We start from the raw sequence: 57,671 nt of genomic DNA, 5'->3' as shown, positions 1-57,671 counted from the left end.
CTGAAGATCGGGGCGGGCACCGACCCGGCCAGCGAGATGGGCCCCCTCATCACGCGCGAGCACCGCGACAAGGTCGCCTCCTACGTGGCGGGCGCCGCCGCCGAGGGTGCGCGCGTCGTCGTCGACGGCACCGCCCAGACCTTCGAGGGTGACGGCTTCTTCATCGGCGTCTCGCTCCTCGACCGCGTCGCACCCGGGATGAAGGCCTACGACGAGGAGATCTTCGGTCCTGTACTGGGCGTGGCCCGCGTCGCGAGCTACGACGAGGCCGTCGCCCTCATCAACGCGAGCCCGTTCGCGAACGGGACGGCGGTGTTCACGCGCGACGGAGGCACCGCCCGGCAGTTCGAGTTCGACATCGAGGTCGGCATGGTGGGCGTGAACGTTCCGATCCCCGTGCCGGTGGGCGCGTTCTCGTTCGGCGGGTGGCGCAACTCGCTGTTCGGCGACTCGCACATCTACGGCCCGGAGTCGATCCACTTCTACACTCGCAGCAAGGTCGTCACCACCCGGTGGCCCGACCCGAGCGAGAGCCAGATCAGCCTCGGCTTCCCGAGCAACCACTGACGCCGCGAGCACAGGGAGAGAACCGATGACCACCGTTCCCGACACCGGCGCCGCCCCGCTCGCCGACGCCGCCGCCGAGGCGGCGGTCCGCGCCGACGACCGCGGACACGTCTTCCATTCCTGGAGCGCGCAGGCGCTCATCGACCCGATGCCGGTCGCCGGCGGGCAGGGCGCGACGTTCTGGGACTACGCCGGCAACGCGTACCTGGACTTCTCGTCGCAGCTGGTGAACCTGAACCTCGGGCACCAGCATCTCGACCTCGTCTCCGCCATCCAGGACCAGGCGGGACGACTCGCGACGATCCAGCCCTCCATGGCGAACGACACGCGGGGCGAGCTCGCGCGGCGGATCTCCGAGATCTCGCCCGACGGCTTCTCCAAGGTCTTCTTCACCAACGGAGGCGCGGATGCCAACGAGAACGCCGTGCGCATGGCGCGGCTGGTCACCGGCAAGCGCAAGGTGCTCGCGATGTACCGCAGCTACCACGGCAACACCTCCACGGCGATCACGCTGACCGGCGACCCCCGCCGCTGGGCGAACGAGCCGGCCGACGCATCCGTCGTGCACTTCTTCGGCCCCTACGCCTACCGCTCGCCGTTCCACTCGTCCTCGCCCGAGGAGGAGGCTCAGCGCGCCCTGGCCCATCTGGAGCAGACGATCATCCTCGAAGGCGCGTCGACGATCGGTGCGATCATCATCGAGTCGGTCGTGGGCACCAACGGCGTCCTGATCCCGCCGCCCGGATACCTGCCGGGCGTCCGTGAGCTCTGCGATCGTTACGGCATCCTCTACATCGCGGACGAGGTCATGGTCGGCTTCGGACGACTGGGCACCTGGTGGGGCTTCGAGAACTTCGACGTGACCCCCGACCTCATCACCTTCGCGAAGGGCGTCAACTCGGGGTACGTGCCGCTGGGCGGCGTCGTCATCTCCGACGCGATCGCCGCGCACTTCGACACCGTCGCCTTCCCCGGCGGGCTCACCTACTCGGGGCATCCGCTCGCCTGCGCCCCCGGCATCGCGACCTTCGAGGTGTTCCGGCGCGACGGCATCCTCGAGCGTGTGCGCGACCTCGGCGAGCGCGTCGTGCGCCCATGCCTGGAGCAGTTCGCCGAGCGTCATCCGTCGGTGGGCGAGGTGCGCGGCCTGGGGCTGTTCTGGGCGATCGAGCTCGTGCGCGATCGCGAGACCCGTGAGCCCCTCGTGCCGTTCAACGCCTCGGGGGCGGATGCCGCGCCCATGGGAGCCTTCGCCGCGGCGTGCAAGACGGCCGGGCTCTGGCCGTTCACCCACTTCAACCGGGTGCACGTCGCGCCTCCGCTGATCATCTCGGAGGACGACCTCGTCCGCGGACTCGACATCATCGACCGCGCCCTGGACGTCACCGACGCCGAGGTCGCCACGCCCTGACCCCGTGCGGGGCGGGGGTCTGTCCTCGGGGTCGGGCCTTGGGTGGTGGTGTTGGGTGGTGGCGTTGGGGCCTCGGGGTCGAGGCCTCGGGCTCGGGCCGGGGTCGGGGCCGCGGGCGGCCGCTTCAGCAGGTTCGGGGTCGCGATTGGTCGCCATCCCGACCCGCGGGCGGCCGTCCGACAGGTTCGGGGTCGCCAGTTGCCGCCATCCCGACCCGCGGGCGACCGTCCGACAGGTTCGGGGTCGCCAGTTGCCGCCATCCCGACCCGCGGGCGACGAGACGAGACCCCGAACTCGGCTCCAGGCGGCCAGAGGAGACCCCGAACCTGCCCCGGTCCGGATCCGCCCCCCCTTCGTGCGGGCCACCCACGGGCACCCGTCGATCACGAGCCCTCAGCAGGTTCGGGGTCGCCAGTTGTCGCCATCCCGGCCCGTACGCGCCCATCCAGCAGGTTCGGCGTCGCCACTGGTCGCCACCCCGACCCCCAGGCGACCACACCAGACCCCGAACTCGGCTCCAGGCGGCCAGAAGAGACCCCGAACCTAGCCCGGGTCGGGTCCGACCCCTTCGTGCGGGCCACCCACGAGCATCCGTCGATCACGAGCCCTCATCAAGTTCGGGGTCGCCACTGGTCGCCATCCCGACCCAGAGGCGACCACACGAGACCCCAAACCCGCCTGCGGGCGACCACACGAGACCCCGAACCCGCCCGCGGCGACCACACGAGACCCCGAACCCGCCCGCGGCGACCACACGAGACCCCAAACCCGCCCGCACAACCCACCCGCCACAGATCAAACCCGCCCACAGAACCCACCCCCGCGCCGGGCCGCCCTCACCCGCCCCCGAGGCGCGCGACCGGGACGCCCAGCAGTCCCGCGACGGCACGCAGCACGGGCGTCACCGCGTCGATCCCCGGACCCCATCCGACGAGCGCGTGGGCGCCGAGGCCGTCGATCATCGCGAGCACGTGCCAGGCGATCGGCTCGGCCTCCCCCTCGGGGATCGACCCCTGAGCCATCCCACGCGAGATCTCGTCGGCGATGACCCGTCGCCACGCGTCCATCGCCTCGCGCACGCGCGCGGCGAGCGCGGCGTTCCGACTGCCGAGGGCCCACGCCTGCACCCAGACGAGCGTGACCTCGGCGCGCGCCGGGTCCAGCGACGTGCGCACGAGCGCGCCCAGACGCTCCGGAGCCGGCGCATCCGGCAGGAGGGCGCGGACCTCCGCCAGCTCCGTCCCGACGATCTCCGCGAACGTGTCGGCGACGAGGTCGTCCATGCCCGGGATGTAGTGGGCGACCAGACCGGATGCCACGCCGATGCGCGCGGCCACGGCGCGCAGCGTCACGGCGTCGAGCCCTTCGGCGAGCGCGAGGTCGCGCGCGGCCTCACCGATCTCGATGCGGCGCTCCTCCGCGCTGCGCCGCACCCGGCCGGTGGTTGACGACGACGGCATCCGCTCGCTACCCTCCGATGAGTTGATCACGTGATCAACAAACTATCGCATGACCGATCGAGAGTCGAGGAGCCATGGCCTGGCGGATGCCGAGCGAGAGCGCGCCACACGAGCGCACCTGGATGGCCTTCCCCGTCGAGGGCCCGACCCTGGGCGACACCGAGGCCGAGCGCACCGAAGGGTACGATGCCTGGGCGGCCGTCGCCGCGGCGGTCGCGCGATTCGAGCCCGTCACGATGGTCGTCGACCCGAGCGAGACGGCCCGAGCGCGGCGGATGCTCCCGGGCGAGGTCGCCCTGCTCGAGGCGCCCGTCGACGAGTTCTGGATGCGCGACCACGGACCCACGTTCGTCGTCGATGACGAGCGCCCGGGCGTCCTCGGCGCCGTCGACTGGATCTTCAACGGCTGGGGCGCGCACGCGTGGGCCCGCTGGGAGCGCTCGGCCGAGCACGCCCGCATCGTCGCCGCCGAGGTGGGCGCCGAACGGGTCTCCTCGACCCTCGTGAACGAGGGCGGCGGGTTCCACGTCGACGGCGAGGGCACAGTGCTGCTCACCGAGACCGTGCAGCTCGACCCGCGGCGCAACCCGTTCGCCGACCGCGCCCGCGTGGAGGCCGAGCTGCGGCGCACCCTCGGCACGACGAGGGCGATCTGGCTGCCGCGCGGGCTCACCCGCGACTACGACGACTTCGGCACGAACGGACACGTCGACATCGTCGCGACCTTCCCGTCGCCCGGCCGGGTGCTGCTGCACACGCAGACCGATCCGGCCCACCCGGATCACGCCGTCAGCGCCGAGCTCCACGCCCTGCTCGCCGCCCAGACGGATGCCGCCGGCCGCACCCTGGAGGTGATCCCCCTTCCCGCCCCCGAGACGCTGCGCGACGACGAGGGCGTCGTCGACTGGAGCTACGTCAACCACCTGGTCGTCAACGGCGGAGTGATCGCCTGCGGCTTCGGGGAGGAGCGGGCGGATGCGCGGGCGCGCGCGATCCTGGCCGAGGCATACCCGGGGCGGGAGGTCGTCACCGTCGACGCACGGCCGATCTTCGCGCGCGGGGGCGGCATCCACTGCATCACGCAGCAGCAGCCGGCGCTCCGCGCGGCCGGGGCGGCGTCGTGATCGACGTCGTCGAGGCCTCGATCGCCGACCTCCGTGCGGCGCTCGACGAGGGCCGCACGAGCGCGGTCGACCTGGTGCGCGCCTACCTCGCCCGGATCGACGCGTACGACGGCCCCGACACGGCGACGGCGCTGAACGCCGTGGTGGTCCGCAACCCCGGGGCGCTCGCCGAGGCGGAGGCGTCCGACGCCCGCCGCGGGCGCGGCGCGGTGCTCTCGTTCCTCGACGGCATCCCGTACACGGCGAAGGACAGCTACCTCGTCGCGGGGCTCACCGCCGCGGCGGGCTCCCCCGCGTTCGCTGGGCTCGTCGCCCAGCGCGACGCCTTCACCATCGAGCGTCTGCGCGCCGCGGGCGCGATCTGCCTGGGCCTCACGAACATGCCCCCGATGGCGAACGGCGGGATGCAGCGCGGCGTGTACGGCCGGGCCGAGAGCCCGTACTCCGCGGACTGGCTCACCGCGCCGTTCGGGTCGGGCTCGTCGAACGGGTCGGGCACCGCGACGGCCGCCTCGTTCGCGGCCTTCGGGCTGGGCGAGGAGACGTGGTCGAGCGGACGCGGCCCCGCGAGCAACAACGCCCTGTGCGCCTACACGCCCTCGCGTGGCGTCATCTCGACGCGCGGGAACTGGCCCCTCGTCCCCACGATGGACGTCGTCGTGCCGCACACCCGCACGATGGCCGACCTGCTCGCCGTCCTCGACGTCGTCGTCGACGACGACGCGGACGCCCGGGGCGACTTCTGGCGCACGCAGCCCTGGATCGCGCTGCCGTCGCCGTCCTCGCAGCGCCCGGCGGACTACCGCGCCGTGGCGGAGGACGCCTCCGTCTCGGGCCGGCGCATCGGCATCCCCCGCATGTACGTCGACGCGGATCCGGATGCCGGCACGGCGCCCGCACCCGGAGTCGATCCCGGCATCGGCGGCCCCACCGGCCGGCGGATCCGCACGCGCGCCTCGATCGTCGAGCTGTGGCACGAGACCCGCGCCCGCCTCGAGGCGGCCGGAGCGGAGGTCGTCGAGGTCGACTTCCCCGTCGTGAGCAACTACGAGGGCGACCGCGCGGGAGCGCCGACGATCGCGACGCGCGGTCTCGTCTCGCCGGAGTACCTGCGCCGCGAGATCGTCGACCTGTCGGCGTGGGCCTGGGAGGACTTCCTGGCGGCCAACGGCGACCCCGCGCTGTCGACGCTCGCACGCGTGGACGGGTCCCGCATCTTCCCGCACCCGGAGGGTGCCCTCCCCGACCGCTACACCGGGTTCGACGACGACATCGCGACCTATCCCGACTGGGTGCGCGCCCATCCGTCGGCCTCCTGGCGCGACATGCCCGAGCTCGAAGCAGGACTGCGCGGGCTCGAACGCACGCGGCGGCTCGATCTGGAGGAGTGGATGGACAGCCTCGCGCTCGACGCCGTCGTCTTCCCCGCCGTCGCCGACATCGGCGCCGCCGACATGGACGTCGACCCCGTCTCCGCCGACGCCGGGTGGCGGAACGGCGTCTGGGTCGCCAACGGCAACCTCGTGATCCGCCACCTCGGCATCCCGACCGTGACGGTGCCGATGGGCCTCCTGCCCGACATCGGGATGCCCGTGGGGCTCACGATCGCCGGTCGCTCCGGCGACGACACCGCGCTCCTGCGTCTGGGGTGCGCCGTGGAGGCGCTGTGTCCGCCACGCCCCGTCCCCCCGCGGACTCCCCCGCTCCCCGCCGCACCCGAATCCGAGGCATCCCGATGACCGACGCCGCCCGTATGCACGATGTCACCGACGAGACGCGTCGCGTCGTCGACCTCGTCCTGGACTACTCCCGCGAGCGTCTGCTCTCCCGGGACACCCCGCTCGACAAGCCGCTGCCCGCGGCCGAGCTCGCCCGCCTCGCCGGTCGCACGATCTCCGAGCAGGGTCTCGGCGCCGAGCGCGCCCTCGGCGTCTTCACACACGTCCTGGCTCCCGCGTGCATCACCACCGACGACCCGCGCTACCTGTCCTTCATCCCCACCGCTCCCACGAAGGCGGCGGTCGCGTTCGACCTCGTCGTCTCGGCGAGCGCGCTCTACGGAGGGTCCTGGCTCGAAGGCGCAGGGGCCGTGCACGCCGAGAACGAGGTCCTGCGGTGGCTCGCCGACGAGTTCAGGCTGCCCGCGGGCGCCGGTGGCGTGTTCGTGCAGGGCGGGACGCTCGGCAACCTCTCGGCGCTGGTCGCCGCCCGCGAGGCCGCGCGCGTCCGGCGCACCGAGACGGGCGGTCCGGCTCCCGCGCGCTGGGCCGTGGTGTGCAGCTCGCAGGCGCACTCCTCGATCGCCTCGGCCGCGCGCGTCATGGACGTCGACGTCGTGGCGGTCCCGACGGATGCCGACGGGGTCCTCCGCGGCGACGCCGTGGCGCACGTGCTCGCCGAGATCCACGATCGTGTGTTCGCCGTGGTGGCGACGGCGGGCTCGACCAACTTCGGCATCGTCGACGACATCGCGGGCGTCGCCGAGGCCGCGCACGCGCACGGCGTCTGGCTGCACGTCGACGGTGCCTACGGTCTCGCGGGCATGCTCTCCCCGCTCGCGCGCGATCTGTACGCGGGTGTCGAGCACGCCGACTCGGTCATCGTCGACCCGCACAAGTGGCTGTTCGCCCCGTTCGACGCGTGCGCCCTGATCTACCGCGACCCGGAGCAGGGCAGGCGCGCCCACACGCAGCACGCCGAGTATCTCGACACCCTCACCGACCGGTCGGAGTACAGCCCGTCCGACTACGCCGCCCACCTCACGCGGCGCGCCCGGGGCCTGCCCCTGTGGTTCTCGCTCGCCACCCACGGCGCCGCGGCGTACCGCGAGGCGGTCGGCGCGTCGATCGCGCTGGCCCGCCGCATCGCCGCCGAGATCGAGGAACGGCCCGGGTTCGCGCTCGTCCGCCGCCCGCAGCTCGGCGTCGTGGTCTTCGAGCGCGAGGGATGGGCCCGCGCGGACTACGAGGCCTGGTCGCAGCGTCTACTCGACGGGCAGCACGCGTTCGTGACGCCGTCGAGCCACGAGGGGCGCCCGAACGCGCGGTTCGCGATCCTCAACCCGCGGACGACGTTCGACGACCTGACGGGCATCCTCGACACGATGTCCTGACGCGTCGGAGACACAGCGGCCGAGGCGCCGCCAGCCGGGTCCGACGCACTTCAGACAGCGGAATCCGCCTTGATTATTCCCGGCGACGACTGATATCGTCGCCGATCATGGCTCAGACGACGGATAGCGCACCAACTCGCCGCGCTCCTCTCGATGATGTCTCCAAGGCGATCATCGAGCAGCTGCAGGAGGACGGGCGCCGCCCGTACGCCGAGATCGCGAAGGCCGTCGGCCTCAGCGAAGCCGCGACCCGCCAGCGGGTGCAGAAGCTCGTCGACCAGGGCGTGATGCAGATCGTCGCGGTCACCGATCCGCTCCAGCTGGGCTTCGCCCGTCAGGCGATGATCGGCATCCGCGTCTCCGGCGACACCCGCCCCGTCGCCGAGCGGATGAGCACCCTCCCGGGTGTCGACTACGTGGTGTCGACCGCGGGGTCCTTCGACCTGCTGGTGGAGGTCGTCTGCGAGAACGACGACGACCTCATCGACCTGCTCAACGAGCGTATCCGCGCTCTCCCCGAGGTGGTCTCGACCGAGACCTTCGTCTACCTCAAACTCCACCGTCAGCTCTACAACTGGGGGACCCGATGACCATCGACGACGCCGACCTGCAGGCCAAGGCCCGCGACCACCTCTGGATGCACTTCGCACGCCAGTCGGTGATGACCGAGGGCCCCGGGGTCCCCATCATCGTCAAGGGCGAGGGCCACCACATCTGGGACTCGCACGGCAAGCGCTACCTCGACGGGCTCGCCGGCCTCTTCGTCGTGAACGCGGGCCACGGCCGGCGTCGCATCGCCCAGGCCGCCGCACGGCAGGCGGAGGAGCTCGCCTTCTTCCCGCTGTGGTCCTACGCCCACCCGTCCGGCATCGAGGCCGCGGATCGCATCGCGAACCTCGCGCCGGGCGACCTCAACCACGTCTTCTTCTCGACCGGCGGCGGCGAGGCCGTGGAGACGGCGTTCAAGCTCGCCAAGCACTACTGGAAGCTGCAGGGCAAGCCCACCAAGCACAAGGTCATCTCGCGCGCGATCGCCTACCACGGCACGACCCAGGGTGCGCTGGCCATCACGGGCCTGCCCGTCATGAAGCACATGTTTGAGCCGGTGACCCCCGGCGGCTTCCGCGTGCCCAACACGAACTACTACCGGGCCGCCGAGTCGGGGTTCGGCGGCGGCACGCCCGAGGAGTTCGGCCTGTGGGCCGCCGACCGCATCGAGCAGATGATCCAGTTCGAGGGGCCCGAGACCGTCGCGGCGGTGTTCCTCGAGCCGGTGCAGAACGCCGGCGGATGCTTCCCCGCGCCCGCGGGGTACTTCCAGCGCGTGCGCGAGATCTGCGACCGCTACGACGTGCTGCTCGTCTCCGACGAGGTGATCTGCGCGTTCGGCCGGCTGGGCCACTACTTCGGCGCGCAGGCGTACGACTACCAGCCCGACATGATCACCTTCGCGAAGGCCGTCACGAGCGGATACGCGCCGCTCGGCGGCACAATCGTGAGCGACCGCGTCTACGAGCCCTTCGCGCACGGAGACATGTCGTTCCCGCACGGATACACGTTCGGCGGACATCCCGTCTCCGCCGCCGTCGCACTCGAGAACCTCGACGTGTTCGAGGAGGAGAAGCTCCTGGAGAACGTCCGGGAGAACTCCCCGGTCTTCCGCGCGACCCTCGAGAAGCTGCTCGACCTGCCGATCGTGGGAGACGTGCGCGGCGACGGCTACTTCTTCGGCATCGAGCTCGTCAAGGACAAGACGACCAAGGAGACCTTCGACGACGACGAGTCCGAGCGCCTGCTGCGGGGGTTCCTCTCCAAGGCCCTGTTCGACGCCGGTCTCTACTGCCGCGCCGACGACCGCGGCGACCCCGTGATCCAGCTCGCCCCGCCCCTGACGATCGGGCCGGCCGAGTTCGACGAGATCGAGCAGATCCTCCGCTCCGTGCTGACGGAGGCCTGGGCGCGCCTCTGAGCCGCATCATCTCCGCAGAACGCGACGAACTCCGCATCCGATCCCGCGATCGGATGCGGAGTTCGCGTCATCCCGCGGAGTTCGAGCGAGGATGCCCGCCGTTCAGGCGAGGATGCGCGTGTCGATCACCTCGCCGCCACGGAGGGAGAGCCCGGCCGCGAGCGACGGATCCGCCGCGAGGGCGGCGTCGACGCCGAGCTCGGCCAGCGCGAGGGTGTAGCGCAGCGTGGCGTTGGTCAGGGCGAGCGTCGAGGTGAGGGGCACGGCGCCGGGCATGTTGGCGACGGCGTAGTAGATCGCGTCGTGCACGCGGTACGTCGGGTCGCTGTGCGTCGTCGCTCGCGTGCCCTCGAAGCAGCCGCCCTGGTCGACGGCGATGTCCACGAGGACGGAGCCCGGGCGCATCCGCTCGACCATGTCGAGCGTGACGAGCTTCGGCGCGGCGGCTCCGGGGACGAGGACAGAGCCGACGACGAGGTCGGCGTCGGCCACCAGCTCGGCGATGGTGGAGCGGGTGGACACCCGCGTGTCCACCCGGCCGTCGAACCGGTCGTCGAGGCGGCGCAGCTGCGGGATCGAGAGATCGACGATCGTCACGTGCGCGCCGAGACCCACGGCCATCTGCGCCGCGTGGGTGCCCGCGACGCCGCCGCCGATGACGACCACACGGCCGCGCGGCGTGCCGGGCACACCCCCGAGGAGGATGCCGCGCCCTCCGGCGGGTCCGAGCAGCTGCTGCGCGCCGACCTGCACCGACAGCCGGCCGGCGATCTCGCTCATCGGGGCCAGGAGCGGCAGCGACCGGTCGGGCAGCTGCACCGTCTCGTACGCGATGGCGGTGGTGCCCGCCGCGAGGAGGGCCTCGGTGAGCGCGGGTGCGGCCGCCAGGTGAAGGTAGGTGAAGAGGGTCAGGTCGGGGCGCAGGAAGCCGTACTCGGGGGCGATCGGCTCCTTCACCTTCACGAGGAGTTCGGCGCCGCCCCAGACATCCGCGGCGTCCGGCACGACCTCCGCTCCCGCCGCGCGATACGCCTCGTCGGCGAAGCCCGACCCCTCCCCGGCGCCGCGCTCGACGAGCACGCGATGCCCCCGTGCGGCGAGCTCGTCGACGCCGGTCGGGGTCATCCCGACGCGGCGCTCGCTGTCCTTGATCTCTGCGGGAACACCGATGATCATGAGCGGTTCTCCTCCGTGACGGCTCGCCGTCGCGGAGGTTCGGGCGGCGCAGCGCGATCACGATGTCAGGCCCCGCAGACCACGACAAGGGCTTCCGAAGAATTCGCACGAGATCGGCACTCCGTCGAACTAGGATCGGCCCATGCCGATTCCGGGTGCGAATTCTTCGGTGGATGCCGTCGACCTCCGACTCATCGATGAGCTGCGCTCCGACGCGAGGCAACCGCTCAGCCGTCTCGCCTCGGTGCTCGGCCTCGCCGCATCGACCGTCCACGGCCGCATCGCGCGCCTCGTCTCGCGCGGCGTCATCCGGCGCTTCACCGTCGAGGTCGATCCGACGGCCCTCGGCTACCAGACGGAGGCGCTCGTCTCCGTACGGATCCGTCCCGGCGCACGCGCACAGCTCACCCGGTTCGCCGACGAGCTGAAGAGCCATCCCGATGTCGCGCAGTACTTCTACGTGGCCGGTGCGGAGGACTTCGTCATCCACTTCCGCGGGCGTGACAGCGCGGACCTGCGTGCGTTCGTCACCGATCACCTGTCGACGCACTCCATCGTGGCGGCGACCAACACGAGCCTCATCTTCGAGCGCACCGACGGCCTGCGCGGCGTCTGAGCCCGCACCCTTCGTCCGGACCGCGCGCGGTCCCGGTCGATCCGTCCGGATCTCGCCCGCCCCGGTCATCGCGCGAGATCGGATCGCTACACGGACGAAACAGGTCGACCCTAGTATTCGAGCACCCGAAACGCCCTCACCATCAGGAGGAACCACGAACGAGTCGCTCGCCGCGCCTGCGGCATCCTCGAACCGCACGGCCCATCTCGCCCGTACGCTCGGCCTCTGGTCCATCGTGGGACTGGGGCTCGGCTACATGACCCCGACGGTCGTGTTCGACACCTTCGGCAACGTCGCGGTCGAGACGAACAACGTCGTCCCCGCCGCCTACGCCGTCGCGCTCATCGTCATGGGCTTCACCGCCATCAGCTACGGCAAGATGGTCGGCGTCATCCCCAGCGCGGGCTCCGCGTACACGTACGTCCGCGAATCGATGCACCCGAGCCTCGGCTTCCTCGTCGGCTGGACCTCGCTCATCGACTACCTGCTGCTGCCGATGGTCAACGCGCTGATCCTCCGCAGCTACATGGAGGCGCTGTTCCCCGACATCCCCGGCTGGGTGTGGGTCGTGGTCTTCACCACCGGGGTCACGGGCGTCATCTATCTGACGATGCGCGGCACGTCGAACGTCAACATGCTGCTGCTCATCTTCTCGATCGTCGTGATGGCGGTCTTCGTGATCATGGTCGTCGTCCAGCTGGCGCAGGGCGCGGGCGCCGGCACGGTGGCATCCGTCCAGCCCTTCATCCACCCCGAGGTCTCCTTCGGCGCGGTCCTCGCCGGCGCGACGATCGTCTGCTTCTCGTTCATCGGCTTCGATGCCGTGACGATGTACGCGGAGGAGGCGAAGAGCCCGAAGATCATGCCGCGGGCCATCCTGCTGACGGTGCTCGTCGGCGGCGCGATCTTCCTCGTGGCCGCCTACTTCACCCAGCTCCGCTTCCCCGACCACGAGGCCTTCCCGCCGGAGGCGATCGCCGACTCGACGCTCCCCGAGATCGGCTCGCAGGTCGGCGGGCTCGTCCTGCAGTCGGTGCTCACGGCGGCGGGCTTCGCGGCGACCCTGGCGTCCTGGCTGGCCTCGCACGCCTCGGTCGCGCGCATGCTGCTCGTCATGGGGCGCAACGGCGTGCTGCCTCGTCGCTTCTTCGGGTACATCAGCCCCCGCACGCACACGCCCGCGTTCACGGTCGTCCTCGTCGGCGTCGTGAGCCTCGCCGCCATCGCGTTCACGCTCGACCAGATCGTCGACTACATCAACTACGGCGCCCTGATCGCGTTCACCTTCGTGAACATCTCGGTGATCGCGTGGTTCGCGGTGCGCCGCGGGCGTCGCAAGACGCCGCGCGACATCCTGAGCTACATCGTGATGCCGGCGATCGGCATGGCCCTCACCGGCCTGCTCTGGGTGAACCTCGACGACCACGCCCTGACGGTGGGGCTGATCTGGACGGGTCTGGGTCTGCTCTACTTGGTCTTCCTGACCCGCGGGTTCCGGCGACCGATCGCGTCGTTCGACGAGAACCAGCCCGTCACCGGGTTCAACAAGATCGTGGAACCCGGTCCCCGCTCGCAGATCTGAGCCGGGACCGACGCCCGAACGGGGCGGGGATGCCACGTCGCATCCCCGCCCCGTTCGGCGCGTGCGCGCGCCATTCCTGCACCACTGTCAAATTAGCCGCTTCTTTCGACATTTTCATCCGATAGGGATGCTGCATCCTTCATAGTCTCGGAACATCGCCCACCCGGCGGGCCACCGAGCGCGAGACGAGGAGCAGCACCCGTGACGACGATCCCGCGCGCCGCCTACTTCGTGTCCGACTCCACGGGCATCACGGCGGAGACCCTCGGCCGGGCGCTCCTGGTCAATTTCCCCGGAGTCGCCTTCCGGCACCACACGGTGCCGTTCGTCGACTCCGCCGACGGCGCCGCCGCCGTCGCACGCGAGATCGACCGCGCGGCCGACGCCGGCGAGCAGCCCATCGTGTTCCACACGGTGCGCTCCCCCGCCGTCGCCCGAGTCCTGCGCGACGCGCGCGCGACGCACATCGACCTCCTCGGCGGCCATCTGACCGAGCTCGAACAGGCGCTCGGCACGACCGCCTCCGAGCAGCTGGGGTCCTTCCACACCGTGGGCGACACCGAGCAGTACTTCGCCCGCATGCGTGCGGTCGAGTACGCGATCGAGCACGACGACGGCCAGAGCCTTCGCGCCCTCGGTCAGGCCGACGTGATCATCGTCGCCCCGTCGCGCTGCGGCAAGACGCCGACCACCATGTACCTCGCCCTGCAGTACGGCCTGCTCGTGGCCAACTACCCGCTCACCGACGACGACTTCCCCACCGAGGGGCTCCCCCGACCCGTCGCCGCGTACGCCTCGCGCTGCTTCGGTCTCACCACGACGCCGCTGCGGCTCAGCCAGGTGCGCCACGAGCGCCGACCGGACTCCACGTACGCGAGTCTCGCCCAGTGCACCCTCGAGCTGCGCCGCGCCGAGGACCTCTACCGACGCACCCACATCCCGTTCGTCAACTCGTCGACCAAGAGCGTCGAGGAGATGTCCGCGGTCATCATGCAGTCCCTCAAGCTCCGCGCCTGACCGGCGCGGCCCCCACCGCGCACACCCGCGCACCTGACAGGAAGGCCCGACACATGAGCAGCATCCTCTGGTTCGATCAGCTCGGCATGGCAGACCTCCCCGCCGTCGGCGGCAAGAACGCCTCGCTCGGCGAGATGGTCTCGCACCTCTCCTCGCTCGGGGTGAGCGTGCCGGGCGGGTTCGCGACGACCGCCGACGCCTATCGCGCGTTCCTCGCCGAGGGCGGGCTGCGCGAGCGCATCGCCGCCGCGATCGCCGAGGTCGACGTCGAGGACGTCACCGCCCTCACGCGCGCGGGCACCCAGATCCGCGCCTGGGTCGAGGAGCAGCCCTTCCCGGCCGAGCTCGACGCCGACATCCGCGCCGCCTACGTGCGGCTCGCCGGGGAGCACCCGGACGCGTCCTTCGCGGTCCGTTCGTCCGCCACGGCGGAGGACCTGCCGGATGCCTCGTTCGCCGGCCAGCAGGAGACCTTCCTCAACGTCGCCGGGGTCGAGAACGTGCTCGCCGCGATCCGTTCGGTCTTCGCGTCGCTCTACAACGACCGGGCGATCGCCTACCGCGCCCACCACGGCTTCGACCACGACGAGGTCGCCCTGTCCGCGGGCATCCAGAAGATGGTGCGCTCCGACATCGGCGCGGCCGGCGTCATGTTCACGGTCGACACCGAGTCGGGCTTCGACGACGCGGTCTTCATCACGAGCTCGTACGGGCTCGGCGAGGCCGTCGTCCAGGGCGCCGTGAACCCCGACGAGTTCTACGTCTCCAAGGTCGCCCTGCGCGCGGACCGGCCCGCGGTCCTCAAGCGCTCGGTGGGCGAGAAGGCCATCGCGATGCGGTACACGGATGCCCGGGAGGCGGGCGCCTCGACGCGGTTCGAGGACGTGCCCTCCGCCGACCGGCGGCGCTTCTCGATCGACGACGCCGACCTTCTCGAACTGGCGCGGCAGGCGCTCGTGATCGAGGAGCACTACGGCCGCCCGATGGACATCGAGTGGGGCAAGGACGGCCTCGACGGACGCATCTACATCCTGCAGGCGCGGCCGGAGACCGTCGTCTCCCGGGTCGAGGCGGGGGTCATCCGCCGCTTCGTGCTCGGCGCCCGCGGCGAGGTCGCCACGGCGGGGCGCGCGATCGGGCAGCGCATCGGCGCGGGGCCGGCCCGAGTCCTCCGCAGCCTCGACCAGATGGCCGACTTCCAGCCCGGCGAGGTGCTCGTCGCCGACATGACCGATCCCGACTGGGAGCCCATCATGAAGCGGGCGAGCGCGATCGTGACGAACCGCGGAGGGCGCACGTGCCACGCCGCGATCATCGCGCGCGAGCTCGGCATCCCGGCCGTCGTCGGAACCGGTGACGCGACCTCGCTCATCGCCGACGGGGACGAGGTCACGGTGTCCTGCGCCGAGGGCGACACGGGGTTCGTCTACCGCGGCATCCTCCCGTTCGAGGAGGAGATCACGCGCCTCGACTCGATGCCGGACTCCCCGGTGAAGATCATGATGAACGTCGGCACGCCCGACCAGGCCTTCTCCTTCTCGCGCCTGCCGCACCGCGGCGTCGGCCTCGCGCGCCTCGAGTTCGTGATCAACCGTCAGATCGGCATCCACCCGCGCGCGCTCCTCGAGTTCGAGACGCTGGACGGCGACCTGCGGGGCCGGATCGCGGAGGCGACCGCCGCGTACGACTCGCCGCGCGACTACTTCGTGCGCCGCGTCGCCGAGGGGGTCTCGATGATCGCGGCTGCGTTCTGGCCCGAGCCGGTCATCGTGCGCCTGTCGGACTTCAAGTCGAACGAGTACGCCAACCTCGTCGGGGGCGAGCTCTACGAGCCCCACGAGGAGAACCCCATGCTCGGCTACCGCGGCGCCTCGCGATACATCTCCCCGGACTTCCGCGCGTGCTTCGACATGGAGTGCGAGGCGCTGCGCTTCGTCCGCGACGAGATGGGCTTCACCAACGTGCAGGTGATGGTGCCCTTCGTCCGGACCGTCGGCGAGGGACACGCCGTCGTCGAGCTGCTCGCCGAGAACGGCCTGCGGCGGGGCGAGAACGACCTGAAGGTCATCATGATGTGCGAGCTGCCCTCGAACGCGCTCCTGGCGGAGCAGTTCCTGGAGTTCTTCGACGGGTTCTCCATCGGCTCCAACGACATGACCCAGCTCACCCTGGGACTCGATCGCGACTCGGGCCTCGTCGCCTCGACGTTCGACGAGCGCGACCCCGCCGTCCTGGCGCTCCTCTCGATGGCGATCGCGGCGTGCCGCGCCGCCGGCAAGTACGTCGGCATCTGCGGGCAGGGCCCCTCGGATCACCCCGACCTCGCCGAGTGGCTCGTCGCGGAGGGCATCGAGTCCGTGTCGCTGAATCCCGACACGGTCGTCGAGACCTGGCTGCGCCTGTCGCGGGCCGCCACCTCCGGCACGAGCGCCCTGACCTCCGCCTAGCTCGCGCCCCCGCCTCTCTCGCCCCCGCCCGCCCGTCCCCGCCCGGCGCGTGGGGCGCAGGGAACCCCGCACGAACGAACGAACTCCGCACCCGATCCCGCGATCGGGTGCGGAGTTCGTCACATCCTGCGGAGTTCGTCGCCACGGATGCGACGGACGGCCCGCGCGGACGGACCGCTCGCGCGGACGGGCCGCCGCCCGCTCGGGTAGCGTCGTACGGTGACTTCCTCCGACACCTACACCGTGGCCACCGACGGCGCCTGCAAGGGCAACCCCGGACCGACCGGATGGGCGTGGGTCGGCGAGGACGGGCAGTGGGCCGCGGGGGCGATCCCCGTGGGGACGAACAACATCGGCGAGCTCATGGGACTGCTCAAGGCGATCGAGGATCACGCCGACGTGGCGCACCTGACCGTGCAGGCCGACTCGAAGTACGCGATCGACACCTACTCCTCGTGGATGGACGCCCACCGCCGCCGCGGCTGGAAGACCTCGACGGGAGCGCCCACGAAGAACCGCGACCTGCTCGAGCAGCTGATCGAGGCGCGCGACGCGCGACGCGAGGCCGGCCTCCCCGACGTCGTGCTCGAGCACGTCCGCGGCCACCGCGGGCACGTGCTCAACGAATGGGCGGACGAGCGCGCCGTCCGCGGCGCCGAGCATGCCGCGAAGGGGACGGCGAGCGCCTGGTCCTCCCTCGGCGGGCTCCACCCCGCGCTCGACGTGTCTGCCGCGCCGACCAAGAGGCGCTGACCCACTCTCCTCCCCTGCCCGCCCCCTCCGGGCCTCCGGCGCCCCCGTCGGCGGTTCACAACTCCGGAGAACTCCTCCGTCCCGGGGTTCTCGGCCCGCCTCGCTGGCCCGGGGCCGAGATTCTCCGGAGTTGTGAACGCCGCAACAGGGTGACGCCGCGACGGGGTGACGGGCGGCCGGACGCTCAGCCCCCGAGCACGTGCTGCAGGGCGTCCAGGGCGGGCCGCTGCCCGGCCACCAGACGGGGGCGGGCCTCGGCGAGGAGCATCCACTCGGCGCGGTCGACCTCGGGGAACGCCCGCGCGACACCCGATCGGGGCGGCCACTCCATCTCGAACTCCCCGAAGACGAAACCGGGAGGGTCCAACCCCGCGCCGTCGCCGCAGAGGACCGTCACGGTCTTGCGTCCCGAGGCGTAGGCGAACGTCCCGAGCTCCGCGTACGCCACGTCGGGCGGGTCGACGCCCAGCTCCTCGCGGAACTCCCGCACCGCCGCCTCCCGCGCAGACTCGACGGCCGGGTCGTACTCGCCCTTGGGGATCGACCACGCGCCCTCATCCTTGCGCGCCCAGAACGGACCGCCCATATGGGCGACGAGCACCGACACCCCGCCGTCCGGATCGACCCGGTACAGCAGGATGCCGGCGCTCGCCACGGTCATCGGCGGCCGGCTCCGCGGATCACGCCGGGCGCGAGGCGGGCGAGACCGAGTACGTCTCCTGCGGGTCGGTCACCGCGACACCCTGCAGCGCGTCGTTGACGGCGGCGTAGGTCGCGTCGTCGAGCGTGATGTCGGAGGCCTTGACCGTGTCCTCCAGCTGCTCCGGACGGGAGGCGCCGACGAGCGCCGCCGCGATGTTCGGGTTGTGCAGGACCCAGGCGAGAGAGAGCTGGGGCACCGTGATGCCCGCCTCCTCGGCGATGGGCGTGAGCTTCTGGACGGCCTCGAGCACCTCGTCGCGGAGGAACCGCTTGATGAAGTTCGCCCCGCTCTTCTCGTCGGTCGCGCGCGATCCGGCGGGCACCGGCTGACCGGGCAGATACTTGCCGGTCAGAACGCCCTGCGCCATCGGCGACCACACGATCTGCGAGATCCCGAGCTCTTCCGAGGTCGGGATGACCTTGTCCTCGATCACGCGCCACAGCGCGGAGTACTGAGGCTGGTTCGAGACGAGCTGGAAGCCGAGCTCCTTCGCGAGGGCGTGGCCGTCGCGCAGCTGCTCGGCGGTCCACTCGCTGACGCCGATGTAGAGCGCCTTGCCCTGACGGACGATGTCGGCGAAGGCCTGCATCGTCTCTTCGAGCGGGGTCTCGTAGTCGTAGCGGTGGGCCTGGTAGAGGTCGACGTAGTCCACCTCGAGCCGACGGAGCGAGCCGTGGATGCCGTCCATCAGGTGCTTGCGCGAGAGCCCGGTGTCGTTGGGGCCCTTGCGGCCGATCGGCCAGTAGACCTTCGTGAATATCTCGAGGTTCTCCCGCTGCTGACCCTGCAGCGCCTTGGCCAGGACGACCTCCGCGGCCGTGTTCGCGTAGGCGTCGGCCGTGTCGAAGGACGTGATGCCGAGGTCGAGTGCCTTGTGCACCGTCGCGATGGCGGCGTCGTCGCCGACCTGCGAGGCGTGCGTCACCCAGTTGCCGTAGGTGATCTCCGAGATCTTGAAGCCGCTGTTGCCGAGGTACCGATAGTTGACCATCCCCCCACGCTACCCGGCGGGCGAGGCGCGGGGGCCGGGTCAGTCGACCGGGACGGAGGCGGCGACCTCGCGGTCCTCCTCCGTCGCGACGAGCTGTCCGCAGGCGCCGTCGATCTCCTTGCCGCGGGTGTCGCGGAGGGTCGTGGGGATGCCCGCGTCGTTGAGCCGGCGGACGAACTCGTTCTGCACGGGGACCTCCGATGCCGTCCACACCGATCCGGGCGTGGGGTTCAGCGGGATCGGGTTCACGTGCACCCAGCCGCGCCCGCGCGCGTTGAGCTTCTCGGCGAGGAGGTCCGCGCGCCACGCGTGGTCGTTCATGTCCTTGATGAGGGCGTACTCGATCGAGACCCGGCGCCCCGTCTTGTCGAAGTAGGCCCGCGCGGCGTCGAGGGCCTCGTCGACCTTCCACCGCGAGTTGATCGGGATCATCTCGTCGCGCAGGTGGTCGTCGGGAGCGTGCAGCGACAGCGCGAAGGTGACCGGGATGTCCTCCGCCGACAGCTTGGTGATCGCCGGCACGAGACCGACGGTCGACACCGTGATCCCGCGCGCGCTCATGCCGAGCCCGTGCTTCTTGTCGACCATCGTGCGCACCGCCTGCATCACGCGGTTGTAGTTGGCGAGGGGCTCTCCCATCCCCATGAAGACGATGTTGGTGACCCGCTCGTCCTCGTGTCCGACGCGGCGCGGATCGCCGAGGCCGCCGTCGGCGATGAGGCGGTTCGCGCGGACGACCTGCTCGACGATCTCCGCCGCGGACATGTTGCGGGTGAGCCCCGCCTGACCGGTCGCGCAGAACGGGCAGTTCATGCCGCAGCCGGCCTGAGACGACACGCACAGCGTGATGCGCCCCGTGTAGCGCATCAGCACGGACTCGACGAGCGCGCCGTCGTGCAGCTTCCAGAGGAACTTGATCGTGTCGCCGCGGTCGGTCTCGAGCCGGCGCACCTCGGTGAGCAGCGGCGGCAGCAGCGCGTGCACGAGCTCGTCACGACCGGATGCCGGCAGGTCGGTCATCTCGGCGGGGTCGGCGGTGTAGTGGTGGAAGTAATGCTTCTCGAGCTGGCCGGCGCGGAAGGCGGGCAGGCCGAGATCCTTCACGCGCGCGACGCGCTCCTCGGGGGTGAGGTCGGCGAGGTGGACGGGCGGCATCCCCTTCTTGGGGGCGGCGAACTGCAGGAGCGGACGCCCGTCCGCGTCCTTCCGCTGGGTCCATCCCTCGGTACGGGGACGCACCTGACGGGGTCGGGTCGGGCGCACGGGACCGGGTTCGCTCATCCGTCCAGGGTACCGGCGGCGGCTGGGGGAACGCCGGGGTCGATCGGGTCGTCGAGTGTGCCGCGTCGGCGCATCACCGCCCACACGCAGGTCAGGGTGAAGGCGAGCACACCGCTCGAGAGGATGCAGACGAGATAGCGCACGCCGTAGCCGGGGGCGATGGAGGCGACGCCGATGACGCCGGCCGCCCCGAGGGTCACCGCCTCGACGTCCCAGACGGACAGGAGGGCCCCCGCGGCGGCGGATGCGACGACGGCGGCCACGAACGGGAACTGCAGCCGCAGGTTCACGCCGAAGATCGCGGGTTCGGCGATCCCGAAGGACGCCGGGACGCCGGCGCCGGCGGCCACCGCCCGCAGCCGCGAGCGGCGCCGCGCCAGCAGGGCGACGGCGAAACAGGCGCCCGCCTGCGCGAGGTTCGACGCCCCGGCGACGGGGAAGATGAACGAGCCGCCGCCTCCGATCAGTCCGAGCTCCAGCGAGACGAGGCTCTGGTGGAGGCCCGTGACGACCAGCAGCGGGTAGATCGCGCCGATGAGCGCCCCGCCGAACACCCCCGTAGCGTCGTACACGGTGGTGACGAGACCGGCGAACGCATCGCCCAGCAGCCGTGCCGCGGGCCCGATCACGAGGAAGGCGAGCACGCCGGTGAGCAGCAGCGTGAGCATCGGCACGAACAGGAACGCCGCGGCGCCGCGCAGGGAGCGCCGGAGCCCCCGCTCGATGGCGGCCAGGACGGCGGAGACCACGATGACGGGAACGACCGTGCCGCGGTAGTCGACGCCGAGGACGTCGATGCCGGCGAGCGTCCAGCTGCCGCCGCCCTGCAGCTGCAGCGCCGGGAAGGCGCCGCTGTCCACGATGAACGGGGCGGCGACGAGGGCGGCGCCCATGGCACCGCCGAGGTAGGGCGACCCGCCGAACCGTTCGACCGCGGAGAAGCCGATGAGCACGGGCAGGAGCGCGAACACCCCGATCCCGATGATCCCGACCAGCGCGGCCGGGCCCGCGAGCCACGGCGCGAGCGCGACGAGCGACTCGTCCAGGAACACCCCGGGGGCGCTCACGAGGTTGTGGAGGGCGAGGAGGAGTCCGCCTGCGACGAACACCGGCAGGAGCGGCGTGACGATGTCGATCAGCAGATGCAGCGGCCGCAGGATCACCCGCGCCCGCGGCGCATTCCCCTCCGCACGCCGAGCGGAGGCGTCGGAGGACGAGCCGGCGTCGGATGCGGCGGCGCGGGCGCGCTCCAGGGCGGCGTGGACGCCGGCGACCGCGCCCGGGCCGACCACGACCTGGACCTGATCCCCGCCCCGCGCGACGCCCAGGACGGCGGCGACCCCCGAGAGGCGCGCCTCGTCGACGGAGTCCGGGTCCGCGACGGTGATCCGCAGCCGTGTCGCGCAGTGGGTCGAGACCGAGACGTTCCCCGCCCCACCGAGCGCGGCGAGGATCTCTCCCGCCACGCCGTCCTGCGCCTCCATGCGGCTCCCGCCCGTCGCGCCCCAGCGTAGCCAGTCATCGGGTGGTCCACCGACGCCCCTCGGGCGCGCCACAGACCCCCGGGCACGCGCCCGGGGGTCTGTGGATGCGCGACGCTCAGCGCGTCGGTCGCGGGTCCGACGTCGCGGCGATGTCGTGCGCGTAGTTCGACGGGATGTCGGCCCACCGGCCGAGCCCGTTCGAGCCGTAGGAGCGGTCGACGGTCACCGACGAGCCGGAGATGTCCACCTTCACCGTGGGGGCGAGGGTGCCGCCGCGGACGAAGTCGTCGCTCGTGCCGATCGTGTCGATGAACGACTGCACGAGGCCGCCGGGCATGACGTAGTGCGAGTACGCCTGGAACTGACCCGGGTTCTGGTTGTAGTCCGGTGCGTACGGGAAGCCGGCGGCGAAGTTGAGGTTCGACGGGCTGCCGAGCGCGAGCCCGGAGCCCCGGTTGACCGGCTCGAAGTCGCTGCGGATGCCGTCTCCGACGAAGCCGTAGACGCCCTCGGGACCGTCGACCCCCGCCGCGTAGGTGCTGCGGTGGGTGATCGTGAAGAGGTAGTACTTGCCGTCCTTGATGTAGATCTGCGGACGCTCGGTCTGGTCGTTGACGCAGTTCGCCGAGAGGATCGGCGGCAGGAACGTCCAGTCGGTCAGCGCGGCGTTGTCCGCGACGGCGAGGCCGACGTTCGCGAGCTGGTAGTGCGCGCCGCGATCCATGACCTCGTCGGCCGTCTCGGTGTACGGGTCGCCGGGTCGGTAGCCCATGTCGGCCTCGGTGCACACGCGGTCGCCGCGCACGGAGGCGGTGTTGCCCTCGAACACCATGTAGGTCTTGCCCGGGTGGGCGGGGTCCTCGAAGGTGAACGGGTCGCGGAAGTTGAAGAACTCGTTCTGCTCGCCGTTCTGGTAATAGGTGCCGTCGGCCTGCAGCATGTCGTGCTGGTCACGGAAGCCGGTCATCCACACGCCGTTCTCGTCGGCGAAGATGCGTCCCTCGCTCTGGACGATGCGCGGGTCGTAGGGCTTGCGGTTGCTGCCGTCCTCGTTGCGGTAGAACGCCACGGCCGTGTAGAAGATGCGCAGCTTGTTCCCGTCGAAGATGCGGGTCGAACCCGACCACTCGGTCTGGTGACTGAAGGACTGGTCCTCGAAGACGGCGCCGGACGCCCCATCGGGGAAGACGTGGCCGCCGTAGGTCCAGCCGCCGTTCTCGGGGCGCTCGGCGACGTCCGCCTTGCGGTAGAAGTAGCCGAGACGGGCGTAGGTGTGCCGGTCGTCGAAGCCGAGGCTGCGATCGGCCACGAGCGAGAAGACGACCTCCCAGCCCTTGAAGCTGGGCTGGTCGCTCGTGCCGTCGGTGAGGGTCCAGCTGTCCCAGACCCAGACCTGACCGTTGCTCATGTCCGGGAAGTCCTGCGGGACCGTCGGCATCGTGTACTCCTCGGGCAGGGAGTTCTCCCTCGAGGGCGCCGACGGGTCGCTCATCGCCGCGATCTGGCGCGCGTCGGCGCGCGTCCACTTGGCCGTGAAGTCGTCGGCGGGGTCGTACGCCTGCTGACTGTGCGACGTCGGAGCCGGGAAGCCGGGGACCGGTTCGGGCTCGACGGCGGCGGATGCCGGCGACGCGGAGAGAAGGGTCGCAGCGGTGGCGGCGGCGGCGAGCAGGGCCGCCGCCCGCCGGAGGGAACGCCGCGGGGTGCGCGTGGTGGTGGTCACGTCTGTCTGCTTTCTGAAGGGCGTGCGGCGTGGTCGTGGACTCTCGCTGAGGAGGCTAAGGGACGGGAGGGGAATCTGTCAAACGTTTGACATACCGGCGATCCGTCTGCGACACTTCCCATGGCGGCCTCCTTCGAGGCTCCCGTGGTCCGACTCTCCGGGCACCTCTCGCCCGACCCACCTTCCACGCGCCGACGCGGCCCGCACGACACGCCCGTCGCACCCTCCACCCTTCAGGAGTGCCATGTTCACCTCCCACCCGACGCGGCGTCGCCGCGCTGTCCTGGCCGGCATCGCGCTCGGCGCGCTGGCGGTCCCGGCCGTCGCGGCGTCCGCGTCCGCCGCCTCCGACGTCCAGACGCTCGAGGCGACCTCGCTCGACACTGCCGCCGCCGCGCTGGTCGGCGACAACGTCCGCCTCGTCTCCGCACGCCTCGTACACGGTCGCGACGTGCAGGTCGGGTCCTTCTCCGGCCTCAAGCTCAGCCCCGCGATCGGCTCCGGACTCGCACTGACCACCGGATCGCTGCGCGCGGCAGATCCGGCCGCGTCCGCCGACGTCGACTTCTCCCGCTCGGCGCTGACCGGCTCCAACGAGAAGGCGACGACGACGGGCGACCTCGGGGGCGCCGGCTCCGCGGAGCTCACGGCGCTGACCGGATCCACGACGTACGACGCGGCTCAGGTGGCGCTCACCGTGGTCCCGTCCGGCGACACTCTGTCAATCGTTTACCAGTTCGGCAGCGAGGAGTACCCCACCTGGTCGCAGAGGGAGTACACCGACGCGCTGGGCATCTTCGTGAACGGCACCCTGTGCTCGCTCGTCGGGTCCGAGCCCGCCGGGATCGCGACCGTCAACGAGACGGCGCAGGCCGCGTCGTTCGTCGGCAACCTCGACGGCTCGCACCCCACCGAGATGAACGGGTACACGACCGCACTCACCTGCACCGCGCCCGTCCAGCCCGGAGCGGAGACCACGATCGTGGCGGCGGTGGGCGACACCCTCGACGGCCAGCTCGACACCACCCTCCTCCTCGCCGCGCGCGGCATCGCCTCGACTCCCGGGTCGGCGACGCCCCACCCCACGTCCACTCCGACCTCGACCCCGACCGATCCGTCGACGACCCCCTCGGAGACCCCGTCCACGGTCCCCTCGGCGACGACCGGTGCGACCGGCGCCGCCGCCGCCGGCCCGTCGACCCCGGGCGGCCTCGCGCGCACCGGTGGCGACGGCGGTCTGCTCCTCGCCGCCATCGCCGGGGGCTCGCTGCTGGCCGCCGCGGGAGCCGGGCTGGTCGTCCGCAGCCGACGCCGTGCCGCGGACGCGGACGCATCATGACGACCGCCGCGCGACGCACGCTGCAGTCCGGCTTCGCCGCGCTGCTCGTCGCCGGCGCGGTCGCCTGCGGCACCCCCGCGTGGGGTGCCGCAGGCTCCGCCCTGCCGGCCGAGACCTCGACGACGATCACCCCCGAGGCGACGACCACCGACGTCTCATGGACCCTCCCCGACGGCGCCCTCCCCGGCGACACCGTCACGCTCTCGCTGCCCGACCACGCCGGCGGAGTCCTCGCCGACGGACGATGGATCTCCGCCTCCGGCGCCGTCGTCGGCGACGCGACCCTCGAGGCGGACGGCCGGCTCTCGATCCTGCTCACCGACGCCGCCGCCGACCCCGCCAACCGGTCGGGTGAGACCGTGGTGACGACCGTGGGCACCGAGACGCCCGGCGAGACCACGAGCGCACAGTTCTCGCCGACGGGCACCCTGCCGGCGGGCGAGGTGCCGGGCGAGTTCCACGGCACCGTCGACAGGACCGACGCGAGCAAGTACGGAGCCTGGGTGCCGGGCGAGCCGCGCATCCAGTGGACCATCGAGACCCCGCGGGGCCCGTGGGACCAGGTGACCGTCGCAGACCCCGCCCCGGTCGGCTCGCAGGTCGACTGCAGCGCGGGCATCGGCGTCCGGTCCACCACGCGCACCGCGCCCGACACCGGCTACCTCATCGATCTCGCCCCCGTCGCGGCCGAGCGCGTGTCGACGACGTGCGATGCGACCGGCATCTCGGTGACGGTGGCCCCGGTCGCGCTCGACGAGATGCTCGAGGTGCGCTTCCTCGCCGACGTGACCGATGCGACCGCGGACGCCGCGAACACGGCGGAGGTGAGCGCCACCCGCACCGGCGAGCCCGTCGTCGAGCGGACCACCGACCTGCGCCCCGCGCCGATCGAGCCCACCCCGACGCCCACACCCACACCCACCCCGACACCCACACCCAGCGAGCCGACGCCGAGCGAGCCCACCCCGACCCCGAGCGAGTCCACCCCGCGCCTGCCGGCGACCGGTGGAGACCAGGCCGCCGCAGCCGCGGCCGGCACGGCGGGCGTCCTCGCCCTCATCGCGGGCGGGATCGCGCTCGGCCTCGCCCGTCGCCGAGGAGGAGCCTCCGCATGACCGACACGTCCGACCCGACCGCCGCGACGACCCGGCCCGTGCGTCGCCGGGCGCTCGTCGTCCTGCTCGCGGGCATCGCGACGGTCGCGGTCGGCGTGCTCGTCTTCACGCTGTCGCTTCCGCCGCAGTCGGCACCCGAGCCGACCGCGCCGCCCACCGCGGCGCCCGCGCCGGAGGCGCGCACGTTCGAGCGCCCGGCCTCATGGGAGCAGTACCGCCCGTCCTACCACGTCACACCGCCCGCCCACTGGATGAACGATCCGCAGCGGCCGATCTACGTGGACGGCACCTGGCACCTGTACTACCTGTACAACGCCGACTACCCCGACGGCAACGGCACGGAGTGGTACCACGCGACCTCCGACGACCTCGTGCACTGGCACAACGAAGGCGTCGCGATCGAGAAGTACCGCAACGGCCTCGGCGACATCCTCACCGGCAGTGCCGTGGTCGACGAGGAGGGGACGGCCGGATTCGGCCGCGGCGCCGTGGTCGCCCTCGTCACCCAGCAGGACGACGGCGTGCAGCGCCAATCGCTGTTCGGCTCGACCGACGGCGGCTACACGTTCCAGCCCTACGCGGGGAACCCGGTCATGCAGAACCCCGGCGTCGTCGACTGGCGCGATCCCAAGATCATCCGGGACGAGGCATCGGGTCGGTGGGTCATGGCGCTCGCGGAGGGGTCGCGCCTGGGCTTCTACACGTCTGCCGACCTGATCTCGTGGACCTACACGTCGGACTTCGTCTCCGATGCGCTCGGCCTGCTCGAGTGCCCCGACCTCTTCGAGATGGTCGACCCCGCGACCGGGCGACGCACGTGGATCCTCGCCGCGAGCGCCGATGGCCGCGCGGAGGGCCGCACGACCGGACTCGCCTACTGGACGGGCTCCTGGGACGGCGTGCGCTTCACGGCCGACGACCCCGCACCCCAGTGGCTCGACGACGGTGCGGACTTCTACGCCGCCGTCACCTGGGAGGACCCCACGCGCCCCGGCGCCTCACGTCTGACCGAGCGCTCCGCGCTCGGATGGATCAACAACTGGGCCTATGCCCGCGATCTCCCCACCCGCGACTGGCAGGGAGGGACGCTGTCGGTGACCCGCAGCATCTCCCTGACCGAGGTCGACGGGCGGCTCCGACTGCGGTCGCGTCCGGTCGATGCGTTGCGCGCGCTGGAGGGGGATGCCGTCGTGGCATCCGCGCACGACATCGCACCGGGCGCGATCGCACCCCTCGCCGTGCAGCCGAGCTCTCCCGCCTACCGGATGCGGGTGTCGTTCGCACGGCCGGACACCGGCGAGCTGCGTCTGCGTCTCGGCGACGACGGCGCGCACGCCGTCACCGTCGGCTACGACGCGGACCGCGGCGCCGCGTTCATCGTCCGCGACGACACCGTCGCGGCGACGTTCCCCGCCGTCTACCGCGCCGTGCAGACCGACCCGGCGGCGGACGCGGATCGCGCCGGCCGCCGCGCGACTCAGGAGATCGTGACGATGGACGTCCTCGTCGACGCCTCCAGCGTCGAGGTGTTCCTGAACGACGGCTCCTCGCTCACGAGCGCCATGTACCCCGTCGACACCGCGACGGTGACCGCCGAGACCGTCGGTGCGCCCTTCCGGATCGAGGATCTCTCCCTCGCCCCGATGGCGACCGCCATCACCGACTGAGTCAGGTGGTCCAGCCGAGCCGCAGCTCCACCGGGAGCGGCGGCTCGGCTGTGGGCGCGGCATCCGGGTCCGCGATGCGGTCGACGAGCAGCTGCGCGGCCCGCGCGCCCAGACGACCGATCGGCTGGCCGACCGTGGTGAGTCCGGGGACGCCGAGGCGGACGGCGGCGGATCCGTCGTAGCCGACGATCCGCACGTCGCCCGGCACCGACCGCCCCGTCTTGTGCGCCCACTCGAGCGCCATGAGGGCGGTGAGGTCGTCGGTCGCGAAGACGCCGTCGGCACCGCTGTCGGCGAGCCAGGTCTCGACGAGGGCGCGTCTGTCGTCCATCGGGGTCGCGTAGCCGTAGGCACGCACCCGCGGCTCGCGTCCGTGCGCGCCCATGACCTCCCGGTACGCCGCGGCGCGGTCGTTGCCCGCGTGATCGGTCGCGGTGATCAGGATCGGGGAGAGCGCCCCGCGGGCCAGTAGGTGCTCCGTCGCGAGGCGTCCCCCGGCGCGGTTGTCGCTGCGGACGACGGGTATGTGCGCGCCGAGCCGACGGTCGACCGCGACGATCGGTAGCTCGGCGCGGTCGTACCCCGCGACGTCGCGGTTGTGCGTCGAGGTGATCACCCCGTCGACGCGGTTGGCCTGGAGCAGATCGAGGTACTCCGCCTCGCGGCCGGCGTTCTCCTGGCAGTCGCACAGCAGCGCCTTGTAGCCGTGGGCGGCGAGTCCGCGTTCGATCGACGAGACGAGCTCCCCGAAGAAGGGGTCGGCGACGGTCGGGACGATGACGCCGACGAGCCCGGACTTCCGGCCGATGAGCGAGCGGGCGATCGCGTCGGGCCGGTATCCGAGCTCGTCGATGGCCGCGTTCACGCGTCGGCGCAGGTCGTCGCTGAGGTACCCGCGGTTGTTGAGCACGCGCGAGACGGTGGTCACCGACACGCCGGCGCGCGCGGCGACATCCTGCAGCTTGGGCCTGGCCACGTCGTCCCTCTCCGGCATCGGTGCGCGCGGGCGTCCGGCTGACCTCCCGCGCGCACCCTCGACGCTAGCCCATCGGCTCGCCCTCCCCGTCAGTCGCTGAGCACGACGTGGTCGACCATGAGATGCCCCCACGCCCCGGTCGCGTCGTCGAGGACCTGGAACTGCGCCGTCTTCCCGGCGAGGTCGCGCAGGTTCCACGTGACGGGGCGGAGATCGGCCGAGTCGTCGCCGGTCGCGGTGCGCACGGGCACGCCGTCGACGAGGAGCTGCACCGAGGTGGCCGGCTCCACGCCGAGCGGATGCCTCCCGCCCGCGATCAGGAAGTGCAGCGCGTTCCGGTCGATCGTGAACGGCGGCGAGGTGAGGACCCCCGTCGCGGCGTCCGACCCGGCGAACGTGTCGGCGACACGGGCCCCCGCCTGCCCGCGCAGGTCGCTCGTCGTCGGGCCGATCCCGGCGAGCGACCCGGTGGCCGTCCACCCCGCCCCCCACGCGTCGCCCTCGAAGTCGGCGAGGAGGCGGGCCGGTCGCTGCGCGAGGTCGGCGAACTCGGTGATCCGCAGGTCGCGGAACACCGCAGCGCCGCCCGAGGTGTAGAGGGCGAGGCCCCGGTCGCCCGCCGGTGCGAACACCTGGCTCGAATGCGTGTAGCGCCCGTCGCCGACGAAGACCTCGACCGTCGTGCGGTCGACGAGGATGCGCAGCTCCACGGTGTCGGTGCCGTCCACGGGCGTCCGGCTCTCGACCTTCCACGAGTCGGGGCGACCGGTCTGCGCGCGGTTGAGGTACGCGTAGTCGCGCGTGAGCCCGGCATCGGCGTGCCGGCTGCCGTCCGCGGAGCGCCGCAGCTGGAACCCGACGTTGTCCGCTTCCTGCCGCGAGATGCGCGTCGTGATCTCGTACGCGTCGCCGCGGTAGGCGAGCTCGGTGAACCCGTCGACGCGGACGTCGCCGAGCGTGGTCGTCCGCGTCGCATGGTCCTGCAGGGCGTCGACCGGGGCGGAGAGCAGGCTGTACCCCTCGCCCGTCCGGGCGAGGCGGATCTCGCGCGTGATCGAGTCGGTGCCGGTGAATCCGTCCTGCGGCCAGGTCGGGGCGCCGTGGGCGTAGTCCCAGTTGTTCATCCACGCGATCGCGAGGCGGCGGTCCAGCGGCGCGGCCGGGTCCTCCCACGTCACCGCGCCGTACCAGTCGAACCCGTGGTCGAGCCACTGCGGCGCGGCGACGTCGGGCACGAAGGTCGAGCCGTCGAACGATCCCGTCCAGTAGGCGAAGGTGGCGGGCTCGTTCGTCGCGTAGCCGTTCGCGCTCACGCCCATGACCCAGTGGGACGTGCCGTCGTCGGCGCGGATGCGGAAGAGGTCGGGGCATTCGATCGTGCCGATGCCGGCGTTGACGTACTCCCCCGTCCGCGTCCAGTGGTGCAGGTCGGGCGAGGTGTAGAAGGAGACCCGGTCGCGCTCGGCGATGAGGGCGACCCAGCGCCCTCGGTCGGCGTCCCACACGACCTTCGGGTCGCGGACGTCGCGTCGCCCCTCCCCGGGGATCACGGGCTGATCGCCGTCCGGGCGGAACGTCCGCCCACCGTCGACGGAGTACCAGAGGAACTGCGCCTGCTGCCCCGACGCGTCGAGCTTCTGCGCCGCCGTGGGGTGGTCCATCTGCGTCACGAGCATCACGACGGCGCCCGCGCCGAAGCCGGCGGTGTTCGCGTGGTCGACGACCGCCGAGCCCGACCAGAGGTCGTAGTTGGCGTTCGTGCCCTTGGCGGCGGCGACGCCCTGGTCGGCGAACGCGACGGCGTCGCTGCTCGTCGCGAGGCGCCACTCGGTGCCGAAGTTGGCCCGCGGGTTCGCGTCGTAGTCGGAGTTGTACAGGTAGTAGTAGTGCAGGACCCCGTCGATCACGACCGGCCGCTGGGGATCGTTCTTCCAGTGGTCGGGCACGGTGAAGTGGTACTGCGCCCGCAGGGTCGGCGACGCATCGTCGGCCGTCGCCGGCGTCACGGCGAGAGCCGCGGCGCCGGCGAGGGCGAGAGCGAGGCCGGCGGCGAGCGCGCGGCGACGCGTCGGGTGGTCGGGATGCGTCATCGGATCCTTCTCCTTCTCTGCGGGTCAGACGGGTGCGGGCGCACCCTCCAGGCGGGCGTCGTCGACGACGGTGAGGCGGTCGTCCACCCAGGCGACGGGCATAGGGTCGGTGACCCCGCCGACGAACGCGCCCTCGCCGTCGAGGTGACGGAAGGCGAACAGCAGCCACCGGCCGTCGTCGCGGCGCCGCAGCAGCCGCCCGACGTAGAGGCTCTCATCGGTGATCGGGTAGGCCGCGTCGATGTCGAACGGCCCGAGCAGGCTCTCGGCCGGGACGGCCCACGTGCCCCCGCGCTCGGGCGCGCGCGCGGGCATCCCGTGCTCGGCGAGGCACGAGAACAGCAGCACGGGACGTCCGTCGACGACCTCGACCTGCGTCACCTCGAGCTGACCGAAGCCCTTCTCGCTCGGCGCGGTCAGCGGCGGTCGCAGCTCCCACGTGCGCAGGTCCGGGGACCAGGCGTGGCCGACGACACCGCGCCCGAACACCGGCCCTTCGGGGGCGCGCGCGGTGACCAGCATGTGCCACCCGTCGCCATCGGGGTCGGGGAAGACCCACGGATCGCGGAAGGCCTCGTCGTGCCAGGCGCCGCTGTCGATCGTCTCGTACCAGGGCGCGGCGGCCTCGACCACGGACTCCGGAGCCTTCGTCCAGACGACGAGGTCGGGCGAGGTCGCGTAGCCGACGCGCTGGATGTTCTTGCCGCCGTCGGCGAGGGTCGAGCCCGTGTAGAAGAGGTACCAGAGCCCGTCCGCGCCGCGGACGGTCGAGCCGGTCCAGGTGGCGAGGTCGTCGAACGACCCCGCCTCGCCCCGCACGAGCGCATCGGCCACGCGCGTCCAGGTGACGAGGTCGTCCGAGACCGCGTGGCCGACGGATGCCCGGTAGTGGCGGGCCTCGGGGTCGTGGAGAGCCCGCGAGGCGTAGAGGAAGAACAGGTGGTACCGCTCGCCGTCGTCGGCGAACCAGTAGTCCCAGACCCAGGAGGAGGAGAGGTCGAACATGCGGCTCAGCCCTTCACACCGCTGGCGGCGATGCTGCTCACGAACGCCCGCTGGAAGACCAGGAAGACGAGCAGCACCGGGAGCGTGATGAGCGAGGTGTACGCCATCACCTCTCCCCACGCCGTGTTCAGCTGGAAGAAGTACTGCATGCCGACCATCACCGGACGCAGACCCTCCTTCTGGACGACCATGAGCGGCCAGAGGTACTGGTTCCACGCCGGCAGGAAGGTCAGGATCGCGACCGTCGCGAAGGCCGGCCCCGACAGCGGGACGATGATGCGGCGGTAGATCGTGAACCAGCTCGCCCCGTCGATGCGCGCGGCCTCGTCGAGGGACGCGGGGATCGTGGAGAAGTACTGCGCGAACAGGAAGATCGAGAACGCGTTCGCGATGAAGGGGACGATCTGCACCTGGTAGGTGTTCAGCCACCCGAAGTCGTACTTCAGCACCCCGCCCTCCATGACGAGGGTCGGCAGCTGGGAGACCCAGTAGACCATCGGCACGGCGATCGTCTCGAAGGGCACGATGAGGGTCGCGATGATGAGGGCCATCACCACGACGCGCCCCTTCCAGCGCAGACGCGACAGCGCGAATCCGGCCATCGAGTTCACGATCAGCCCCAGCCCCACCGTCAGCACGGTGACGAGCACGGAGTTGAACATGAACTGCGCGACCGGCACCCGGTCGAACACGCCGAAGTAGTTGTCGAGGCTGATGTCCCCCACCGGCAGGAATGCCGCGGGCGAGTTGACGTCCTGCAGGATCTGGCTGTCGGGCTTGAGGCTCGAGACGAACATGAACACGAGCGGGAAGAGGAACGCGATGCCGAAGACGCTCATCGCGAGGTAGTAGAAGATCGAGCCGATGCGGCGATTGCGCCGTTCGCTCACGGGCTTGCGGCCGCGGCGCGGCCGGCCCGGGAGAGCCCCGGACGGCGGGGCCGTGAGGGTCTGGGTGGCGGTCATGGGTCAGTCCTTGTCTCGCGTGAGCCGGCGCTGGATGAGCGCGATGATGAGCACCGCGACGAAGAAGATCAGCGAGATCGCCGCGGCGTATCCGATCTCCTGCTGCTGGTACCCCTTGCGGACGGCGTGGTAGACGATCGTCGAGGTCGATCCGGTCGGGCCACCCTGGGTCATCACGTCGACCTGGACGAACAGCCCGAGAGCGGCGATCGTGATGGTGATGAGCACGAAGATCATGGTGGGACGCAGGCCGGGCCACGTGACGCTCGTGAACTGGCGCCAGGGGCTCGCGCCGTCCATCTTCGCCGCCTCGTACAGCTCCTCGGGGATCGTCTGCAGCCCGGAGAGCCAGATGATCATGTGGAACCCGACGGCCTGCCAGATGGACAGCACGATGATCGCGGGGAGCGCCGTCGTCGGGTTGTTGAGCCAGTCCACGCTCTGCCACGCCCCGAAGGTGAGCGTGTCGATGAACGAGTTGATCAGCCCGTCCTTCTGGTACATGAACTTCCAGAGGATCGAGACCACGACGATCGAGGTGACGACCGGGATGAAGAAGATCACGCGGAAGGCGGTGACTCCGCGCATCCGGCGGTTCACCAGGACCGCGAGCAGCAGTCCGAGGCCGGCCTGTACGGGCACGACGACCAGGGCGAACAGGAACGTGTTCCATGCGGACTGCAGGAACATCGGATCGGCGCCGAACGCCCGGGCGAAGTTGTCGACGCCGACGAAGCGCGGCGGGTTGGGCGAGATCAGGCGGGCGTTGGTGAACGAGAGACCGAACGCCAGCAGCACCGGGATCACGAGGAACAGCACCAGCAGGATGCCGGCCGGCGCGATCATCGCGAGGCCCGCCCAGGTCTCGCGGCCGCGGATGGAGCGGAATCGGCCGAGGGCGCGTCGCGGCTTCTCGGCCGCGACGATGGCAGAGGACACAGTCATGAGAGCTCTTCTCGAGGTCGGTGCGGGGAGTGGGCGGGGAGGTTCCTCCCCGCCCACTCCGCGGGTCACTTCTTGAAGCCGTATCCGTCGTTCGACGCGATGTTGGCGTCGATCTCGCTGACGGCCTGATCCAGCGACGACTTCACGTCGGCGCCGTTCATGATGTCCTTCGCGGCGGTCTCGAACGTGGTCGAGATCACGGCGTAGGCCGGCGTCTCGGGACGCAGCACCGCGAACTTCTGGGACAGCTCGACGAAGGGGCGCAGGACGCCGCCGTCGCCGAAGTACTTCGACGCCTGCGCGGCCGACTCGGTCGCGGGGATCACGATCTGCTGGTCGGCGAACTGGGTGATGTACTTGTCCTGGAAGCTGAACTCGAGGTACTTGCGGGCGCCCTCGGCGTCGTTGCACGACTTCGAGATGGCCCACTGCCACGAACCGCCGCCGATCTTGGGGCCGTGGCCGAGGTTCGGCGGGGGCAGGATGACGAGGTCGTCGCCGACCGCGTCGACCGAGGCCAGCGCGTTCCAGACACCGGTGTAGCTCAGCGCCACCTTGTCGTCGACGAACTCCTGGTTGCCCACCGTGCCGTTCGCGTTGGCGTAGCCGTCCGTGAAGAGCTTCTGGAACCACGTGCCCCAGGCGACCGCGTCGGGTCCGTTGAGGGCTCCGTCGGCCGTGAGCATCGTCTTGCGGTCGATCAGGTCGCCGCCGAAGCTCTGCAGGAGCGGGGAGTAGGCGTACGGCCACCACTCGCCCTTGTCCTCGGCTCCGATGTCGATCGGGGTCTCGTAGCCGGCGGCCTTGAGGGTCGCGAGGGCCGCGTCGAACTCGTCCTCGGTCCAGGGCTGGTCGACCGTGGGGATGCGGATGCCGTTCTTCTCCAGCACGGACTTCCGGGCGAAGATCGACAGCGCGGCGTCCCAGTAGCCGGCGGAGTAGATCTCGCCGTCCCACTTCCCGACGGCGGTCGGCAGCAGCGAGTCGGTGATCTTCGTGTCGATGCCGAGGGGCTGGAGGTAGCCGGCCCACGCCCAGTTGGGCATGATCGGGCCGTCGAGGTCGAGCAGGCACGGCAGGTCGCCGGAGGCGGCGGCCGCGACGACGGCGTCGTTGTATGCGCCCTGCGGGAAGGACTCCTCGACGACCTCGTACTGGTCCTGCGACGCGTTGAAGTCGGAGATGATCTGCTGGTAGACGGCGAGTTCGGCGGGGTTTCCGGCCGAATGCGTCCACATGGTCAGCTTGGTCTTGCCGTCCTCCGTCTTGCTGTCACCGGTGCCGGCCTGACCGCAGCCGGTCAGTGCCAGCACTCCGACGAGCCCCGCCGCGGCGAGGACCGACACGGATGTGCGCTTCATTGTGGTTTCCTATTCTTGTGACCGCGGTGTCGGTCACCGTTCGGGGGTCGCTGAGTGCGACCGCTCTGTGTGTGACGTCCGTCGCCGGCTTGGTTTGGCGACTAGCGCCGGCGGCGGACCAACGGAGTCTCGTCGGATGACGGGACACTCCATCTGGTGCGTGGCATCCGTCTCCCCCGCGCGGATGCCGAGCGCGACCTCCATCGCCCATCGCCCCATCTCGTAGTGGGGCAGGGCGACGGTGGTCAGGGGAGGGTCTTGTTCGGCCGCGATGAGCTGCTGGTCGTCGTAGCCGATGATCGAGATGTCCTCGGGGATGCGCAGCCCCCGGGCGCGGACCGCCATATAGGCACCGGCGGCCATGCGGTCGTTGAAGCAGAAGATCGCCGTCGGCCGCTGCTCGTCGGGCAGATCGAGCAGCTGCGAGACGGCCTGGCGCCCCCCTCGCGCCGAGACCTCGCCCTCCGCGTAGAGCGCGGGGTCGGCGGCGACGCCCGCCTCGGCGAGCACCGACAGGTAGCCCTCGAAGCGGAGATCGGCCGCGATCGGGCGATCGACCGTGTCCGCCGTGTTGACGAAGGCGATGCGGCGGTGACCGGCTCCGACGAGCTCGCGGGCGGCGGCCGCGCCGCCGGCGCGATCGTCCGGGACGACGCTGCGGAAGCCGGGCACCTCGGGCGTGCAGTCCAGGAACACCGCGTCACGGGGCAGGCCTTCCGGCACCCGCACCACCCGATGCCACATCGACGCGTAGATGGTCGCGTCGACCTGCTGCGCGGCCAGTGCCCGGATGGCCGCGCGCTCCACGTCGGCGTCGCCCTCGGTGTCGACGAGGAAGACGAGCTGGCCGTGGCGGCGCGCGACATCCTGCGCACCGGCGAGCATCCGACCCGCGTACGGGGTCGTGGCGATCTGGTCGGAGATGAGTCCGACCGTGTTGGTGCGCTGCTGGCGGAGGCCGCGGGCGAGTGAGCTGGGAGCGTATCCGACGGCGTCGGCCGCGGCGCGCACGCGCTCCCGCGTCTCCTGGGAGATCCGCGACGGCGCATCGTTCAGCACGAGGGAGACCGTGGTCACAGACACGCCGGCCGCAGCCGCGACGTCTGAGATGCGCACCCTCGCCATGTCATCACTTCCCCGTGATAAATCGATTTAACACCTGGAGTGATTATTGAGCACGGATCGGCGGACGTCAAGCTCTCACGGAATTCGTGTCGGACGGTCGCGCAGCGACGGCTTCCTCGCCCTCCCGATGGCGACCCTGCATGCGCGTCAGCGCGGGAGGAGGAGGAACAGTGAGCCGACGACCGTCAGGATGATCACGATGCGGTCGAACAGACGCTGATCCACACGCCGCGCGAACATCCGCCCAACGAAGGCGGCGGCGATCACGGCCGGCACGAGCACCAGCGCCGTGAGCGCACCGCTGGGCGTCAGAAGACCGAGCCCGATCGAGAACGGCAGCTTCGCCAGATTGACCGCCGCGAAGAACCACGCCGAGGTGCCGAGGAAGGCCTGCACGGGGAAGCGCGCCGCGAGGAAGTACATCGACATCACCGGGCCCGCCGCGTTCGCGACCATCGTCGTGAAGCCCGCGACGCCCCCGTAGGCATGGGCGACGAGAGGTCCCCCACCATCGCGCACCGCGCCCGCGCGTCGGCGCCAGAGCGTCACCGCCACGACCCCGAGCAGGAGAACGCCGATGGTCACGCGGACGAGGCCGTCGGAGGCGAACGCGAGGAAGACCGCCCCCGCGGCGAGCCCGACGACGACCGCGGGTGCCATCCGCGCGATCGTGCGCCAGTCCGCGTGCCGACGGTAGCTGATCAGCGCGAAGGCATCCCCGACGATGAGCAGCATCAGGATGGTGCCCGTCGACTCCTTCGCGGGAAGGACTGCGGCGAACAGCACGACCGCGAGGGTGCCCGCACCCGGCAGCGCCGCCTTGGAGAGACCGACGACGACGGCACCGAGCGCAAGCACCGCCCAGGCGCCGAGCGTCAGCTCAGGCACGAGAAGGGTTCGCGGGCGGTCACTCCGCCACGCTACCGCTCTAGACTTCTGGGCATGAGCAGCCCCGACGAGGCGGCATCCGGAGCCGTCATGCACGGCCTGGCCGCGCACAAGGTGCTCAACAACAACGTCGTCATCTCCGTCGACGAATCGGGCCGCGAGCGCGTGCTCATGGGCCGAGGTCTCGGGTTCGGCCTGAAGATCGCCGATCCCGTCGACCCCGCCAAGGTCGAGAAGACCTTCATCCTCGACACCGGCGCGGAAGGCGAGCGCGAGCGCCGGCTCCTCACGGACGTCCCCTACGCCATCGTCGAGGCCGTCACCCGCGCGGTCGACCGCGCCGAGCGCACCCTCGGACGCTCCCTCGGCCGGCGCCTCGCCGTGCCCGTGATCGACCACATCGCGTATGTCCTCGAGCGGCTCGACCAGGGCCTGCGCATCCCGACGACCTCCATGCCCGAACTGCGGGTGCTCCACCCGCACGAGTTCGCCGCGGCCGAGCAGATGACGCAGGAGATCGCCGACCAGCTGCACCGCGAGCTGCCCCCCGAAGAGGCGGTCTTCCTCACGATGCACCTCCTCAACGCCACGCGCGACGAGCCCAACGGCACCGCGGCGCTGCTCTTCCGCCGCGTACAGCACGTCGTCGAGGTCGTCGAGCAGGGCCTCGGGGTCACGCTCGACGTCGAGAGCCCCGACTACGCCCGCTTCATCCTGCACGTGCAGTTCCTGCTGCAGCGACTCGTCAGCCGGACGATGCTCTCGAGCGGCGACACGTCGTTCTTCGAGTTCGCCACGCACAGCTACCCCGCCTCGTACGCGATCGCGCGCGACGTGAAGGCCTACGTCGACGGCGCGACCTCGGCGGAGCTCACCGACGAGGAAGTGCTCTACCTCATCGTGCACGTCGAGCGGCTGAAGACGCAGATTGGTGCGACGGGCGACAACATGCGCTAGCATGGAGCCAGATCTCCGGATCGTTACCGCATCAGCGGGCGAAACCTGGACTCACCGAATGCTCCGGCATTCACCGAGTCCAGGTTTTTTTGTTGCCCGGGCACGGAGGCCCGAGCGCCCTCAACAAGGAAAGGCGAATCCGATGGCGGATTACGCGAAGACCGCGGCCGGCGTGCTCGCCGGCGTCGGCGGCGAAGACAACGTCAGCTCCCTCGTCCACTGCGCGACGCGGCTGCGCTTCGTCCTGAAGGACGAGAGCAAGGCCGACGGCGCCGCGGTCAAGGCGACGCCCGGCGTCATCACGGTCGCCCAGGCGGGCGGTCAGTACCAGGTCGTCATCGGCAACGACGTGCCCGAGGTGTTCGCCGAGATCGGCAAGATCTCGCGGTTCGGCGGCGGCCAGGAGGGCAACAGCGAGTCGTCCGGCCCGAAGGGCAACCTCTTCAACCGCTTCATCTCGATGATCTCCTCGATCTTCACCCCTGCCCTCTGGACCCTCGCCGGCACGGGCCTGCTGAAGGCGTTCCTCTCTGCGGCGGTGACCTTCGGCTGGATCGACCCGGCGACGTCGACCTACATGGTGCTGAACGCGCTGTCCGACGCCTTCATCAACTTCCTGCCGATGGTGCTCTCGATCACCGCCGCCCGCTACTTCAAGGCGAACGAGTGGACGTCCCTCGCGATCGCGGGAGCCCTCGTCTACCCGACGATCGTCGCGGCGAACGGCCAGCCGGATCTCACGTTCTTCGGCATCCCCTTCACGATGGTCAGCTACATCTCGAGCGTCATCCCGATCATCTTCATCGTCTGGCTGCAGAGCTACGCCGAGAGGTTCCTCTACGCGAAGCTCCCCGCCGCGATCCGACGGTTCGTCACGCCGATGATCGTCGTCCTCATCGCCGTGCCCCTGGTGTTCCTCGTCGTCGGCCCGATCTCCGACCTGCTCTCGCGCACGATCGGCGGCGGGGTCGGCTGGATCTTCACCGCCGCCCCGTGGCTGGGTGGTGCCGTCATGGGCGGCCTGTGGCAGGTCTTCGTGATCTTCGGTCTGCACTGGGGCTTCGTGCCGCTGTTCCAGATCGAGCTGCAGACGACCGGCCAGATCTTCCTCCTCGGACCGCTCTTCGCCGCCGTCCTCGCCCAGGCCGCGGCCGTCGCCGGCGTGTGGGTGCGCGCCCGCAACAAGAACCTGAAGTCGCTCGCCGCCCCCGCGACGCTCTCCGGCTTCCTCGCCGGCATCACCGAGCCCGCGATCTACGGCATCAACCTGCCGCTCAAGCGCCCCTTCGCGTTCGGTGTGGTCGGCGGCGCCCTCGGCGGTGCGATCATCGCGCTCGGCGGCGTGTACTCGACCGCCTTCGTGGTGCCGTCCGGCCTCGCGCTCACCGCCCTGCTCGGCAACGGCAACATGGTGATGCTGGGCCTCGGCCTCCTCGTCGCGATCGTGCTGCCGTTCGTGCTCGTCCTGGTGGTCGGCTTCAAGGAGCCCGCTGACGCCCCCGCGACCGAGGTCGCCGGCACCGACGCCGCGAACGACGTGGACGTCCTCGCCCCCCTGGACGGCACCGTCGTGCCGCTCAGCGAGGTGGCCGATGCGGCGTTCGCGGACGGCTCGCTCGGGCAGGGGGTCGCGATCCGCCCGCGCTCCGGTGCGGTCTATGCGCCCTTCGACGGCACCGTGGTCGCAGCCTTCCCCACGGGGCACGCGTTCGGACTGCGCCACGCCGACGGCGCCGAGGTGCTCATCCACATCGGCCTCGACACCGTCAAGCTCGGCGGCGAGCACTTCACCGTGAAGGTCACGTCGGGGCAGCAGGTGAGCGCCGGCGACCTGCTCGTCGAGTTCGACGGCGACGCCATCGAACGCGCCGGGTACGACCTGACGACCCCCGTGATCGTCACGAACCCCGACCTCTATCCGGCCATCGCCTCCGCCGCATCCGGCCCGATCGCGCACGGCGACCCGCTGTTCACGGCCGTGTCCGTCGACTCTGTCGCGGCGGGCTCGACCACCCTCTGATCCCCTCGGCGGGGGCCCCGAGCGTGCGACGGGCCCCCGCCGATCCGCAACGAAGGAGACACCGCATGTCCACTCCCACCCCCTTCCCCGACGGATTCCTCTGGGGCGGCGCGACCGCCGCGAACCAGCTCGAGGGCGCGTACGACCAGGACGGCAAGGGCCTGTCGGTCCAGGACGTCATGCCGCACGGCCTGATGAGCCCGCGCACCGCCGAGCCCACCCCGGAGAACCTGAAGCTCGTCGGCATCGACCACTACCACCGCTTCGCGGAGGACATCGCCCTGTTCGCCGAGATGGGCTTCAGGACCTACCGCTTCTCGATCGCGTGGAGCCGCATCTTCCCCCGCGGCGACGAGGAAGAGCCCAACGAGGCCGGGCTGGCGTTCTACGACCGCCTCCTCGACGAGCTCGAGAAGCACGGCATCGAGCCGCTCGTGACCATCTCGCACTACGAGACGCCGCTGCATCTCGCCGAGACCTACGACGGCTGGTCCGACCGACGGCTCATCGGGTTCTACGAGCGCTACGCCCGCACCCTCTTCGAGCGGTTCGGATCGCGCGTGAAGTACTGGCTCACCTTCAACGAGATCAACTCGCTGCTGCACGCGCCGTTCATGTCCGGCGGGATCAACACCCCGAAGGACGAGCTGAGCGAGCAGACGCTGTACCAGGCGATGCACCACGAGCTCGTGGCATCCGCCCGCGCCACCCGCATCGCGCGGGAGGTCGCACCGAACGCGCAGATCGGCTGCATGGTCCTCTCGATGCCGACCTATCCGCTCACGCCCTCGCCGGCCGATGCGGTCGCCGTCATGGACTTCGACCACTCCAACCTCGTCTACGGCGACGTGCACACGCGCGGTGCGTACCCCGGCTACTTCCTGCGGACCCTCCGCGAGAAGGGCATCGAGCTGGAGATCACCGACGAGGACCGCGACGACCTCACGAACACCGTCGACTTCGTCTCGTTCAGCTACTACATGTCGGTCGCCCAGACCGCCGACCCCGAGAAGAAGGTCGCCGGCCAGGGCAACATCATGGGCGGCGTGCCGAACCCGACGCTCGAGGCGAGCGAGTGGGGATGGCAGATCGACCCGGTGGGCCTGCGGCTGGTGCTCAACCAGTTCTGGGACCGCTGGCAGAAGCCGCTGTTCATCGTCGAGAACGGTCTGGGCGCGAAGGACCAGCTCGTGGAGGTCGACGGCGTGAAGACCGTCCTCGACGACTACCGCATCGCGTACCTCAACGACCACCTCGTGCAGGTGGGCGAGGCGCTGACCGACGGCGTGGACGTCCTCGGCTACACGTCGTGGGGCTGCATCGACCTGGTGTCGGCCTCCACCGCGCAGCTGAGCAAGCGGTACGGCTTCGTCTACGTCGACCGCAACGACGACGGATCGGGCACCCTCGACCGGTACAAGAAGAAGTCGTTCGACTGGTACGCGGAGGTCATCCGCACGAACGGCGCCTCGCTGCAGGCCTGATCACCGCCGGAGCGGGCGCCGTCGGCCATCGCGCCGGCGGCGCCCGCCCCGCATCCCCCACCTCTTTTCGTCCGCTTTTCGTCCGTCCCTCGTCCGTCCCTTTGGCCCACCCGGAGAACCCATGAGCACCGCCCCCGCCGCCTTCCGCCGACGCGCAATCTTCCTCGATGTCGACGGCACGATCATGCAGGACGGCCACTACATCCCGTCGTCCGCCGTGGCCGCCATCCGGGCCGCACGCGCGAACGGTCATCTCGTGTTCTTCAGCACGGGCCGGGGCATGGCCGAGCTGCAGGGCGAGGTCGGCGAGATCGGCGTGGACGGCGCCGTCACCAACGGCGGGGCGTTCGCCGCCGTCGGCGACGAGGTCATCGCGGCGACGCTGTTCGCCCCCGAGGACGTCTCCCGGCTCAAGCGCCACCTCGAGGCCGCCGGCATCCACGGCTACTTCCAGTCGTTCGACCAGATGTTCGCGAGCCAGGGCCTGCCCGAGCTGCTGACGGAGCGCTTCACCCGCGCGGGACTGCCGACGAAGGTGTTCCACGACTATGAGGGCTTCGACGACACGAAGATCGCGAAGCTCGTCTTCCTCACCGACGACGAGGACGCCGCCGCCCGCACGCTCACCGAGCTCGGGGCCGAATTCGAGGTCGTGAGCGGCACGATCCCGGTCGCCTTCCGGGCCTCGGGCGAGGTCGCTCCGCGCGGCGTCCACAAGGGTGCCGCGATCCTCGCCCTGCTCGCCCACCTCGGCATCGACCCCGCCGACGCGATCGGCATCGGCGACAACTGGAACGATGCCGAGATGTTCGCGGTGTGCGGGCTGTCGATCGCGATGGGGAACGCCTCCCCCGAGGTGCAGGCCCTCGCCGACGAGGTGACCACCGCGATCGACGAGGACGGCATCCACGCCGCGTTCCTCGCGCACGGCCTCATCTGATCGCTCCTCCGATCCGCGGCGCCTGTGGAGCGGGTGCGAGGCCGCGGCCGCGCGGCCGTGGTGCGGCTGCGCGGCCGCGGTGCGACCGAGGTGCGGCTGCGCGGCCGTGGTGCGACTGCGCGGCCGAGGTGCGACCGCGGGGCCTCGGCCGGGTCACTCCGACGAGTCGACGAGCGTCCGGATGTGCGCGGGTGTCGTGCGGCAGCACCCGCCGACGAGCCGCGCGCCCGCGGAGATCCACTCCCGGGCTGACTCCGTCGGGATCCCGCCCGACCCGGTCCACACCCGTTCCCGGGCATCCCATACCTCGCCGCTGTTCGGATACGCCACCCCCGCGACGCCCGCCGGCCGCGCGGCGAGGGCGCCCGCGACCAGGTCCGGAGGGCAGCAGTTGACGCCGACGGCGACGATCCCGGGCGCCGCGGCGGCCTCGTCGAGACCGCGCGCGAGCTCGACGCCGGCGAGCGCCGTGCTGGAGCCGGACAGGCTGATCCAGACGGGCAGGTCCGGCCGGCCGAGGCCTTCGAGCTCGCGCACGAGAGCGGTGACCTCGACGCGATCGGGGATCGTCTCGACGGCGAGCGCATCCGCTCCCGCGTCGGCGAGCACCGCGAGGCGGCGGCGGTGGAAGCGGCGGAGGGTCTCCAGGTCGATGCCGTCGTAGCCGGTGTACTCGCTCCCGTCCGCCCGCACCGCACCGAAAGGGCCCACGGACGCGGCGACGAACGCAGCGCCCGCCTCTCGCGCCAGTCGGACGCTGCGCCGCAGCAGAGCGACGACCTCGTCGTCGTCGATCCCCTCGTCGAAGGCGAGCTGGTACGAGCTCGTCACGATGACGTCGGCGCCCGCGTCGACGAACTCCGCGTGCGCAGCACGCACCGCATCGGGATCGTCGCGCAGCAGCCGTGCCGACCACATCCGGCCGCCGAGGTCGTGCCCGCGCGCCTCGAGCAGGGTGCCGAGGCCGCCGTCGAGAACCAGCGGACGCCTCCGGAGCGCGGCACGCAGATCTGCCATGGCGCCCACGCTAGCGGGCCGGCACTCCCGCCGCGGACGAGTCACCCCCGCAGACCGGGGAGAATGGATACCGTGACTGACATCGACTCCCGCCGCCGCATCGTGTTCATCGACATCGACGGGACGATCCTCGAGCACGGATCACGGATGTCCTCCTCGACGCCCGCCGCGATCGCCGCCGCCCGGGCGAACGGCCACCTCGTGTACCTGTGCACCGGCCGGTCGGCGGGCGACATCAACCCGCGCGTGCGCGAGATCCCCGTCGACGGCGCGATCACCAACGGCGGCGCGTTCGCCGTGCGGGGCTCGGAGCAGATCGTCGCGCATCCGATGCCGCGCCCCCTCGTCGACCGGATGGTCGCGTACTTCGTGGAGCACGACGCCCATTACTTCCTGCAGACGGACCAGACCGTCTACGTCAGCCCCGGCGTGCTCGCCTACGCCGCCGAGTTCCGCCGTGCCGCGCATCCGCCCGTCGACGGCGTCGACGACCGTGCCGCCGAGGCGGCGGACACCGATCTGCTGAACCACTACCGTCCGCTCGACGAGGTCGACCTCGACGCGGTCGTGAAGGCCACCTTCCTCAGCACGTCGAGCGACACCCTCGACCGTGCGGCGGACGAGCTCGGCCCGGACTTCCACGTCATCCCGGGCTCGATCCCCCTCCCCGGCGGCTCGAACGGCGAGATCTGCCAGCAGGGCGTCAACAAGGGTGCGGCGATCCTCGAGGTCCTCGACGCGCTGGGGATGGATCCCGCCGACGCGGTCGGCATCGGCGACAGCTGGAACGACGTCGAGATGTTCCAGACCGTCGGCACCGCCGTCGCGATGGGCAACGCGGACCCCGAGCTGCAGGCGATGGCCGATCTCGTCACGACGGGCGTGCTCGACGACGGCATCCACAACGCCCTCCGCCGCCTCTCCCTCATCTGACCCTCCCGCCCCCGCCCCGCCCCTCCCTTCGCGCCGCCCCGCCTCGCGCCTCCCCGCCCTTCGCGCATCCCACACTCCGCCGAGTGTCCACGACGCGCGGCGAGAGCGACGCGTCACCCCGCGGGTCGTGGACACTCGGCCGCCCATGACGCGACCGCGGGGCGAGACGCGACCACGGGGCGAGACGGGACCGCGGGGCTTGACGCACGCGACCGCGGAGCGGGGTGCGACGGCGGGCCGCCGATCCCCCTGCGTGCCTGGCGCCCCTCACGCAGATCCAAGCCTCCACCCCCCGCCGAGTGTCCACGACGCGCGGGAAGAGCGACGTGTCACCCCGCGGGTCGTGGACACTCGCCCGCCCGAAACGCGACCGCGGGGCGAGACGAAGGCCGGCTGACACGCGACCGCGGGGCGAGACGCGACCACGGGGCGAGACGCGACGGCGGCGCGGAGCGCAACGGCGTGAGCGGGAGCGGCGGGGGGGGTCAGAGGAAGATGTCGGGGAAGAGCTCGGCGTCGGGCGTCCCCGGCGTCGCGGCATAGCCGGAGAAGTCGGTGACCCCGGCATCCCGCAGCACCTGCTCGACGATGAGCGTCTGGCCGGTGCACTCGCGCGCCGGACGCGTGAGCACCTCGTACGCGGCATCCGCGTAGACCTCGGGTGTGCGGCTGACCTTCATCATCCGGTCGCCGCCGAGAGCGAACTGCACGGCCGCGGTCGCGATCGTGGTCTCCGGCCACAGGGTGTTCGCGGCGATGCCGTCCTCCGCGAACTCCGCGGCCAGGCCGAGGGTCGCCATCGTCATCCCGTACTTCGCGAGTGTGTACCCCGTGTGCGCGCCGAGCCACCGCGGTGTGATGTTGAGCGGCGGCGACAGGGACAGGATATGCGGATTCTCGGCATCCTTCAGGATGGGCACCGCGGCACGGCTCAACATGAACGTGCCGCGCACGTTGACGTCCTGCATCAGGTCGTACTTCTTCGCGGCGAGCTCCAGGGTCCCCGAGAGATCGATCACCGACGCGTTGTTCACGACGATGTCGATGCCGCCGAACTCGCCCTGGGTCTTGAGGACGGCCGCGGTGATGTCGTCGTCGTTGCGGACGTCACCGACGATCGGCAGAGCCCGCCCTCCCGCCGCCTCGATCTCGGCGGCGGCGCTGTGCACCGTGCCCTCGAGCTTCGGATGCGGCGTGTCGGTCTTCGCCAGCAGGGCGATGTTCGCGCCGTCCCGCGCGGCCCGCAGCGCGATCGCGAGGCCGATGCCGCGGCTGCCGCCCGACATCAGGATGGTCTTTCCGGCGAGCGTCATGCGTCTCCTCTGTCGCGGGTGGTCCGGGCGGATGCCGCGGCGAAAGCTGCGACGCGTGCCTTCGCCGCGGGGGTGTCGAAGCTGCCGCCGATCGTGCGGGCTTCATCGTCGAGGTTGTCGGCGAAGCTGCGGCGCGCTCCGGCGCGGATGAGTCGCTTCGCCTGCCCGAAGGCGCCGGTCGCACCGTCGACCCAGAGCCGGGCCAGCTGCTCGGCGCGCGCGGCGGGGTCGTCCGCGATCTCGGTGATGAGGCCCCAGTCCAGCGCCGTGGCCGCATCGATGGTCAGGTCGTCGAGCAGCATCCGCAGGGCCCGGGTCTGTCCGACCGCCGCGGGCAGCAGCGTCGAGACGCCCAGGTCGGGCGTGAGGCCGATGTTCGCGTACTTGCTCACGAATCGGGCGCGATCGGCGGCGACGACGTAGTCCGCGGTCAGCATGAGACCGAGCCCTCCGCCGGCGACGGCTCCCTGCACCGCGGCCACGACCGGGATGTCGGAGTCGACGAAGGTCCGGATGCCGTCGTGGATCACGCCTGCCATCGCCGTGATGTCCGCACCGGTCGAGCCCGACGCCGCCATCTCGACGACGTCGCCCCCGGCGCAGAAGGCCGGCCCCGCGGCATCCAGGATGACCGCGCCCACCGACGGGTCCGCCGTGATCTCGTGGGCGAGATCACGCCACAGCGTGCCCATCTCGAATCCCATCGCGTTCAGCGACGCGGGCCGGTTGAAGGTGAGCCGCGCGAGCGCCCCCTCGCGGGTGTGGACGATCGAGCCGCTCATCTCGGCGCCATCCGGATCGCGCCGTCGAGGCGGATCGTCTCGCCGTTGAGATAGCCGTTGCGGACGATCTCCGCGACGAGGCTCGCGTACTCGTCGGGCCGCCCCAGCCGGGCCGGGTACGGCACCTGCTGGCCGAGGCTCTCCTGCGCCGCCTCGGGCAGCCCCGCGAGCATCGGCGTCTCCATGATGCCCGGAGCGATCGTGCAGACCCGGATGCCGTGTCGCGCGAGCTCGCGCGCGATCGGCAGCGTCATCGCATGGACCCCGCCCTTGCTGGCGGAGTAGGCGGGCTGACCGATCTGGCCGTCGAACGCCGCCACCGAGGCGGTGTTCACGATGACGCCGCGATCTTCGCCGCCACCGGGCTCCTGACGCGCCATCACCGCCGCGGACTGGGCGATGACGTTGTACGTGCCGACGAGGTTGACGCGCACGATGCGCTCGAACTGCGCGAGGTCGGTGGGCCGTCCCTCGCGATCGAGGACCTTCGCGGGCGGCGCGATACCCGCGCAGTTCACCACGACACGCAGCGGGCCACGATCCGCGGCGGCATCCACCGCCGCGGCGACCTGCGCGGGGTCGGTGACGTCGGCGACGGCGAAGGTGCCGCCGAACTCCTCCGCTCGCTCCGATCCCGGAGACGAGGGCAGGTCGACGATGACGACGTGGGCGCCGGCGTCCGCCAGGCGCCGGGCGGTGGCGAGTCCGAGGCCGCTGGCCCCGCCGGTGACGAGCGCGGATGCGCCGGCGATGTCCATGGTTTCTCCTTCGACGTCCGGACTGCTCACGCCACGCGAGCGGAGCTTGCTACCGCGTATCAGCATACGCGGTACTGCGTCTCACGTCTTGTGCAGGATCTCTCCGAGTCGTGCGAGCAGGTCGTCGGGACGGGCGAGCAGGACGCGCGCGTCCGGCCGTGCGACGAGATGCTCGACGAATCGGCGCGCCAGCGCGGCATCGCGGCGGCGATAGCCGGAGAGGTAGTGCGGCGTCACCCGCCACTCGATGAGCGACCCATCGTCGACGGCGACCCGCACGGGGAAGGTCGGGGTCTCGGCGATGCCCCCGGAGGAGCCGCCCAGGATCCCCTCGATCACCGGCACGACCGTGTCGGCGATCGCCGGATGCGGCCACCACGTCGTGGGCAGGTCGACGGCCACGGAGCGCACGCGATCCCACGGCACCGGCGCCGCGGGGACCGACGCACCGGCAGCCCCCGAGCCGAGCGTCGGCTGGAGACCGTCGGGACGGAGTCGGACGTGATGCGCAGCGGGATCCCCGACGGCGACCGCGGGACCGTCCGCGCCGTCGAGGGCGGTGAGGACCCCGATGCGGCGGGCGGTGGATGCGGGCACAGCCCATCTCACCACGCCCCGACCCGGATGCGCCGCATCCGGGTGCCACGTCCCGGGGCGGCCGCGCGTGCGGGGCCGCCCCGGGACACGGGCGGGATCTCAGTCGGATGCCTCGCGGTGGCGCTCGCTGCTGGTCGGGCCGTGGCGAGGGGAGTTGACTGGAGGCATGGACCTCCGCGTGAAGCACGTCTACGACCAGGCCACGGACGACGACGGGTTCCGCGTGCTCGTCGATCGGCTGTGGCCGCGGGGCCTCACCAAGGAGCGTGCGGCACTCGGTCTGTGGGCGAAGGACGTCGCCCCCTCTCCCGAGCTGCGCCGCGCCGTCCACCACGACGGTCTGCCGTGGCCGGACTTCGCGGACCGCTATCGCGCCGAGCTCGCCGCCGACGGCGGGGTGGCGAGACTGCGAGACGCGATCGCCGGACATCCCGTCGTGACGCTTCTCGCCGCCTCGCGCGATGAGGAGCACAACGGCGCCGTCGTCCTCCGGCAGCTTCTCGAATCGAAGCCGTGAGCCGGACCCGAGCACGACGCGCCCGGGCAGAATGGGCGCTGTGAGCATCCCGGACGACAGTGTCGAGGCGCCGCGCACGGTGCGGCGCCTCGCCCGGGGCGCCGCACTCACGGCGGTCTGGCGCAACGCGATCGGCGGCGTCACCTTCCGGACGGACGACGGGCGCTTCATCAAGCACGGGCCGCGCAACGCCGAGACGTCCATGCTCGCCGAGGCGGGCCGGCTCGCGTGGGCGAGCCGCTACGTGTCGGTGCCCGAGGTCGTCGAGGCCGGGCAGAGCTCCGCGAGCGAGTGGCTCGTCACGCGCGCCCTGTCGGGGCGATCCGCGGTCGATCCGCGGTGGATAGAGGAGCCCGCGACGGCGGTCCGCGCGGTGGGCGAAGGGCTGCGGGCGCTCCACGACGCCCTCCCCGTCGCCGACTGTCCGTTCGAGTGGACGGTGCCGGTGCGCGTCGCGAACGCCCGACGCCGTGGCATCCGCGTGCCGCGCGAACTGCGCACGCCTCCGCCGGCCGACCGCCTCGTCGTGTGCCACGGCGACGCGTGCTGCCCGAACACCCTGCTCGACGACGACGGACGCTGGCTCGCGCACGTCGACCTCGGCGCGCTCGGCATCGCCGATCGCTGGGCGGACATCGCGGTCGCCGCGATGAGCACGGAGTGGAACTACGGACCCGGCTGGGAGGACGCGCTCATCGAGGCGTACGGCGCCGAGCCCGACGCGGAACGCCTCGCCTTCTACCGAGCCCTCTGGAACGCGACCTGACGGTCGGGGAGGATGCCCGTATGACGCATCCGGTGATGTTCGACGACGCCGATCCGGTGTTGGGGCGCCTCAGAGCGCTCGCCCTGTCGCTGCCCGAGGCGGCCGAGAAGATCAGCCACGGCCGTCCGGCGTTCTTCACCGTCCGCACGTTCGCGTCCTACGGCGGCTCGCCTCGAGGCGCGACGCACGACCGGCACGACACCGCCCTCCTGTTCCGCCCGGACGACCAGGACGCCCCCGCGCTGCGCCAGGATCCGAGGTTCTGGGAACCCGCCTACCTGTGGCCGCACGGCTGGTTGGGCCTCGACCTCGGCGACGACACCGACTGGGCCGAGGTCGCGGAGCTGCTGGATGCCTCGTACCGGATGACCGCGCCGCGCCGCCTCGTGATCGGTCTCGACGGCGCGCGCTGATGCCCCGCCGCTCAGCTCACCCTGGTTCGGGGTCGCATCTGTTCGGTGGCATGCGAGTTCGGGGTCGCGTGTGGTCACCCCGGTCGAGTTCGGGGTCGCCTGTGGTCGCCTGTGGTCGCCCTGGTCGAGTTCGGGGTTGCTTCTGGTCGGCCCCACGCGGGTTCGGGGTCGCTTCTGGTCGGTGTCACCCGGGTTCGGGGTCGCATCCGGTCGCCACGGACGGCCCGAGGCGGCGAGACGCGACCCCGAACCTGCAGAGAGAGGCTCGGACCGGCGAGATCCGAGGCACCTCAGGGCGGGCCCGGCGGGGGCACCAGGCTAGGCAGACGAGCTGGCGAGCAGTGCTACCCCCTCCAGTTCGAGGTCGCCTCTGGTCGCCCGACGCGAGTTCGGGGTCGCCTCTGGTCGGCACCGCCCCGCCGAGGCGACCACTCGAGACCCCGAACCCGAGGAACCACACCACCCCACGACCACACGCGACCCCGAACTCGCGTGCCCACCCCAACCCCACGACAACACGAGACCCCGAACCCGAGGAACCACACCACCCCACGACCACACGCGACCCCGAACCCGAGGACCCACCCCACCCGAAGCCCACCCCACCGGGGCGAAAGGCCCGCCCGCCCCGGGCGAAGGGCCCGACCGCCCGATCCGGGCGGGTCAGGTCACGTCGGCGTCGACCCAGTCCATCGACTTCGTGACCGCCTTCTTCCACAGGCGCAGCTGACGCTCGCGCTCGGCCACGTCGTCGCTCGGGGTCCAGCGCTTGTCCTCCTGCCAGTTCGCCCGCAGCTCATCGAGGCCGTTCCAGAAGCCGACGGCGAGGCCGGCCGCATAGGCCGCGCCCAGCGCGGTGGTCTCGGCGACGACCGGCCGCACCACGGGGACGCCCAGGATGTCGGCCTGGAACTGCATGAGGGTGTCGTTGGCGATCATGCCGCCGTCGACCTTCAGCTCGGCGAGCTCGACACCCGAGTCCGCGTTGACGGCGTCCAGCACCTCCCGCGTCTGGAAGGCGGTCGACTCGAGCGCCGCGCGGGCGATGTGGTTGCGGTTCGAGTAGCGGGTGAGGCCCAGGATGGCGCCGCGCGCGTCGGGGCGCCAGTACGGGGCGAAGAGCCCCGAGAAGGCCGGGACGACGTACACGCCCCCGTTGTCCTCCACCGCGGCCGCCAGCTCCTCCACCTCGGGAGCGGACGAGATGATGCCGAGTTGGTCGCGCAGCCACTGGATGAGCGACCCGGTCACGGCGATCGATCCCTCCAGCGCGTAGTGGGCGGGCTCGTCGCCGAGCTTGTAGCCCACCGTGGTGAGCAGGCCGTTCTCCGACCTCACGATCTCGGTCCCGGTCTGGAAGATCAGGAAGTTCCCGGTGCCGTACGTGTTCTTGCTCTCGCCGGCGTCGAACGCCGCCTGGCCGAAGGTCGCGGCCTGCTGATCGCCGAGGATGCCGGCGACGGGAGTCTCGCGCAGCAGTGACGTGTCGCGCGCTTCGCCGTAGACCTCGCTGGAGGAACGGATCTCGGGCATCATCGAGCGCGGCACGCCGAAGTCGGCGAGGATGTCGTCGCGCCACTCGAGAGTCTTCAGATCCATGAACAGGGTGCGCGACGCGTTCGTCACGTCGGTGGCGTGGACCCCGCCGGCGGGGCCGCCGGTCAGGTTCCACAGCACCCAGGAGTCGGTGGTGCCGAACAGGAGGTCCCCTGCCTCCGCCATCTCGCGCGCCCCCTCGACGTTCTCGAGGATCCACACGATCTTCGTCCCCGAGAAGTAGGTCGCGAGCGGCAGACCGACGACGTCCTTGTACCGCTCGACACCGACGTCGCCGGCGAGGCGATCGACGATCGCCTGCGTGCGGGTGTCCTGCCACACGATCGCGTTGTAGACGGGGATGCCCGTGTTCTTGTCCCACACGACCGCGGTCTCGCGCTGATTGGTGATGCCGATCGCCGCGATGTCGTGGCGGGTGAGATCGGCCCGCCCCAGTGCCACGCCGATCACCTCACGCATGTTGTCGCGGATCTCGATCGGATCGTGCTCGACCCAGCCGGCGCGCGGCATGATCTGCTCGTGCTCCTTCTGGCCGACCGAGACGACGGAGCCCTTCTTGTCGAAGACGATGGCGCGGCTGGAGGTGGTGCCCTGGTCGAGGGCGATGATGTAGTCGCTCATGAGCTGACGTCCTTGTCTGTCGGGCGGTCACGTCCAGTGGCGGCGGGCGGTCACACGGAAGGCGGGCGGTCACACGGAATAGGGGCGGGCGAGGACGGCCGGTGCCGCGAGTGTACCGCCGACGACGGAGCCGACGACGGAGCCGCCGACGCCGACCGGCACGTCCTCGGCCGGCTCGGCCGGCCTCGTTCGACCCCGGCCGCGCGGGGTGCCGCGGGCGCGTCAGCCCGACAGCGCCGCCGGGGCCGAGGTGCGCACGTCGACGCGGTGAGCCGACAGCAGCGCATCCGCCGCCTGCTCGACCTGTGTGCGCACGGCCTCGTCGTCCCAGCCGAGCACCGGAGCCGCCGCCTCGGCGACCTCGCGGAGCGTGTCGACGCTCACGCCTCCGACGAAGGCGATGTGCGTGCGGCGCAGGAGCAGGTCGAGGAGGTCGACGACGTCCTCGCGCTCCGCGAGGAAGGCGATCTCCTCCGCCGAGTATCCGGGCGCGTGCGGCAGCGGCTGCTGCGCGACGGGCAGGGTCGCGAGGAGCTCGGCGGCGTAGGTGCCGTAGCGCTCGAGCATCCGGTCGGCGAGCACCGGCTCGTGGGCGCCGCGGTGGGTCTCGATCCACCGCGCGCGCTGGACGGGCGTGGCCGGATACCCCGCGCCCCCGCCGACCGGGAGGTCCGTGGTCGAGATGCGCCGGGGGCGGCCGAGCACGGTCAGCGCTTCGCCCGCGAGGTGTTCGGCGAGCGCGCGGAACGTCGTCCACTTGCCGCCGACGAGGCTGAGGACCGGCACGTCGCCGAGGTTCGTCCGCTCGATCCGGTAGTCGCGCGAGACGAAGCCGGGTGCGACGTCGTCGTGGCGCGGCAGCGGCCGGATGCCCGAGAAGGTGTAGACGATCTGCGACCGGTCCACCGCGATGCGCGGGAACACCTGCGCGATGAGGTCGAAGAAGTAGTCGATCTCGTCGTCCGTGCAGACGACGGGAGTGGCGGGGTCGGCGTCGATGTCGGTCGTGCCCACCATGACCCGACCCTTGAGCGGATAGATGAGGACGATCCGCCCGTCGGCGGCCTCGAAGAAGATCTCGTTGCCCCGGGTCGCCTCGAGCAGGCCGGGGTTGTCCAGGACGATGTGCGACCCCTTGGTGCCGCCCATGAAGCGCGTGGCGTTGCCGAGCGCCGTGTTGGTCAGGTCGGTCCACGGGCCCGATGTGTTGATGACGACGTCCGCGGTGAACGGGAACTCCTCGCCCGTGACCTCGTCGCGGATGATCACCGCCGAGCCGTCGACCCCGACGACCGGCGCGTGGTTCGCGGCACGCGCCGATTCCTCGCGGATGCCGTCGCGCAGCACGTCGAGAGCGAGGCGCTCCGGGTCGTGCATCGAGGCGTCGTAGTAGGTCGCGGTATAGCGGAAACGGTCGTCCAGGTCGGGGAAGCGTTCGCGCGAGGCCCGCCGCCCGCGGAACCTGTGGCGCGGCACCGCGCCGCCGTCACGCGAGAACGTGTCGTACATCACGAGGCCGAGCTTGATGAGCAGCGCCCCGCGCTCGCGCGGGGCGCCCCGGCCGTGCGTGACGAGCAGACGGAAGGGAGCGGCGAGGATGCCCGAGACGGTGCGGTGGATCGGGATGGTCGTCGGCAGCGGCTTGACGAAGTGCGGGGCGTTGCGCACCAGACGGTTGCGCTCGGTGACCGACTCCTTCACCAGCCGGAACTCGCCGTTCTCGAGGTAGCGCACTCCGCCGTGGATCATGTGGCTCGAGGCCGACGAGGCGCCGCTGACGTAGTCGCCGCGCTCGACGAGGGCGACGTCGACGCCCTGCAGCGCGAGGTCGCGGAAGGTGGCGATGCCGTTGATCCCGCCGCCGACGATCAGCACCTCGGCGTGAGGGCGCTCGCGGAGGGCTCGGATGCTCGGGCGGGGGCGGTGCGTCGACGCGGTCATCAGGTGTCCTTTTCCACGGCTGTGAGATCTACCCTCGGCCCTCGCGCACGAATGCGCAACGAGAGTGAGAGAACGTGCAGAATGGGCGGGGCGATGCACGAAGGTGCAGGACGGAGCAGACGTGAACGGCGACCTCGAGTCGGAGGCGCGCACGCGCGATGCCCTGAGGGCGGCGCAGCTGTACTACGTGCAGGAGCGGACGATGGACCAGATCGCCGCCGAGATGGGCCTGTCCCGATCCTCCGTGTCGCGCCTGCTCTCGCACGCCCGCGACATCGGCCTGGTGGAGATCACCGTCCACTCGCCCCAGGAGGCGAACTCGGTCGTGGCACGGCGCCTCGCCGAGCGGTTCGGCGTCACCGCGCACGTCGTCAGCGCCCCCGCACGCGTCTCGGACGCGGAACGGCTGGAGCGCACGGCGCGCACCGCCGCGCACGTGCTCGCCTCGACCCTCGATCCCGACGCCAGCATCGGCATCGCGTGGGGCGCGACGGTGTCGGCGATCGCCCGCCACCTGCCGACACGGCGGCTGCACGACTCGCAGATCGTGCAGATGAACGGCGCGGCGAACGAGTCGACGTCCGGCCTCTCGTACTCCGGCGCGATCCTGGAGAGGTTCGGGCAGGCGTTCGGCACGGATGTCCAGCAGTTCCCCGTGCCGGCCCTGTTCGACGACCCGCTGACGAAGCAGCTCCTATGGCGCGAACGCTCGATCCGCCGTGTGCTCGATGCCCAGTCACGGGTGCAGGTGCTCGTCTTCGGACTCGGCTCCCCGCAGGCGGACGTGCCGTCCCACGTGTACGCGGGCGGCTACCTCACCGGCCAGGACCTGCGCTCTCTCCTGCGCGACGGGGTCGTCGGGGACTGCGCCACCGTGTTCTACCGTCTCGACGGCTCCGCCGACGGCATAGAGCTGAACGCGCGGTCGAGCGGGCCGTCGCTCGAGGCGATCCGCCGCATCCCGCGGCGCCTCTGCACGGTGTCCAGCCTCTCCAAGCTCGACGCGCTGCGCGGCGCCCTGGCGGCGGGGCTCGTCACCGAGCTCGTCGTCGAAGAGGCCGTCGCCCGCCGCCTCGTGGAGTCGCCCGCGGGCTGAGGTCGCGCCGGACGAAGGGCTCCGGACGGCTCGCGACGGCGGGACGGCTCAGGATGGCCCGAGGATGAAGTTCCACGTCCCGGCGGCGACGGCGGCGGCCACGGCGATCGCCGAGATCGCGGCGCCGATCCCGATCAGTGCCCACTCCGGGCCGCCGAAGGAGGACTCCCGCGCCCACGTCCGGCGCACCGGCGCGCCGAAGCCGCGCGCCTCCATCGCCGTCGCGAGCTTGGATCCTCGCCTGATCGACAGCACGAGCAGGGCGAACGCCATGCCGACGAAGCGGCGGATCCGCCCGCGATCGGCCACGCCGCGAGCACGCCGGGCGAGCTCGAGCGCGCGCCAGTCCTCCAGGAACAGGCCGACCATGCGCAGGCCCGCCAGCGCACCGAGCACGAAGCGCGAGGGCAACCGCGCGATCTGCGCCAGACCGTCGGCCAGATCCGTCGGATCGACGGTGACGAACAGGACGACGGAGGGGAGGGCGACGGCGAGCACCCGGAAGAACGTCGCGACGGCGAGCGCGATGGACCCCTCGCTCACGCGCACCACGAACCACTCGACGTACACCTGACCGGATGCCTGTCCGTACAGCGCGATCGTGAGCGCGGTCAACGGCGCGGCGAGCCACACCGGCCACGTGCGCACCCAGAACTCCCGCCACCGCAGCCCTGCGAACAGGAAGAGCACGCACTCCAGGGCGAACGCGACGGCTGCCGAGACCACGTCGAGCGTGACGATCAGGGGCAGGGCGATCAGAGCGCTCGCGGCGAGCTTGGCGACGGGGTTGATCCGAGCGACCGTGCCGGTGCGGGCGCGCGCGTCGAGAAGGGTCACGCCCCGTCCTCCCCGGCGCGCGGCCTCGCGGGAAGGGCGTAGCGCGTCGCGTGCAGGGCACGCACGACCTCCTCGTCGTGCGTGATCGCGACGATCGACGAGCCTTCGTCGCGCAGGCGGGCGAGCAGGGCGACCAGCTCCGCCCAGGTGCGCGCGTCCTGCCCGAAGGTCGGCTCGTCGAGCACGAGCACGCGCGGCGCCGTCGCGAGGGCCGCGGCGACGGTGAGCCGACGCTTCTCCCCGCCGGACAGCGTGTACGGGTTCGCCTCGGCGAGATGATCGAGCCGCAGGCGGGCGAGCAGCTCGTCCACCCGGGCATCCCGCTCGCGCGCGTCCTGCCCGAGGGCACGCGGCCCGACCTCGAGCTCGGCGCGGACCGTGCGCGCGAGGAGCTGATGCTCCGGGTCCTGCAGCACCGTTCCGATGCGCGTCAGCAGGTCTCGGGACCGCCACCGGATGGGGGCCGGATCCAGCCCCGCTCGCAACGCCGGCGCGGCCGTCGCCTCCCCGCCGGCCGGGGGGAGCAGCCCCGCGAGGGTCAGGCCGAGGGTCGACTTGCCGGCACCGTTGGGGCCCACCAGTGCGAGAGCCGCGCCCGCACGGACGTCGAGGTCGATCCCCGTCGCGACCAGCACGTCCCGCACCCGCGCCACCGCCAGATCGCGCGCCCGCAGCAGGGTCTCACCCGGTGCGTGCAACGGGGCGGGCGGGAAGGCGGGCGGCAGGCCCGGCACCCAGACGCCGGTGCGGGAGAGCTCCGCGCCGCGCGCGCCGAGGATCTCCGCGGGCGGCCCGTCGGCGACGACGCCGCCGTCACCGATGACGATGACGCGCGTGACGAGCGGCGTCCACACCTCGACCCGATGCTCGACGACGACGAAGGTCGCGCCGGTCGCATCCAGCACCCGCCCGACCGCGTCGCGCACCTCGACGACGCCCTCCGGGTCGAGGTTCGCGGTCGGCTCGTCGAGCAGGAGAAGTCCCGGCCGCATCGCGAGCGCGCCCGCGAGGGCGAGACGCTGCTTCTGCCCGCCGGAGAGCGCGTGGGTCGGGCGATCCAGCGGCATGTCGAGACCCACGGCATCCAGCGCCTCGCGCACGCGCGGCCAGATGTCGTCGCGCGGCACGCCGAGGTTCTCGCAGCCGAAGGCCACGTCGTCGCCCACGCGCGAGAGGATGACCTGCGCGTCGGGGTCCTGGAGGACCAGGCCGACGCGCCCGCGCGCCTCCGCCGCGGGAACCCCGTCGATGCGCAGCTCGCCGCGCGACTCGCCCTCGTCGTCGCCGCCCAGGACGCCCGCGAGGGCGTGCAGCAGCGTCGACTTGCCGGCGCCGGAGGCACCGAGCAGCAGCACCCGCTCCCCCGGCGCGATCTCGAGACTCACCTCGCGCAGCGCCCACGCCCGCCGCGACGCGTGCCGCCACCCCCATCCCCGAGCGACGGCAGCGGCGGGGATGCCCTGCGCCGTCACCGCGTCAGACGAGCGCGCGGCGCTCGCGCCCCGACGCGAACCGGTCGAGGGCACCGGTCGCCGCGAGGCCCCGCGCGAGGAACCACGACAGGCCTCCCGCGATCACCGCACCCGAGACGGTCGTGCTGACCAGATAGACGACCGTGAAGGCGGCGTCGGCGCCCGCGTACCAGAGGATGAGGTTGTTGATCCCTCCCGCGATGGCGGCGCCCGCGCCCGCGAGGACCGCGACGGGCAGCGACCAGGCCCGGTACAGGAACAGCAGGAAGATGAGCTCCGCGCCGAGACCCTGCACGAGCCCCGCCTCGATCGTGAGGAATCCGCCCCACTGGTTGCCGATGAGGGCCGAGACGACGGCGGCGAGCGTCTCGGTGTAGATCGCGGCGCCGGGCTTGCGGATGATGAGCGCGCCGAGGACGCCCGCGAACAGCCACGGCCCGTCGAGAAGTCCCTGCACGCCGGGAAGGAGGGGCTCGAGGAGAGCCTTGGGCCCGAGGTAGCCGATGTTCCACAGCAGGAAGATCAGCCCGGACGCGACACCGATCACGCTGGCCACGACGATGTCGACGACACGCCAGCGCAGGACCCTCGCTCGACCGGGGCCGCCGGGGGCCGTCGTGGACGTGGTGGATGGGGACGCCGAAGCGTGCATGTTTCTCTCCTCCCTGCGCCGGCATGATCCGGATCAGGTTCGACGGTCGAAGCGTGGATCGCTTCCTCTCAGCCCGGCTCACCGGACTCCCGTGGTTCTTGACGTC

Annotated in this window: 49 protein-coding genes and 1 riboswitch (1 of these 50 running past the window's edge); of the genes, 24 read left to right on the top strand and 25 right to left on the bottom strand. The window is 71.5% G+C overall.

Annotated elements, in window-relative coordinates; genetic code table 11:
* Together WFI00_RS10215 and WFI00_RS10210 are read left to right on the top strand one after the other, a co-directional pair.
* Positions 1–567: the final stretch of a CoA-acylating methylmalonate-semialdehyde dehydrogenase gene (locus WFI00_RS10215; protein ID WP_336631950.1), read on the top strand. Its footprint begins 921 nt before the window's first position; 567 of the gene's 1,488 nt are visible here — the last part of the coding sequence; the start codon falls outside the window, past its left edge; its stop codon occupies positions 565–567.
* 25 nt (positions 568–592) lie between these two features.
* A complete protein-coding gene (locus WFI00_RS10210) occupies positions 593–1,978 on the top strand; it encodes an aspartate aminotransferase family protein (protein ID WP_336631937.1) in 1,386 nt (461 codons plus the stop codon).
* Between the two features lie 836 nt (positions 1,979–2,814).
* Here WFI00_RS10210 and WFI00_RS10205 read toward each other — a convergent pair.
* On the bottom strand, positions 2,815–3,438 hold the full coding sequence (locus WFI00_RS10205; RefSeq protein ID WP_336631936.1) for a TetR/AcrR family transcriptional regulator: 624 nt from the start codon (positions 3,436–3,438) through the stop codon (positions 2,815–2,817).
* Between the two features lie 74 nt (positions 3,439–3,512).
* Between WFI00_RS10205 and WFI00_RS10200 the strand changes: the two genes are divergently transcribed.
* The 5 genes from WFI00_RS10200 to WFI00_RS10180 all read left to right on the top strand — a co-directional run bounded on the left by WFI00_RS10200 (position 3,513) and on the right by WFI00_RS10180 (position 9,643).
* Complete coding sequence (locus WFI00_RS10200) at positions 3,513–4,562, top strand: agmatine deiminase family protein (protein WP_336631935.1); 1,050 nt, start codon at positions 3,513–3,515, stop codon at positions 4,560–4,562.
* Positions 4,559–6,301 carry an amidase gene (locus WFI00_RS10195; protein WP_336631934.1) on the top strand — a complete coding sequence of 581 codons (1,743 nt, stop codon included), beginning with the start codon at positions 4,559–4,561 and terminating at the stop codon, positions 6,299–6,301. Before WFI00_RS10200 ends, WFI00_RS10195 begins: the two co-directional genes overlap by 4 nt.
* Positions 6,298–7,674 (top strand): pyridoxal phosphate-dependent decarboxylase family protein, encoded by a 1,377-nt coding sequence (locus WFI00_RS10190; RefSeq protein ID WP_336631933.1) that lies wholly within the window; start codon positions 6,298–6,300, stop codon positions 7,672–7,674. The genes WFI00_RS10195 and WFI00_RS10190 overlap by 4 nt, the downstream gene beginning before the upstream one ends.
* Before the next feature lie 107 nt (positions 7,675–7,781).
* Positions 7,782–8,264: an Lrp/AsnC family transcriptional regulator gene (locus tag WFI00_RS10185; protein ID WP_336631932.1), complete on the top strand. Its 483-nt coding sequence runs from the start codon at positions 7,782–7,784 to the stop codon at positions 8,262–8,264.
* Complete coding sequence (locus tag WFI00_RS10180) at positions 8,261–9,643, top strand: aspartate aminotransferase family protein (protein WP_336631931.1); 1,383 nt, start codon at positions 8,261–8,263, stop codon at positions 9,641–9,643. Before WFI00_RS10185 ends, WFI00_RS10180 begins: the two co-directional genes overlap by 4 nt.
* Positions 9,644–9,745: 102 nt before the next feature.
* On the opposite strand, the gene ald is transcribed toward WFI00_RS10180, so the two are convergent.
* The gene (gene ald, locus WFI00_RS10175; protein WP_336631930.1) at positions 9,746–10,819 is read right to left on the bottom strand and encodes an alanine dehydrogenase; all 1,074 of its coding nucleotides are present in this window, start codon (positions 10,817–10,819) and stop codon (positions 9,746–9,748) included.
* Positions 10,820–10,961: 142 nt separating this feature from the next.
* Between ald and WFI00_RS10170 the strand changes: the two genes are divergently transcribed.
* From WFI00_RS10170 to WFI00_RS10150, 5 genes are all read left to right on the top strand, one after another.
* Complete coding sequence (locus tag WFI00_RS10170; RefSeq protein ID WP_336631929.1) at positions 10,962–11,435, top strand: Lrp/AsnC family transcriptional regulator; 474 nt, start codon at positions 10,962–10,964, stop codon at positions 11,433–11,435.
* 115 nt (positions 11,436–11,550) lie between these two features.
* Complete coding sequence (locus tag WFI00_RS10165) at positions 11,551–13,017, top strand: APC family permease (RefSeq protein WP_336631949.1); 1,467 nt, start codon at positions 11,551–11,553, stop codon at positions 13,015–13,017.
* Between the two features lie 201 nt (positions 13,018–13,218).
* The gene (locus WFI00_RS10160) at positions 13,219–14,034 is read left to right on the top strand and encodes a pyruvate, water dikinase regulatory protein (protein ID WP_336631928.1); all 816 of its coding nucleotides are present in this window, start codon (positions 13,219–13,221) and stop codon (positions 14,032–14,034) included.
* A 53-nt stretch (positions 14,035–14,087) separates the two neighbouring features.
* On the top strand, positions 14,088–16,481 hold the full coding sequence (gene ppsA, locus WFI00_RS10155; protein WP_336631927.1) for a phosphoenolpyruvate synthase: 2,394 nt from the start codon (positions 14,088–14,090) through the stop codon (positions 16,479–16,481).
* Between the two features lie 219 nt (positions 16,482–16,700).
* The gene (locus WFI00_RS10150) at positions 16,701–17,234 is read left to right on the top strand and encodes a ribonuclease H family protein (protein ID WP_336631926.1); all 534 of its coding nucleotides are present in this window, start codon (positions 16,701–16,703) and stop codon (positions 17,232–17,234) included.
* Positions 17,235–17,418: 184 nt separating this feature from the next.
* Here WFI00_RS10150 and WFI00_RS10145 read toward each other — a convergent pair whose 3' ends face one another.
* The 5 genes from WFI00_RS10145 to WFI00_RS10125 all read right to left on the bottom strand — a co-directional run bounded on the left by WFI00_RS10145 (position 17,419) and on the right by WFI00_RS10125 (position 23,416).
* Positions 17,419–17,895 carry an NUDIX domain-containing protein gene (locus tag WFI00_RS10145; RefSeq protein WP_336631925.1) on the bottom strand — a complete coding sequence of 159 codons (477 nt, stop codon included), beginning with the start codon at positions 17,893–17,895 and terminating at the stop codon, positions 17,419–17,421.
* 19 nt (positions 17,896–17,914) lie between these two features.
* Positions 17,915–18,928 (bottom strand): aldo/keto reductase family protein, encoded by a 1,014-nt coding sequence (locus tag WFI00_RS10140; protein WP_336631924.1) that lies wholly within the window; start codon positions 18,926–18,928, stop codon positions 17,915–17,917.
* Positions 18,929–18,967: 39 nt separating this feature from the next.
* Entirely contained in the window at positions 18,968–20,209 is a 1,242-nt protein-coding gene (rlmN, locus tag WFI00_RS10135; RefSeq protein WP_336631923.1) for a 23S rRNA (adenine(2503)-C(2))-methyltransferase RlmN, read from the bottom strand.
* Positions 20,206–21,693 (bottom strand): PTS transporter subunit EIIC, encoded by a 1,488-nt coding sequence (locus tag WFI00_RS10130; protein WP_336631922.1) that lies wholly within the window; start codon positions 21,691–21,693, stop codon positions 20,206–20,208. The genes rlmN and WFI00_RS10130 overlap by 4 nt, the downstream gene beginning before the upstream one ends.
* Before the next feature lie 115 nt (positions 21,694–21,808).
* Positions 21,809–23,416: a glycoside hydrolase family 68 protein gene (locus WFI00_RS10125; protein ID WP_336631921.1), complete on the bottom strand. Its 1,608-nt coding sequence runs from the start codon at positions 23,414–23,416 to the stop codon at positions 21,809–21,811.
* Between the two features lie 244 nt (positions 23,417–23,660).
* Between WFI00_RS10125 and WFI00_RS10120 the strand changes: the two genes are divergently transcribed.
* From WFI00_RS10120 to WFI00_RS10110, 3 genes are read left to right on the top strand one after another with little or no spacing between them, the layout of a single operon-like run.
* The gene (locus tag WFI00_RS10120; protein WP_336631920.1) at positions 23,661–24,755 is read left to right on the top strand and encodes a choice-of-anchor L domain-containing protein; all 1,095 of its coding nucleotides are present in this window, start codon (positions 23,661–23,663) and stop codon (positions 24,753–24,755) included.
* Positions 24,752–25,870 carry a hypothetical protein gene (locus WFI00_RS10115; protein WP_336631919.1) on the top strand — a complete coding sequence of 373 codons (1,119 nt, stop codon included), beginning with the start codon at positions 24,752–24,754 and terminating at the stop codon, positions 25,868–25,870. The genes WFI00_RS10120 and WFI00_RS10115 overlap by 4 nt, the downstream gene beginning before the upstream one ends.
* Positions 25,867–27,537 (top strand): glycoside hydrolase family 32 protein, encoded by a 1,671-nt coding sequence (locus WFI00_RS10110; RefSeq protein ID WP_336642358.1) that lies wholly within the window; start codon positions 25,867–25,869, stop codon positions 27,535–27,537. The genes WFI00_RS10115 and WFI00_RS10110 overlap by 4 nt, the downstream gene beginning before the upstream one ends.
* Position 27,538: 1 nt before the next feature.
* On the opposite strand, the gene WFI00_RS10105 is transcribed toward WFI00_RS10110, so the two are convergent.
* The 8 genes from WFI00_RS10105 to WFI00_RS10070 form a co-directional block, all read right to left on the bottom strand.
* On the bottom strand, positions 27,539–28,513 hold the full coding sequence (locus WFI00_RS10105; protein WP_336631917.1) for a LacI family DNA-binding transcriptional regulator: 975 nt from the start codon (positions 28,511–28,513) through the stop codon (positions 27,539–27,541).
* An 89-nt stretch (positions 28,514–28,602) separates the two neighbouring features.
* Positions 28,603–30,603: a glycoside hydrolase family 32 protein gene (locus tag WFI00_RS10100; protein WP_336631916.1), complete on the bottom strand. Its 2,001-nt coding sequence runs from the start codon at positions 30,601–30,603 to the stop codon at positions 28,603–28,605.
* Positions 30,604–30,627: 24 nt separating this feature from the next.
* On the bottom strand, positions 30,628–31,608 hold the full coding sequence (locus WFI00_RS10095; protein ID WP_336631915.1) for a glycosyl hydrolase family 32: 981 nt from the start codon (positions 31,606–31,608) through the stop codon (positions 30,628–30,630).
* A gap of 5 nt (positions 31,609–31,613) precedes the next feature.
* Entirely contained in the window at positions 31,614–32,573 is a 960-nt protein-coding gene (locus tag WFI00_RS10090) for a carbohydrate ABC transporter permease (RefSeq protein WP_442928318.1), read from the bottom strand.
* A gap of 3 nt (positions 32,574–32,576) precedes the next feature.
* Complete coding sequence (locus WFI00_RS10085) at positions 32,577–33,518, bottom strand: carbohydrate ABC transporter permease (protein WP_336631914.1); 942 nt, start codon at positions 33,516–33,518, stop codon at positions 32,577–32,579.
* 65 nt (positions 33,519–33,583) lie between these two features.
* Entirely contained in the window at positions 33,584–34,879 is a 1,296-nt protein-coding gene (locus WFI00_RS10080; RefSeq protein WP_336631913.1) for a sugar ABC transporter substrate-binding protein, read from the bottom strand.
* A 33-nt stretch (positions 34,880–34,912) separates the two neighbouring features.
* Entirely contained in the window at positions 34,913–36,004 is a 1,092-nt protein-coding gene (locus WFI00_RS10075; protein ID WP_336631912.1) for a LacI family DNA-binding transcriptional regulator, read from the bottom strand.
* A gap of 147 nt (positions 36,005–36,151) precedes the next feature.
* Positions 36,152–36,892, bottom strand: coding sequence for a sulfite exporter TauE/SafE family protein (locus WFI00_RS10070; protein ID WP_336631911.1), 741 nt, complete (start codon positions 36,890–36,892; stop codon positions 36,152–36,154).
* Positions 36,893–36,946: 54 nt separating this feature from the next.
* Here WFI00_RS10070 and WFI00_RS10065 point away from each other — a divergent pair, with 54 nt between their 5' ends.
* From WFI00_RS10065 to WFI00_RS10050, 4 genes are all read left to right on the top strand, one after another.
* On the top strand, positions 36,947–37,849 hold the full coding sequence (locus tag WFI00_RS10065; protein ID WP_336631910.1) for a PRD domain-containing protein: 903 nt from the start codon (positions 36,947–36,949) through the stop codon (positions 37,847–37,849).
* Positions 37,850–37,991: 142 nt separating this feature from the next.
* Positions 37,992–39,869: a beta-glucoside-specific PTS transporter subunit IIABC gene (locus WFI00_RS10060; RefSeq protein WP_336631909.1), complete on the top strand. Its 1,878-nt coding sequence runs from the start codon at positions 37,992–37,994 to the stop codon at positions 39,867–39,869.
* A gap of 65 nt (positions 39,870–39,934) precedes the next feature.
* Positions 39,935–41,353 (top strand): glycoside hydrolase family 1 protein, encoded by a 1,419-nt coding sequence (locus WFI00_RS10055; protein ID WP_336631908.1) that lies wholly within the window; start codon positions 39,935–39,937, stop codon positions 41,351–41,353.
* A gap of 121 nt (positions 41,354–41,474) precedes the next feature.
* Positions 41,475–42,293, top strand: a complete 819-nt coding sequence (locus tag WFI00_RS10050) for an HAD family hydrolase (RefSeq protein WP_336631907.1) — start codon at positions 41,475–41,477, stop codon at positions 42,291–42,293.
* A gap of 153 nt (positions 42,294–42,446) precedes the next feature.
* On the opposite strand, the gene mmuM is transcribed toward WFI00_RS10050, so the two are convergent.
* Positions 42,447–43,310, bottom strand: coding sequence for a homocysteine S-methyltransferase (mmuM, locus tag WFI00_RS10045; protein WP_336631906.1), 864 nt, complete (start codon positions 43,308–43,310; stop codon positions 42,447–42,449).
* Positions 43,311–43,382: 72 nt separating this feature from the next.
* On the opposite strand from mmuM, the gene WFI00_RS10040 reads away from it, so the two are divergent.
* Positions 43,383–44,243, top strand: coding sequence for a Cof-type HAD-IIB family hydrolase (locus WFI00_RS10040; RefSeq protein WP_336631905.1), 861 nt, complete (start codon positions 43,383–43,385; stop codon positions 44,241–44,243).
* Between the two features lie 485 nt (positions 44,244–44,728).
* On the opposite strand, the gene WFI00_RS10035 is transcribed toward WFI00_RS10040, so the two are convergent.
* The 4 genes from WFI00_RS10035 to WFI00_RS10020 all read right to left on the bottom strand — a co-directional run bounded on the left by WFI00_RS10035 (position 44,729) and on the right by WFI00_RS10020 (position 47,693).
* Positions 44,729–45,556, bottom strand: a complete 828-nt coding sequence (locus WFI00_RS10035; protein WP_336631904.1) for an SDR family oxidoreductase — start codon at positions 45,554–45,556, stop codon at positions 44,729–44,731.
* On the bottom strand, positions 45,553–46,338 hold the full coding sequence (locus WFI00_RS10030) for an enoyl-CoA hydratase/isomerase family protein (protein WP_336631903.1): 786 nt from the start codon (positions 46,336–46,338) through the stop codon (positions 45,553–45,555). Before WFI00_RS10030 ends, WFI00_RS10035 begins: the two co-directional genes overlap by 4 nt.
* Positions 46,335–47,096 carry an SDR family NAD(P)-dependent oxidoreductase gene (locus tag WFI00_RS10025; RefSeq protein WP_336631902.1) on the bottom strand — a complete coding sequence of 254 codons (762 nt, stop codon included), beginning with the start codon at positions 47,094–47,096 and terminating at the stop codon, positions 46,335–46,337. The genes WFI00_RS10030 and WFI00_RS10025 overlap by 4 nt, the downstream gene beginning before the upstream one ends.
* An 81-nt stretch (positions 47,097–47,177) precedes the next feature.
* Entirely contained in the window at positions 47,178–47,693 is a 516-nt protein-coding gene (locus WFI00_RS10020; protein ID WP_336631901.1) for a hypothetical protein, read from the bottom strand.
* Between the two features lie 166 nt (positions 47,694–47,859).
* On the opposite strand from WFI00_RS10020, the gene WFI00_RS10015 reads away from it, so the two are divergent.
* Genes WFI00_RS10015 through WFI00_RS10005 form a run of 3 tightly spaced genes read left to right on the top strand, consistent with a single transcriptional unit; the run spans position 47,860 to position 49,389 of the window.
* Positions 47,860–48,210, top strand: coding sequence for a DUF488 domain-containing protein (locus WFI00_RS10015; protein ID WP_336631900.1), 351 nt, complete (start codon positions 47,860–47,862; stop codon positions 48,208–48,210).
* Positions 48,211–48,250: 40 nt separating this feature from the next.
* Positions 48,251–48,976 carry an aminoglycoside 3'-phosphotransferase gene (locus tag WFI00_RS10010; protein WP_336631899.1) on the top strand — a complete coding sequence of 242 codons (726 nt, stop codon included), beginning with the start codon at positions 48,251–48,253 and terminating at the stop codon, positions 48,974–48,976.
* 20 nt (positions 48,977–48,996) lie between these two features.
* Positions 48,997–49,389, top strand: a complete 393-nt coding sequence (locus tag WFI00_RS10005) for an MmcQ/YjbR family DNA-binding protein (protein ID WP_336631898.1) — start codon at positions 48,997–48,999, stop codon at positions 49,387–49,389.
* 663 nt (positions 49,390–50,052) lie between these two features.
* Here the strand turns inward: WFI00_RS10005 and glpK are convergent.
* A complete protein-coding gene (gene glpK, locus WFI00_RS10000; protein ID WP_336631897.1) occupies positions 50,053–51,567 on the bottom strand; it encodes a glycerol kinase GlpK in 1,515 nt (504 codons plus the stop codon).
* Positions 51,568–51,789: 222 nt separating this feature from the next.
* Positions 51,790–53,508, bottom strand: a complete 1,719-nt coding sequence (locus WFI00_RS09995) for a glycerol-3-phosphate dehydrogenase/oxidase (RefSeq protein WP_336631896.1) — start codon at positions 53,506–53,508, stop codon at positions 51,790–51,792.
* 121 nt (positions 53,509–53,629) lie between these two features.
* Here WFI00_RS09995 and WFI00_RS09990 point away from each other — a divergent pair, with 121 nt between their 5' ends.
* Complete coding sequence (locus WFI00_RS09990) at positions 53,630–54,604, top strand: sugar-binding transcriptional regulator (RefSeq protein ID WP_336631895.1); 975 nt, start codon at positions 53,630–53,632, stop codon at positions 54,602–54,604.
* A gap of 48 nt (positions 54,605–54,652) precedes the next feature.
* Here WFI00_RS09990 and WFI00_RS09985 read toward each other — a convergent pair whose 3' ends face one another.
* From WFI00_RS09985 to WFI00_RS09975, 3 genes are all read right to left on the bottom strand, one after another.
* Entirely contained in the window at positions 54,653–55,441 is a 789-nt protein-coding gene (locus WFI00_RS09985) for an energy-coupling factor transporter transmembrane component T family protein (RefSeq protein WP_336631894.1), read from the bottom strand.
* The gene (locus WFI00_RS09980) at positions 55,438–56,835 is read right to left on the bottom strand and encodes an ABC transporter ATP-binding protein (protein ID WP_442928319.1); all 1,398 of its coding nucleotides are present in this window, start codon (positions 56,833–56,835) and stop codon (positions 55,438–55,440) included. The genes WFI00_RS09985 and WFI00_RS09980 overlap by 4 nt, the downstream gene beginning before the upstream one ends.
* Before the next feature lie 82 nt (positions 56,836–56,917).
* Positions 56,918–57,565 (bottom strand): ECF transporter S component, encoded by a 648-nt coding sequence (locus WFI00_RS09975; protein WP_336642357.1) that lies wholly within the window; start codon positions 57,563–57,565, stop codon positions 56,918–56,920.
* A riboswitch (TPP riboswitch) is annotated at positions 57,559–57,668 on the bottom strand. Its footprint overlaps the gene before it by 7 nt.
* Positions 57,669–57,671: the final 3 nt, after the last annotated feature.

Origin of the sequence: Microbacterium sp. MMO-56, from assembly GCF_037146215.1 — a bacterium.
GTDB lineage: Bacteria > Actinomycetota > Actinomycetes > Actinomycetales > Microbacteriaceae > Microbacterium.
This window is presented reverse-complemented; position numbering and strand designations above follow the sequence as displayed.

Bases quoted from the DNA above. Each gene is read 5' to 3' on its own strand.
- WFI00_RS10210 (WP_336631937.1), top strand. From the start codon at position 593: ATGACCACCGTTCCCGACACCGGCGCCGCCCCGCTCGCCGACGCCGCC.
- WFI00_RS10205 (WP_336631936.1), bottom strand. From the start codon at position 3,438: ATGCCGTCGTCGTCAACCACCGGCCGGGTGCGGCGCAGCGCGGAGGAG.
- WFI00_RS10200 (WP_336631935.1), top strand. From the start codon at position 3,513: ATGGCCTGGCGGATGCCGAGCGAGAGCGCGCCACACGAGCGCACCTGG.
- WFI00_RS10190 (WP_336631933.1), top strand. From the start codon at position 6,298: ATGACCGACGCCGCCCGTATGCACGATGTCACCGACGAGACGCGTCGC.
- WFI00_RS10185 (WP_336631932.1), top strand. From the start codon at position 7,782: ATGGCTCAGACGACGGATAGCGCACCAACTCGCCGCGCTCCTCTCGAT.
- WFI00_RS10180 (WP_336631931.1), top strand. From the start codon at position 8,261: ATGACCATCGACGACGCCGACCTGCAGGCCAAGGCCCGCGACCACCTC.
- ald (WP_336631930.1), bottom strand. From the start codon at position 10,819: ATGATCATCGGTGTTCCCGCAGAGATCAAGGACAGCGAGCGCCGCGTC.
- WFI00_RS10170 (WP_336631929.1), top strand. From the start codon at position 10,962: ATGCCGATTCCGGGTGCGAATTCTTCGGTGGATGCCGTCGACCTCCGA.
- ppsA (WP_336631927.1), top strand. From the start codon at position 14,088: ATGAGCAGCATCCTCTGGTTCGATCAGCTCGGCATGGCAGACCTCCCC.
- WFI00_RS10145 (WP_336631925.1), bottom strand. From the start codon at position 17,895: ATGACCGTGGCGAGCGCCGGCATCCTGCTGTACCGGGTCGATCCGGAC.
- WFI00_RS10140 (WP_336631924.1), bottom strand. From the start codon at position 18,928: ATGGTCAACTATCGGTACCTCGGCAACAGCGGCTTCAAGATCTCGGAG.
- rlmN (WP_336631923.1), bottom strand. From the start codon at position 20,209: ATGAGCGAACCCGGTCCCGTGCGCCCGACCCGACCCCGTCAGGTGCGT.
- WFI00_RS10130 (WP_336631922.1), bottom strand. From the start codon at position 21,693: ATGGAGGCGCAGGACGGCGTGGCGGGAGAGATCCTCGCCGCGCTCGGT.
- WFI00_RS10120 (WP_336631920.1), top strand. From the start codon at position 23,661: ATGTTCACCTCCCACCCGACGCGGCGTCGCCGCGCTGTCCTGGCCGGC.
- WFI00_RS10115 (WP_336631919.1), top strand. From the start codon at position 24,752: ATGACGACCGCCGCGCGACGCACGCTGCAGTCCGGCTTCGCCGCGCTG.
- WFI00_RS10110 (WP_336642358.1), top strand. From the start codon at position 25,867: ATGACCGACACGTCCGACCCGACCGCCGCGACGACCCGGCCCGTGCGT.
- WFI00_RS10100 (WP_336631916.1), bottom strand. From the start codon at position 30,603: ATGACGCATCCCGACCACCCGACGCGTCGCCGCGCGCTCGCCGCCGGC.
- WFI00_RS10095 (WP_336631915.1), bottom strand. From the start codon at position 31,608: ATGTTCGACCTCTCCTCCTCCTGGGTCTGGGACTACTGGTTCGCCGAC.
- WFI00_RS10090 (WP_442928318.1), bottom strand. From the start codon at position 32,573: ATGACCGCCACCCAGACCCTCACGGCCCCGCCGTCCGGGGCTCTCCCG.
- WFI00_RS10085 (WP_336631914.1), bottom strand. From the start codon at position 33,518: ATGACTGTGTCCTCTGCCATCGTCGCGGCCGAGAAGCCGCGACGCGCC.
- WFI00_RS10080 (WP_336631913.1), bottom strand. From the start codon at position 34,879: ATGAAGCGCACATCCGTGTCGGTCCTCGCCGCGGCGGGGCTCGTCGGA.
- WFI00_RS10075 (WP_336631912.1), bottom strand. From the start codon at position 36,004: ATGGCGAGGGTGCGCATCTCAGACGTCGCGGCTGCGGCCGGCGTGTCT.
- WFI00_RS10065 (WP_336631910.1), top strand. From the start codon at position 36,947: ATGAGCAGCCCCGACGAGGCGGCATCCGGAGCCGTCATGCACGGCCTG.
- WFI00_RS10060 (WP_336631909.1), top strand. From the start codon at position 37,992: ATGGCGGATTACGCGAAGACCGCGGCCGGCGTGCTCGCCGGCGTCGGC.
- WFI00_RS10055 (WP_336631908.1), top strand. From the start codon at position 39,935: ATGTCCACTCCCACCCCCTTCCCCGACGGATTCCTCTGGGGCGGCGCG.
- WFI00_RS10050 (WP_336631907.1), top strand. From the start codon at position 41,475: ATGAGCACCGCCCCCGCCGCCTTCCGCCGACGCGCAATCTTCCTCGAT.
- mmuM (WP_336631906.1), bottom strand. From the start codon at position 43,310: ATGGCAGATCTGCGTGCCGCGCTCCGGAGGCGTCCGCTGGTTCTCGAC.
- WFI00_RS10035 (WP_336631904.1), bottom strand. From the start codon at position 45,556: ATGACGCTCGCCGGAAAGACCATCCTGATGTCGGGCGGCAGCCGCGGC.
- WFI00_RS10030 (WP_336631903.1), bottom strand. From the start codon at position 46,338: ATGAGCGGCTCGATCGTCCACACCCGCGAGGGGGCGCTCGCGCGGCTC.
- WFI00_RS10025 (WP_336631902.1), bottom strand. From the start codon at position 47,096: ATGGACATCGCCGGCGCATCCGCGCTCGTCACCGGCGGGGCCAGCGGC.
- WFI00_RS10015 (WP_336631900.1), top strand. From the start codon at position 47,860: ATGGACCTCCGCGTGAAGCACGTCTACGACCAGGCCACGGACGACGAC.
- WFI00_RS10005 (WP_336631898.1), top strand. From the start codon at position 48,997: ATGACGCATCCGGTGATGTTCGACGACGCCGATCCGGTGTTGGGGCGC.
- glpK (WP_336631897.1), bottom strand. From the start codon at position 51,567: ATGAGCGACTACATCATCGCCCTCGACCAGGGCACCACCTCCAGCCGC.
- WFI00_RS09995 (WP_336631896.1), bottom strand. From the start codon at position 53,508: ATGACCGCGTCGACGCACCGCCCCCGCCCGAGCATCCGAGCCCTCCGC.
- WFI00_RS09975 (WP_336642357.1), bottom strand. From the start codon at position 57,565: ATGCACGCTTCGGCGTCCCCATCCACCACGTCCACGACGGCCCCCGGC.